Here is a 50,396-nt window from a genome sequence, read left to right as displayed (position 1 = left end):
CTCGACTTGCATGTGTTAGGCACGCCGCCAGCGTTCATCCTGAGCCAGGATCAAACTCTCAAATCAAATTCTTCCTTCTCTTTGCTTGCTGGCTTTCCTCTTACACTGTGTAGTTTTCAAAGACCAATTCTGTCGTCAGCGTTGACCGCCGACTCTTAATACTATACCACTTTTTTAACATTATGTCAATCACTTTTTTGTTGGTATTTTTTACCCCTTCTTTTCTGAGACGACAATATATATATTACCATGCTCTCTATACCAAATCAACTGGTAATTTTTCCTTATCCTTTCCGCATACCCCTTGAAAAATTCGTATGCTATTTGCCGCACAAGATTTTATTGTTTCTTAACTCTCTCAACGATATATTCTGCTGCAATTTTCAGCGCATTCATCACTGGAATATCGATCATGTCCTCTCGAAAAGCTAAAGGAATCTCCGTACATCCCATCATAATGATTTCTGCTCCCTTTTCTTTCAGATGCTTTGCTGCCTCCGCTAGTTTTTCACTGGGTATCCCGGTGGTAAAACCTGCTTTTATTCCTTTTTCTCCATAGACAGCCTCCATCACATAATTTTCCTGATAAAAATCATCCGGATATATAAGATGATATGTTTCTAATTCTCTATCAAAAATTTGACTGTTTTTTGTTCCCGTAGTACATAGGATTCCAACTTTCACAACATCTTGATGATTTATTTTTAGATATTGCTGTAGGATTTTCAGCAGGTTTAATATGGGTGTATGGATATATTGCTGTACTTCCTGAACAAAAAAATGGGCCGTAATGCAAGGAATAAAAATTTCATTTACTCCTATTTTTTCTAACGCTAATGCAGTTTGAATCATTTCATTGGCAGGGGTTATCCCCTTGCCCACGATGGCCTGCGTTCTATCGGGGATCTGAGGATTGTTGTATATAATGGTTTTTATATGATCGGCATCCTTTTGCGCAGGCGTAGCCTTAATTAGCTGTTGAAAAAAGTACGATGTGGCCTCAGGCCCCATACCGCCCAGTACTCCCAAAATATAGTCCTTCATTGTCATCCCCCTATTTGAAAAAATTATCTTTTTCCAATTCATCTTCCATGTGAAAACAATATATACTTCTAGAACAAGGACAGAATATCCTTTAAATTTTTATTGCAAATTTTGACATGAATTGTGTATCGCTCTGTCTATCCATTCTTCCAAAGGATTCTATTCCTTCTGGCGAAGTTCTTTATCATAATCTCCATCTCTCCCTGCATAATATGTATTATCCTCATATGAAATCAGGAAGTGATCAAAATGGATTACAATCTGCGTATTGTGCAAACTTACAGCATCACTATCCATACAGCTGCTAGAACACTCACCCTATATCGCAACGGACAAAGAATTAAATCTTATCCTATTGCTGTTGGCAAACCATCTACACCTACACCTAAGGGCACTTTCAAAATCGTAAACAAAGCAGTAAATCCTGGTGGCCCTTTTGGTGCAAGATGGTTAGGCCTAAGCAAGCCTCATATTGGAATTCATGGAACAAACAACCCTTTATCCATAGGAAAAGCCGTGTCTAATGGGTGTATACGAATGTACAATAAAGATGTGATCGAACTTTATCATCTAGTCCCCATCGGAACTACTGTGAAAATCATATCAATATAATGATATATCAATATAATGATTTGGAAGTTTTTCGGGATAACGCAGATGAACTTTGCATTTATCTGCTTTCTTCGCTGAAGAAAAGGACTAATAGCAAAAGAAATTTATTCATTGCCAATATACACTTATCCCCAGGCTTCTATGAATTCTTAATGACAAGGATAAAAAAACACTTGCAAGGATAAAACCTTACAAGTGTTGATTTTCATGGTATTTCCAAAGAAATTTGAATCCCTGGCCTATTCTTTTTATCGGAAGCCTTTCTGCTTACAGTTGCTCCATGCCTTTTTGGAAAGCTTTTAAGTTAATGTCTACAAATTTATCTTTCACATTGTTTTTGATAACTTCTTCCCAGTTTACTTCATTCAACCCCATAGCCTTGGCTAAGGCACCAACCATTACAACGTTCATTGTTTTAATATTACCCAATTCTTTTGCAATTTCTGCTGCCTTAAACACTGTCGTATCTGCCTTCTTCTTCAGTATCTCCAATACATTGCTTGGGTACTTGGCAGCTCCTACGAGAATGGGTGCTGAAGGAATTTCATAATCATTGACAACAACCTTTCCTCCAACCTTCAAATGATCCAACCAGCGAAGGGCTTCCATTTTTTCGAAGGATACGATAATATCCGATTGCCCTTTACCGATGATTGGGGAATATACCTTCTTGCCAAATCGGACTTGTGTTGTAACGCTACCGCCCCGTTGCGCCATGCCATGTACCTCTGACATTTTTACATCATAGCCTGCACTGATTAACCCTTCGGAAAGCAGTTTGCTTGCCAAGATAATTCCCTGTCCCCCAACACCAACCAGTAATATATTTTTAACGTCTGACATATTATTCACCCACCTTTTCAATTGCATCAAATGGACATGCCTGCAAACATACCTCACAGCCTACGCACATATCTTCATTAATGATTGCCTTTGTATCAAACGCAATCGCAGGGCATCCTGTTTTTGTACAGATTCTACAAGATTTGCATTTTTCTTCGTCTACCTTGCAGATCACTTTTCTTACTCCGAATTTTTCAATATCTTCCGGAGATGGCTTCTTTAATACGCAAGGCCATTCTGTAATGATCACCGTAGGTTCTGTAGCTTTTAACGCATCGTCGATTGCTTTATTGCATGCATCTAAATCTAGGGGATTAATCACAAAAATGTTTTCTTTCTTCACACCGACGGCTTCGCACAATAAAGGAATATTAATCGCATGGGTCTTATCTCCCTGCAATGTATATCCTGTTCCAGGATTTTCCTGATGTCCTGTCATACCGGTAATTCTGTTATCCAGAATAACCGTTACGGCATTTCCTCGATTGTAAACGATATCCATTAAACTGGTTACCCCCGAATGGAAGAATGTAGAATCTCCAATGACTCCCACAACCTTTTTGTCAACACCATGAAACTCGAAGGCTTTCTGCGCACCATGTCCCGCACTGATGCTGGCACCCATACAGATACACGTATCCATGGCATTCAACGGTTCTGCTGATCCTAAAGTATAACATCCGATATCCCCGGTAATCATCACATTTTTCTTTTTTGATAACATATAGAAGAAACCTCTGTGGGGACATCCTGCACACATTGTTGGAGGACGGCCCACTACCTCTGCTTCACCATATTGGATCGTAGGTCTTTCTTCTCCAAGAATAGCCTTCGCAATGATATCCGGGTTTAATTCCCCAACCCTTGGAATTAAGTCCTTGCCAATACATGCAATGCCGGCAGCTTTTACTTGCTCTTCAATATATGGCTCTAATTCTTCAATAATATATAAAGTTTCCACCTGATCCGCAAATTCTTTAATTTTCTTCATTGGCAGCGGATACGTAAAACCTAGTTTTAGATAAGATGCCTTATCTCCGAATACTTCTTTGGCATACTGGTAAGCAACACTGGAAGTAATAATGCCTACCTTTTTGTCATTCCATTCAATTCTGTTTAATTCCGTTTCGTTGCTGAAATCTTCTAGTTTTTTCAGCCTTTCCTCTACCTTCACATGAAGCACTCTACCGTTGGCTGGTGTTGCCACATATTTGGGTATATTCTTGCTATAGCGCTTGATGCCTACCTCTTCTCTTTCTCCAAACGCTACAAGGCCCTTGCTGTGGCAGATCCTTGTGGTTACTCTGAAAAGTACAGGTGTATCATATTTTTCACTAATCTCTAGGGCAATTTTCACAAAGTCCTTTGCCTCTTGGCTGTCACTTGGCTCTACCATGGCGATCTTTGAAAATTTGGCATAGTAGCGGTTATCCTGTTCATTTTGTGAGCTGTGCATCCCCGGGTCATCGGCTGATACCAGAATCAAGCCCCCGTTTACTCCTGTGTATGCATAGGTAAACAGCGGGTCCGCCGCCACGTTTACTCCTACGTGCTTCATAGCCGCAAGAGACCTTGCCCCTGCAATGGATGCTCCGATAGCTACTTCAAGAGCCACCTTTTCATTGGGTGACCATTCAGCATATATATGTTCTTTGTAGGGCGCAATATTCTCTAAAATCTCTGTGCTTGGCGTTCCCGGATAAGCGGCTGCAAATGTAACGCCGGCTTCATAGGCTCCACGGGCAATCGCCTCGTTTCCTGTTAAAAACGCTTTCATCCTTTCACTCTCCTCTTCTTTCATAAAAAATAAACATTATTGATTGGCAGCAATAACACTGCCCAATGCTATAGAATTTAACTTTGCCTCATGGGTATCAGCCCTTGAAACCAATACAACGGGCGCTTTTGCTCCCATAATGATTCCTGCTGAATCCCCATTAGCAAAATAAGTTAACGCCTTTCCAATGCCATTTCCTACTTCAATCACCGGTACAAGAAGAATGTCTGCGTCCCCGGCCACATCACTCTTAAATTTCTTAATTTCTGCAGCCTCTTTCGATATGGCCAAATCGAAGGCTAGTGGACCGTCTACGATGACTCCTTCGCCAAATATGCCGTTTTCACACATTTTCTTTAGTTCGTCAGCATCTACTGTGGCCTGCATTTTCGGATCCACTTTCTCCTTGGCAGCCAGACAGGCTACTTTTACGGTTTCAATTCCTAATGCCTTTGCCACTTGTACCGCATTTTTTATAATTTTTACTTTCTCTTCTAAGCTGGGGGCAATATTCATGCCTCCATCCGTTAAGAAGATCAATTTGTGGTAATTTTCTACTTGGTACAGCATCACATGACTTAGCTGGCTGTCTGTTCTCAATCCGATTTCCTTATCTAAAACTGCCTTCAGTAGAATGGAAGTATCTAAGATGCCCTTCATCACAAAATCTGCTTTTCCCGAGCTTACCAATTCAACGGCAGCCCTTGCCGCTTCATCCAATCCCTTTTTGTCAATCATCTGATATCCGCTGATGTCCAGTTGATGAGCCACTGCGATTTCATTGATTTTTTCCACATCTCCCACAAGGATAGGTTCTACAATGCCTAATTCAGAGGCATTGCAAACTGCTACCAGTACCTCTTCATCTTGACCGGCAGCAACGGCCAGTCTCATGGTTTTTTGTTCTTTTGCGGCTTGAATCAACTCTTGAAAGTTTTTAATCATACCATCACTCCCATGTAAAATTTTTATTGAACCTTACAATTTTTTAATAATACTGGAGCAAAAAAAACCCTCTTCAGGCCAGCTATAAACTTCAGTACATAAAATGAAAAGATTTTGGCAAAATTTTGTCTTATCTAAAATAAATTATACTACACCTCATTACTGAATGCTAGTACCTAAGGGGCAATTTCTTTTTTCTTTTTATTGATTCTCCATGGCCTTCAATTTATGCAAACACATTTGCGTAATCTCATCCTGTGAATTTAGTTGCATAGATTTTTCCAAGACTTCCCTAGCTAAGGACAATTTCCCCTGCTCCATATATACCATGCCCAGGTTGCACAATATTTCACTGTCGCCTTCTTCTTTCCATTGCAGGGCTTTTTTCAGATGTTTTTCTGCCTTGTCGTAATCCCCCACAGAGGCATAGCAAATCCCCAACTCATTGAGCGCATCCACCTGGGTAGGCTTTATTCTTAAAATTTTTGAAAAATAATCGATGGCCCGCCCATAATCGCCCAACTGTCTGTAGCCCAGTCCGATAAAAAACAATACATTCCACCAATCTCCATGTTTTTCTTCCAAAGGCAAAAGCTTTTCCAATCCTTGTTTCGGTTGATTCCCCAAAATCAAGGTATATCCTTCCTCATACTGTATATGGCTTTTCAGGCTGCTCAATTGGACTAATATTTCCCTTTCTTTCTCTTCATCAATCCCTAATCGCAAGGATGTTTCCCAAGTGATTTGAGCTTTTTTGAAAAGTTTTTGATTGGCATAATAAAATCCCAGATGATAATATCCCAAAGCAAAATCAGGGTGCTTTTCTATCAAAAGCTCTAATGCCTCTAATGCTTCACCAGAAAAATCCTGAATGATTGCCTCCTCTTGGGATTGATAGGCAATATCTTGGCAGCATCTGGCATAATTGAATAACCCGTTGATATTTTCCTCATTCAATGCAATGAGGGCCTTAAAATAAATCAAGCTGTTGTAAAATTCTTTTTTTTCGGCAGCCTTGAGTCCCTCATAGATAATATAGTCTTCGATTTGACCGTCAAACTGATATAAGAACTTTTTGTATTCAGGTATATACCGGAAATGACTGTCTAATCCAATTAAATAGATCATGCCCCTAGCCATGCTAGCCAGGGAAATTTCCTGCTGTTGTTCTTCTTTCTTTATGGTTTCAGCCAATTCCTGAACCATTACAGGAACTGGAATATCCTTCAACATTTCAAATCTTTTATCTTCCAGTTGAGCATTCTTTTTTAATTCAATAAAAACAATCCGATCCAACCGGTTTCTCAGATATTTGTCAATTCGTTGAAACATAGCAAACGCCTCCTCTATTCATCTATTGATTATATCCTATTTTTATGCATGAAGAAAATCCCCTCGAGGGGATTTTAGGATAATATTTTATGGAAAATCAGATCATCTATGTAGCTTTTTGTTTCCTCGTCATAGTGATGTTGATAGACACAGCCTGCAAAAGTAAAACCGCAAGACAATACAGTGTTGATAGAGGCTCTGTTATTGCTGTAAACATAGGTCCTGGCAATCTTGACCCCTTTTTCCTTTAGCCGTTCCAAGCTGTATAAGGTGATTTCCTTTGCAATTTTATACCCCCGATAATTTTTGTCTACTGCCGCCGTTAAATAAACGGCATGATTCCTATTGTCTCTTCCTCTGACAGCCCTCAGTACAGCTAATAAATTTTCGCCCTGAAAAGCCCCATAGGCAAATATATTATCGTCTATAATCCATTTTTTAATCTCATCCTCCGACAAAATCTCAGCAAAAGAAACTTCAGCCTGTTCCTCAGCCAGTCCCCGAAAGAGGAGGACAGCTTTTGGAACATCTTCCACAGTCAGCTCTCTATAAACCATCGTCATACCCTTTCCCCCTTGTAAGGTTATAAATTTTCATGAATTGTCCTGAGCTCCCCCTTATCCACAATTTTTTTCTTAAAATCGTCGAAATAGTTAAATTCGCCTATGCGAAGAATCCGTATAGGCATATCCGCCACAGAAACCTCTATCTCCGATATGGAATGCTTCTCCATCTTGACGCCGTCGCAGGCAATTAGGATTTCACGGCTCAAAGATTTCATAATTTCAAATCGAATGACCGTATCCAAAGGAATAATCATAGGTGTCTTTAAAGGCCTGTTTACGCTATTGTCATTGGGATGAATAGGAATCAACTGATACAGGGGCAATTCGGAGTGGGTAGCCACGCCTCCGGCCCATATTCCATAGCCTGTGGCACCTATGGGGGTAGCAATAATAAAGCCGTCCCCCGTAAAATAATTAAAGGGCTGTCCGTTGATATATATTTTCGCCTCCATCAATCTGGGTTCTAAATGCTTGATCACGATTTCATTAAACCCATAATCTTCTATGATTTCTTCATCATTTGTTTTTACCCTGGCTTTGATTAGAGGATAGCTATGGAGATCATATTTTCTCTCCTTCAGACAATCGGCCAGCTTTGCTAAATTTTCGGGAGATATGGCAGGCAAAAAACCAAGGGTTCCTGTATTGATACCGATAAAAGGTTTTTGTAGAAATTTATATTGTCGTATGGCACTCAGCATGGTCCCATCGCCACCAATGACGATAATAATGTCGGGATGGTCCTCGGTGACGATAAACCCGATCCTCTTTAAATGTTCTGTCAATGCTTCTCGCACAGCGATGCTTTCCTGTTTTTGGTTATGATGAATCAATACCCTTTTCAAGCTATCACCCATTTTCCGGTTTTTGATATTTATTCTTTATTTCTTTATTTCATGGAAATTTCCTTTTTCCTATCCTTGATTTATCTTAATTTTTTTACGCCAAAATACTCCAACATTAGATCTGATTGCAAATACATATGAATAAATAAGGCCAGTCCTCCTGCCATAGCTGTCAATGCTCCCGGTTTCAGGGCACTTTTGTAAAAACTGGTGAAAAAAACGGGTCCCAGGGCAATACCAAGAAAACGAAAACTATTATACACCGCTGTCACGACGCCCCTCTTCCCCGGTGGTGCACAGCTTGTGACAAAGATATTCAGGGCTGTCAAGGCTGCCCCCACAGCAATGCCGATAGCTTCCAGGACTATCAGCCTGTAAAGAAGCATTTTCAAAAAAGGCATCACCAACAAGCATACAACACATGCTGTCAAGCTCCCCGCAACAAGTTTTTTGTAAAGGGTTTCCTTATTTTTTAAATAGGCCCCGGACCAATAGGCAACAATAGACATGGTCATGACAGGCAGCGCAACAATAAACCCCCTTTTCAAAACATTTCTTTTGAGTTCTCCTCCGATAATATCTGAAATATTTGCCAAAATACCATATAAAATAAATAAAGTAAGAAAGCCGCCAGCAAGGCAAAGGATCAGGGATAGCCCCTTTGCCTTAAGAATAGCAAAGATTTCCCCAAAATATATTTTCAAGTTTTTACGTTCTCCATGACTCCTCTCCTCTTTGATAATAAACCAGATCATGACGCCTATGGGAATCGTCAAAAAAGAATAAGTAAAAAAAATGAGATACCAAATAATCATGGCAATGAGGGACCCTAAAACAGGACTGACAACCTTGCCCACCCCATTGGATGCTTCCATGATCCCCAAAGCCTTACTTTTTTCTGTCGTAGAAAAGGTATCACTGACCAGTGCCATGGCAATGGGAGATGTTCCGGCGGCTCCAAAGCCTTGAATAATTCTCCCCCATAGGATCCATGGATAGGGTTCCCGGGAAATAAGGCTTGCAAAACCTGATACCAGTCCCCCTATACCATATACAATCAATGCCGGAATCATTACATTTTTTTCCGATTCTATCAGAAACAAATCCCAAAAATGGAATCACCAACGCTGCCGAAAAAGAAAAATAGCTGATAATCAGATTTGCTTCCAACTGGCTGATTTGCAGCTCCCTTTTTATGTCTGCCAACGCAGGAATCAGCATAGAATTTCCTAAAACCATGATAAAGGGTACAAAGGATAAGGCAAATATTTTTATTGTCTGGTCTTTTGTCATTTTTCCACCTGATTTCATCGTCCAATTTCTTGCACAAAACATTATTTTATTTATTTTTTCCTTGTTTATACTATTTCATGTTGAATTTGCATCACATATTTTTTTATTTGTCTACAGATAATGAAATTAAGAGGTGATCAAATGAAACATAAAATTGTTGCCGTAAGGAAATTTCATGATGGCAGTGTCCAAAGCATAAAACTTGACGATGGAAATGTATTAACCATTGAGCGTGCCATTGACGCAGCAAAGGCTGGCCTGATTGACAATGTCCGTGTAGAAATTAACGATGCCGGAAGGGAATATCTGCAGCCTACTTCATCAGCAGGCAGATATAAATACCTGGAAGATTTTCCTACATTCTAAATGCAAAAAAAGAAGGTGACCAAAAGAGTCACCCTTTTTATCGATACATATTGCGCATAAACATCCTTTTTCTCCTGGAAGAAGTACTTAAAATTTGAAAAAGCAGCCCTCGGTATACCATGATAAAGGTCAAGAGAAATTGAGCCACCCCATAGACCGCAAGGGAAGAAACAGACAGTGAAAACAAGTCTCCACCGAAAAACAGGCTGGAGCTTAAACCTCTCCCCGTAATCAGCACCAATAGGACGCCCAATATAACGTTGGGAACAAACCAGTTGAACCAGTTTTCTTTGATAAATTCAAAACAATAGCGAAAGCTTTCCCCCACATGATAATGCTTTTGATAAATTACCTCCGGCAGACAGTTTAAGAGAATAAAAGCAACTAACTGTATGAGGGCCCATAGGGAAACAAAACCTATGCGAATGCTGAATATGGGACTTAAAAAGAGGGCAGCACCATAGTTTACAAACCAAATTACAAACAGAATTCCATAAATTTTCCAGATGTACACTTTAAATCCTTGTTTAAAATCTTGAAAATCAATCTTTCCGTACTGAATAATATTTTCAATCAAATAAAGATAATTGGAAAACAGGGCGCTTTGCACCAGAGTGATAATGATCCCCGCCAAGATAGAAAATAAAAAAACAGTCCGTCCCAACAAGAGTAAAATGAGGGCATATACAAAACCCGTAAAAATGATAGGCCAGTTTTTTATGGTCAATCGAAGGCTTTTGGGCAGAATCTCTTTATTGATTTCCAGTATATCCTGCAATACATTCATGGACAACTCTCCTTTATAAATAGACTTTGTAGAATTTGGATTTGGCAAAAACCTTATGCTTCAAGTCATAGTCAAAGAGCAGCGTGATAGGCTCCCTTTCTATCGAAAGGCAACGGGGATTCTGAATAATTTTTAGAATATCATAGGCAAAGCTTTCAAAATGCACCTTTTTGAGAATCTGCTTGACAGGAAGCCCTTCATATTGAGGCAGGTATTGGGCAATATTCCCCTGATCCTGCAAGAAGCGATGCATTCTGTTTTTGAAATCTCTATTCTCTCCATGGTGAAAAAAGTCTGGTAGCGCACCCTTTCCCTGCCTTACATAATCAAATTTAAGAATTTCCTGAAAAATATCCTTTGCTTCAAAACTTCTATGCCCATAAAATTTCAGCAAAATCTCATATAATTCATTTCTGCCATGGGAAGTACGATGGTATCCCGATTCTTCCCAATAATGGGCTAAATCCAAATAAAAATCAGAAGGACGATCATAAAAATTGCACAGGATGAAAGCCACGGCATAATCAAAGCCATGGGAATTATAATATATCTCTACCATTTCTTCCATCATTTTTAGCTGAAGCATTTCATCATAACTTATATACCGGTTGGCCAATACCTCATAAGGGGCTTCATCTTTATAAATATAATCATGGAATTTTTCATCCCTTCGAATACCAGAGCCTTTCAGCAGTTTTAAAAATCCTAGCTGCAATTTTTCCGGCTTGAGGGCATACACTTCATCAAAAGATGTTCGAAAACGCTGGAAATTCTCATAAGGCAGCCCTGCAATCAAGTCCAAATGTAGGTGTATGTTCCTAAATTCTGAAATTTTTTTTACCGTCTTGCTTAACTTGTCAAAATTCACCCTGCGGTCAATGGCTTCCATGGTTACATCATAGGTGGTTTGGACACCTACTTCAAACTGAAACAGCCCTTCCCTGACCTGGGATAAAAATTCCAATGTTTCTTCATCCAACAAGTCTGCCGTGATTTCAAAGTGAAAATTGGTATACCCATTGTCCCTTTTTTGGATATATTTCATGATTTCTAAACTGTGGCTCTTTTTGGCATTGAAGGTTCTATCAACAAATTTAACCTGTTTCACTTTCTCTTTTAAGAAAAGGTCCAAATCCTTTTTCACGCGATCCAAGGAGAAAAATCTCACACCTTTTATAGTGGAAGAAAGACAATATTTGCAGTTATGGGGACATCCTCTGGAACTTTCATAGTAAATAATCTTGTTTTCGTAGCCTTCTAATCCTTCAGAAAAAGGCGAAGGAATTGCATCTAACTCTTGAATGAGTTCCCGCTCTTCCGTTTGATAAACACATCCGTCCCTCCTGTAGGCTATGCCCCGGATGTCTTCCAATTTCCCTTGCCCCTTGCATATATACCTTAGTAGCTCCTGAAAGGTAACCTCACCCTCTCCTATGACAATATAGTCGATAAAATCATGTTGTTCCATCAGATCCACGGCATCAAAACTTACTTCCGGCCCTCCAAGAACAATCGTAACTTGGGGATTCACCTTTTTTAAATTCTTCCCGATGGTCAGCGTTTCAGATATATTCCATAGGTAGCAGGAAAAGCATACCAAGTCATATTTTCCTTTATAAATCTCCCCCAGTATATAATCTGCATCATGATTTACGGTATATTCTCTGATTTCCATATTTTCGAATTCGTTTTTGCAGTAGCTTTTTAAATACTGCAAAGCCAGTGAAGCATGGATATATTTCGAATGCAGCGTGGTAAGCAATGTCTTCATAGCCAAATCTTCGTTCCTTTCCGTCCTTTGTCCTCTTCTTATTTGTCATCTTATAATCCCATTATAACACAAAACCTATGGATAAATACCAAGAGACAGGTAATTTTATACCTATCTCCTGTACCCCAAAATATGAAGAAATCTTATTTTTTGAAAAGTATAGTTTGATACAGGATAATCGATGCGGTCAATGGTATGGGCTGCAATCAATATTTTGTCCAGTCGCCTTTCTCCCGGAAGAATCTCCACCACCACAGGTGTATGGTTGTATATGCCGTCATCCTCAAAATCTAATTGGATTAAATCTCCCAAGGTAATGCCATACAAGTCCGTCTCCTTCGCCACAGGTCCCGTGGATCGATTATACAGGAGAAATCTATGCAGGTATTTTACACTGGTCCATGCAGGAGCTCGATCATTTAAACTGCGATAGTACCACCCGTTGGGACTGTAATTCATGGGACAGCCCCCGGCATGAAGCACCTGGGAAGCAAAGTTTGTACAGTCACCCCCCATTTTTTCAAAATCAGCATATCTTGGATTCCGTCCCAGAGCCCATTGCCTTGCATAGGCAACGGCATCCCTTCGATTATAGGGCTGCAAACTGTTATTCAACATTCTATAATTCCCCTTTTCATTAAATCATTCTTATACTTTTTTTATCTTTTTTGTCATGAAAAGATGCATCAACGGCCTATTCTCTTTCCTCAAACTTTATCAGCCTGGGCCTTTCATCCAAAATACTCTGATACTGACGGATATCTCCATACTTTCCTTCTGGATCGAGGGTCATGTATCTTTTATATTTTTCCAGCCTCAAGGCTTCATTTGCCCACCCATAATGCTTCAACCGAATATGGCAGTCACATCCGTTCAGCAGATGAATATTATTGGGAAATCTCCCGCAATGTTGCGGTGTTTCATGCCAAGTATACTGATAATTGGGCTGGTATCTTATGAAAAAGATTTTGTAATGAAAGTGGGCTTGCCAATAGGCATCTTCCCTATAATGGGTTTCATCCCATAAATCATAGAGTCTGAAACCGTAATAATCAAAGGAAGATTGATTCATTAGTTGATCTATATGATCTATGATCCGGTCTTCAAATATTTCATCGGCATCTAAACATAAAATCCAATCAGGTCTCGTGGCAACCGTAAGATCCCACAACTGTTTTCTCAAAAGAATTTCATTGTGAAAATTTGATTGTCCATTGGAAATAATTTTTAATGGGATTCTTTTGAGGGTCTCCCTGCATACCTGAACCGTATTGTCTGTGCTTCCATCGTCCAAAATAATGGCTTTGTCGATATACCGGGCCGCATGGGTCAAGGTTTGCTTCAAAAACTTATTTGCCTCATTCCGGACAAGCATGGCCAATGTCAGCTTATTGTTTCTATCTTTGTCTATTCTGATCTTTTCTTCCAGCAAATCTATCAATGAAAATCCCAGCAAACTCTCCCCCCTATCATTTTTAAAAGCCATAAACTCCACGATCCATTTTTTTTGATCAGCATGGACGAGATGGAGATTGGCCGTAAACCGCCGCTCCATTTTTTCTTTTCCCTTTATTTTTAATGCAAAAGACAGATTTGCCTCTGCCTTTCCTGATATGGGATCAAATCTTGAAACGTCAACATCCAAGGGGAGGGCCTCGCAGACAAGGCCATGTTTTATCTGATAATCAAGGATTTCTTTTTGTCTTGCAAACAGCTTGCGGGCATAGGAAGACGATACATGGGCCAATCCCTCAAAGCCGGTGGCAATCCGGTAGTCACAAGATAGATAACTGATCACAAAATCTTTGATGACGTCTATGACTTCCTTTGTATCTGCCATTGGCCTATGCCATGCCACCCATTTTCTGTTTTCATTTCCTTCAAACTGTTTTTTATAAGCCTCTACCCCCTCTAAATCCTGCTGTCGATAAATATGATAAGGGGGATAATGGGTATCTGCATATAATTGAAACCCTAAGGCCGCTGCCCTTATGCAAAAATGTCTGTCTTCCCCCCAAAAAGAAATATTGTAAATCTTGTTATAATTCACTCCGGCTTTTAGGGCTTTTCTACTGATTAAAGTACATGCCCCTAATCCGCCCACCGCATAAACGCCCGGCTGTTTTAGTTTTTCGAGAAATCTTAAATCCTTTGCACTCTCCCTGTCTTGGACACTCCCCCTTCCTTTTATTTCTTCCGTCAGCGTATACTGATCCTGCAACCATACCTGGGGCAGCTCCGGAGAATCGGGATACCATTTGGTCCAAAAAACTTCAGCAATGATGTCTTTTTCCGTTTCAACAAGGTGTTTCAATGTTTTGGGATGCAAAACAATATCCGAATCAACTAAAAACAAATAATCATAGTCCTGATCCATGCAATATTTTATCATAGCATTCTTATACGCTGCCACTTTCCAGATCAAGTGTTCCTTCCAATGATGGGTTTCCTCATTGCAAACATAGGTATCTATACGTTCCCCTGCCTGAATTTTTACCGTTCCATCCACTACTTTATAAAAATTCTCCAATAGGAGGGTAGATTCCCTGCAATCATTATCATCAACAAAGTAAAAATGTATTTCCAAGCCCTCCTTATGGAGACTGGCTAAAGAAGTTAAAAATTCCCGTAAAATTTCCGGCCTTTGCCGCACAGGACTTCCTACCAAAACCCTTACCTTCTTTTCCATTTCTACACCTGCCTTCATATGCCCTTTATGTTTTTAATGCCCTTGATACCCATCATACAGTATCTCTACTCCTGTCCGGTCAATGGCAGAGAGTTCTTGGATGGACCGAAGAACCTCCCTGGCTGCCATTCCTTTGAATCCATGGTGATAATAGAGTTTCGCCAGTGCCAATAAGACTTGGTCGGAATGGATATAGTTCAATACATTGAGTAGTTTTTCAAACAAAACAAATGCTCGCACCTTCAATAAGTCCTCCAAAATCTCCATGGTTATCCCTAAACATTGGGCAGGGTCATCCTCTTCCGACAAAATGGCCTTGTTCTCCCCTTGAGCAATTGAATACAGCTGCAAACATACCCGATAACCGAAATCATCCCCGATCTCTTTTAATTTTCCCAGAACGGAGGATACCTCCCTGTCATTTCGGATCAGATGTATTATGAATTTTTTCTTCAAACTCTCCCCATACTGGGGATGATTTGCATTAACCCTTTCCAATCTTTCTAAAGCTTCATCAAATCTTTTTTGATAGAATAAGTTTTTCCCCATGATAAAATTGATTTCATGATGGTCTTCTACCATTTCCCCAGCCTTTTCCAAGTACCCTTGGGCCAAATCATATAATCCTTCTTGCATGAGGATATCCGCAATGCACAAAAGACTCGGCCCATGATGAAGGTGAAAATATTGTGCAATTTTATATGAAACAATTTTTTTCTCCTCGTACATCTTATTGAAAATCTTTGCAATCCTATAGAGAATATGCCGAGCATTGGGATTTAATTTCAGTGAATTTTCAAAACAAATCAAAGCTTTCTCATAATCTTCAAATTTATAATAGATCTCTCCCAGAGCTTGATAAGGCCTGAATGTCCCCGCCCCATTAAGGAATTCCAGCTGGATCGGGGGTTCCCCAAGCTCCAGACATCGTTTGAAACGGTCAATGGCAAGGGTATATCTTCCATCGGTGAAATGGATCCATCCTCTAATAAACTCTAGATCCGTAAAATTTGGGAAATGCGTCATCCCTTTTTCGATCTCTGCCAAAGCCTCCCCGTGTCTGCCCAACTCCTCGAGACACATAATCCGGCGAATAACCAGTTTAGGTGCAAATCCCACATGGAAGTCAAGGTGATTATATGCTTCGTCGTATAGACTGAGGGCTTTCTCCTTCTCCCCCATGGCATAATATTCATTGCCTAAGTTAAATAAATGGAATTTATTTCCCGGATCTTCCTTTAATTCTTTTTCAATGATGGCAATATTCCGGTTTCTTTTATTTTTTTCGACAGCCACTTGGTTCAAATAACCATAATGAAAAACACGAATATTCTCTGTTGAAAAATTACGGTAATCTATTTTTCCATCCACCCGGGCAATTTGTTCATGGATCGCTCCAACAAATTTATAGCGTTGATTATTCCTAAGAAGTCTAAGATTCAGATTGGATACGGTATCCCTCCCCGGCTTCTCTCCGGCAAAGCTCAAGGTTTTAAAATAATGGCCGTCTTTTTGGGAGTTGTTGATAAGCTCAATAAATTTTTCTTTGTCTTCACTGCAAAATTCATCATCCCCGTCCATTAATAGAATCCAGTGTTTGCTGGCAAATTGAAGGGAATAATTTTTGGCATTGCTGAAATGATCATCCCAGGCATAATGCTTTACAATAGCCCCAAATTTTTCAGCAATGGAAAGGGTACGATCCTTTGATCCCGTATCCACAATAATCATCTCATCTACCAAATCCTTTACACTATTTAAACATCTCTCCAAATATTTTTCTTCATCCTTTACAATCATGCACAAACTGACGGTTTTCATCCTTTCCATATGCTCTCCCCCTTTCACATCCTGCTACTATCATAATATTTCTCTGATCCCCCCTATGGTGAAAATATAAAGGCTGACTAAAATGAATTTTAGTCAGCCATCCATAGGATTATACATGGGCATTGTAGAATACGGCAAAGGTTGCTGTTGCCCCTCCTGTTTCATAGAACAGACGGGTATACCTCAGGAATTCCTGGGCCACAAGAACTGCCTTCTCCCCTGCCGCTACCGCTTTCGCGCCGCTCCCGTCATCAACAAAATAACTGCTGGCAGTGGTAGGACTGATTTGCAGATTTACGGTTATGGTGCTGGAGCCGGTATTATAGACATAGAAGGAATACATGCTTTGTTCTCCTGTTTCTTGTACAAAAATTGCTCCTGAATCCGTTACGCCCGCAATGGTCGTGCTGGATTCTGTAAATAGACGGGATGACAGTTGGATACTGTCGGTTGCTCCGGATAAAGGTCTGATGTCGAAATCGATGGCCGTCACGGTGATGCTGTCAGTAGCTCCCGATAAAGGTCGAATATCGAAATCAATAGCCGTTACAGTGATGCTGTCGGTAGCACCTGACAATGGCCGGATATCAAAATCGGTGGCCGTTACAGTGATACTATCCGTAGTCCCCGATAAAGGTCGAATATCCAAGTTTGTGGCCGTTACCGTTACGGTTCCCAAGTCCAATCGGCCATTGGCATCCGTAAGGATCGGTCTTGCGGTTCCCCCTCCGTCTACACCGTTAATCAGTGTTTGAAGCTCCTTCGCCACATTGTTGAAAACCAAATGATTAGGCATAGCTTACTCCTCCCTTAATCTTTCATTATGCCTGTTTTATGATGATGAATGGTCCCTCCTTTTTGCACTTTCATGGCAAATCTCCGAGAAATAATATACCTGTCCCTTTTCTCGGCAAGTAAAAGACATAAGCACCTACAATGCTTATGTAAGTCGGTACTGTTGCGTTATTGCTGTGCTTGATACCATATCTTAATTTTTGAAGTATCGCCCTCATAAATATTTTTTGCTGCTATCCTTGTAAATTTTGCATAATACCGGGGCACCAAAGGCTTCATTTCCCCTGGCATAAGTTCCACAAAGCCGGGATCATCTACATAGTTCACATTGTCCGGACTTACTTGAAGCTTTGCAATCATAGCTTTATTTCCAACATTTTGTACAAAATAAGTTATTTCTTTTATCAGGGATGTATTGTTGGAGGAAGAATATCGAAAAAACTGATCTGTATCCAAAACTTCAATTTTTTCTATAAACGCAGTTCCATTGCTACATATGCATTGACAGCTGACCTTCGGGGCATAACAAATCTCTACGGCGGGTTCCAAGGGTGAATGAATAATGGTTGTCACCCTTTTCTGGGTATCATCTTCCAGCTCCATACCTTTTAAAACTATGCCAAAATTCGGTATTTCCTTCTGATACCACTTCTCCACCAGGTTCGTAATATTAAAGGTGTAAAAGCCTTCCCTTGTAATTCTTACTGTCTCTCCTCGGATATTGCTGTCAAAGGGTGGTTGATTGTGCCAGTTGAGCGTATGCACCGACCAATCCTCTGTCAATGGATAAGGTGTAAAATCTTCCATTGTTTGAAGGCCGGCAAATTGAACATAAATTTTTAGGGTTGCCTTCAAAATTTCTACGTCTGATGGAATTTCATGCAAAGAAAACTTTAAGAGTATACGATTAACCTTCTCTCTGTTGAGCCTCCCCAAGAACATGGATTTCAGAGAGCCAAAAACGGTAAAGGGTTCATTTTTGCTGACTTGTGCCGTATAGACCTGGCTCTTGATGCTGATTACGCCCACAATTACTTCCCCCCTTGAAAAAAACAAAAACCTTCTGTGCCTTTGGCTGCCGTGCACCGTTACAGAAGCCACACATCTTTCTGTCTATCTGTAGATTCACTATTTCCTATATATCATAAAAAATATAAAATCTGAAGCACCACGCTTGTCTTTCTACTTTATCTTATTCCCATCCCCTATTTCATGTTCATGTATTACAGACCATTTTGGAAAAAAAAAGATAATAATCAAATTTTAAAGATTTTATCAGTTTTTGAAGGTTTTGACCGATTTTTATCGAATTATTGCATATATCATGTTTACGTAAGAAAGGTGGTTTATATGGAACAATTTGACAGAATATCCATTGAAGAAATTTCAAAAAAAGATATGTTGATGATTATCAAAGCCCTTGAATATACAGGAGAAAACACAAAAATTGCTTCCTTCATCAATTTAAAAGACAGCATTGTCAAACAATTGAGCGAGTTGGCTGACACAACGGAAGAAGAATTCCTTTTATATTTGCAAAAATAATAATGTAGAAATTCTCCTGTATCATATTCTATAAATCGATACCATAAGCAAAAATCACAGTCTTGCCTTTCGCAAAAACTGTGATTTTTTGATCCTTTACATCTTTTCTGGTGCAGCTACTCCCAGTAAAGCCAATCCGTTTCGAATCACTTGCTTTACAGCATAAACAAGGGAAACCCTTGCTTTTTGCAATGCCTTATCTTCCACGATAATGGGACAATCATGATAAAATTTATTAAAAGCCTGGGCCACATCCACAATATGTCTTGTAATTATGGCAGGTTCATACTTTCTGGCAGCGTCTGCAACTACTGTGGGAAACTGCTGGATCAGTCTGACCAAATTCATGGCATCCTCATTGGACAACAGACGATAATCGATCTTTTCATCAAGTCCCACCTCAGCTTTTCTTAAAATGCTGCAAGCCCTGGCATGGGTATACTGCACGTAAGGTCCTGTTTCCCCTTCGAAGGATAAGGTTTTGTCCCAAGAGAAAACATAATCCTTGATCCGGTTATTGGATAACTCTTGGAATACTACGGCTCCGATGCCTACCTGTTTTGCCACTTCATCCTTGTTTTCCAGATTAGGATTTTTGGCACCGATGATTTCCTTTGTCTTTTCTACTGCCTTATTTAAAACATCCTCCAGGAAAACTACTCTGCCTTTTCTTGTGGACATGGTTCCTTCCTCCAAGCTTACCATGCCAAAAGGTACATGTACGCAGTCCTTGGCCCAGTCATAGCCCATCAACTCAATAATCTTGATCCACTGTTGAAAATGCAGGATTTGCTGGGACCCAACCACATAAATATTCTTATAGAAATCATAATGTTCTTTTCGATAAATGGCAGCAGCGATATCCCGTGTAATGTAGAGGGTTGAACCATCACTCTTTCGGATGAGGGCCGGCGGCATGCCATAGGGTTCCAGATCAACAATTTCAGCTCCCTTTGACTCCTTCAGCAACCCCTTTTCTTCCATGATTTTTAGCACCTTGGGCATTTTGTCGGAATAAAAACTTTCTCCGGCATAGGAATCAAATCGGATCCCCAACATGTCATATACACGATGGAATTCTTTGAGGCTTTCATCCCGAAACCACTGCCATAATCTTAAAGCTTCCTCATCGCCTTCCTCTAACTTTTTAAACCATAATCTTGCTTCATCTTCCAGAGAAGGATTCTTTTCCGCTTCTTCATGGAATTTTACATAGAGCCTTAAGAGGGCAGGGATGGGTTCTGCTTCCACTTCCTTTTCATCGCCCCAATTTCTAAAGGCTACAATTAATTTTCCGAATTGTGTACCATAATCCCCCAAATGGTTAATCGTAATCACATGGTACCCTAAATAGTTATAAATATTGGCGATGGCATGGCCGATAACCGTAGTTCTGATATGGCCGATATGGAAGGGCTTTGCGATATTGGGCGAAGAGTACTCTACAATTACCTTCTTTCCTTCTCCCATGGCTGATGCGCCAAACTTGTCTTTTTGATGGAATACCTCTTCAATGACGGACTTGGCAAAGATGGTCCTGTCAATGAAAAAATTCACATAGGCAGCAGCATTTTCAATCTTTTCAAACAAATCTGCCTTTCCTATCTTTTCAACAATTTCCTGGGCAATGATATTGGGAGATTTTCTAAGAGTTTTGGCCAGCTTAAAACAGGGAAAAGCAAAATCCCCCATTTGCGGATTCGGTGGAATTTCGATCATCTCCAACACTTGATCATATTCCAGTTGATCAATTTGATCCGTTAGAACTTTTGCAATCTCCTTTTTAAAATCAATCATTTTTTATCTCCTCCTTCAAACCTTCAAGCATATATACTTTTTCACATTGATTTCAAATAAAAAAACCCCGCCCCTCCATGCAAGAGACGAGAGTCATATCCCGTGTTACCACTCTTATTGGTACAAATTGTACCCACTCTGCTCCCCTATAACGGAGGGAATCCGTTTTGCCTACTGGCACCTTCAGCAAAAATCTCAGAGGTGCGCTTCAATCATAGCCGTATGCCGGACTTCCACCAACTCCGGCTCGCTGCCATACATTGCTAAGATTTACTCTCCTCATCATCGACAACGTCTTAATTTTGAATATTAATGTATCATATATTTTTTACCAAATCAAGTCTTTTTATCATTGAATTTTCTATGCTCCTTTTTTGTATGACGCCACCGTCCTTGACAAATATTGCATGCCACAGCCTCGGACGCTTATATTTTTTTAAAGTCGCCATGATTGGAATATGGTACAATAAAATAAATACAGTTTTTGGAGGGTTGACTTTGTTTGAGAAATCTACTGCACTGCTCATGAAATACTTTATTGAGGAAAAAGAATTCTTTCTTTATCCCTATCAACCGATAAAAGACATCACCGATGTTATACTCCATAAGCAATTATGGTTTCAAGAATATTTTTTAGAATTTCTAAATGGAGACTTGTTTCTGCAACGCTCCTTCGAAGGACAAAAAAATCATCTCTATACTTCCATTAAAAAAATCCAGATCAACAACCGATGGAAAAAACTATTTTTTTATAAAATTCTGCTCCTAGAAAACCATGATATCCAAGAACAATGGAATCAACTGAAGGATCTTTGCCAATGGATAGACGAAGAAAAAATCAATCTTCAATTGATTTTTATTCATCTGCCTTCGGGGCAGATCATCAGACCTTACTCCAATTTCGAGGATCAAGAACAAATCGTCTCTTTTCTAACAGACTGTCTCGCCCGTATCCCCTGGGAAGAGCCAGAATACATTGATCTTTTGGAAATAGAAAGTGCCACAAAACAGACAAAAGGATACTATTTCCCCAAAAAGAAATTTTATGTTACCACTTTGCTCCTAGGGGTAAATATCCTCATCTGGTTGTATATGTCCCTTACGGGTAGCACTACCGATACCTATCATTTGATTGAATTTGGGGCCAAATACAATCCTTTAATTGCAGATGGGCAATATTATCGACTGTTTACAAGCATGTTTCTTCACATCGGCATCCTACACTTGATGTTTAACAGCTATGCCTTGAACATGTTAGGAAAAGACGTGGAGGCCATCTACGGCACTTTGAAGTTTTTAGCCATCTATCTTATCGCCGGCATCTTTGGCAGCCTAGAAAGCTTTCTATTCAGCAACGCCGTATCGGCGGGGGCTTCCGGGGCCATTTTCGGCCTTATGGGTGCTTATATCTATTTCGGCATACGCAGGCCGGCCATTTTTTCAGCACGATACGGGCTAAATTTGGTGTCCTTGCTGCTCATCAACATTATCTTTGGTTTAACTACACCGGGCATTGACAACTTTGCCCATCTGGGTGGTTTTTTCGGAGGCTTTTTGGCTAGCTGGGCCCTTGGATTAAAAAAGGAACAATGGATTGGGAGAAAAAGACTTATCCCTCAAATCCTTGTCTTGCTCCTGTTTATAACCTCCCTTTGGACAGGAGTAAAAATTCAGCAGGATACTTGGCAATACCATCTTCACAAGGGAGTTGGCTACCTTCGGGAAGAAAATCTTGCAAAGGGGCAAGAACATTTGGAAAAGGGTATGTCCCTAAACCCTGATGTAGCAGAGTTCCCATATTATCTAGCCTATGTATATTATCGCAAAGGCAATATCCCTGCTGCCCGGCACCATCTGGAGCGTGCCCTGGCACTGGATCCCCAAGATGAAATGGCTAGGCAGTTTTTGCAGGAGCTGGAAAAAATCCAGTAATTTTCAAATGCCATCACAACAGCAAGGCAGTTCTTTTATGGACTGCCTTGCTTGGATTCATCGTTTTGATTTGTCCCGATACGATCCTTTCCCTTAATATTTCATACAGTTTAACTTTTCTTCTGAAATATCTTTCATAACTTCTTTTGCCAACTGAAAGATAGTTTTTATCTTCTCATCCTTCATGCTGTAATAAATAAACTTGCCTTCCTGCCTTGCCTCCACCAAATCACTTTCTCTAAGGCACTTTAGGTGATTGGATATCTTTGATTGACTGAATCCTGTAAATTCAATAATTTCCGTTACAGTCTTTTCTCCTTCCATAAGACTTTCAAATATACAAAGCCTGCTGTAATCTGCGAACCCTTTGAAAAATTTGCTGATTAATTTCAACCGCAAAATACCTTCTTGATCTAATTTGATCTGCATATTTCATACCTCTTTTCATATAAAATATATCATAGTATTTAGATATTTTCCTATCATTATACTATGTTATATTTTATATCAGCACTTAGTTGATTTCAACCCGATCTCCTGTTACCATAAAAATTGTTCTTTCACAAATATTTACAGTATGATCTGCAATTCTTTCAAGATATCTTGCGACTAACAGCAAGGAAGTGGCTTGATTGGCACCCATTGGATTCTGAGATAATATATTGTGCAATTCCTCATAAATATCTTTATATAAATGGTCCACAGCTTCATCTATTTCAGCCGTCTTTTTAGCCATATGAATATCTTCTTTCATAAAACTTTCTATACTGTTCTGAAGCATTGTTTCAATGATCGTTGCCATTTTGGGAATATCAATCAAAGGCTTGATTAATTTTTCATTTCCTATGCTTAATGTAATTTTTGCAATATTTACACCATAATCTCCAATGCGCTCCATATCCGTAATCCCTTTTAAGATGGCTCCAATTCTTCTCAAATCTTTTGCAATAGGTTGCTGCAAAGCGATTAAAGACATGCATTTATTTTCGATCTCTCTTTCCAGTTTATCTACTTCATCATCCAACTGGATTGCCCATCGGGCTTTTTCTAAATTTTGTTCCTTTAAAGACTCTACAGCTTTACAAATAACTTCTTGAACCTTTTCTCCCATTTGCAAAAACATCATTTTTAATATTTCTAATTCCTTTAAAAAATGCTCCCTCATTTTCTATTCCCCCTATCTTAGCCAAATCTTCCCGTAATATAATCTTCTGTCCTTTTGTCCCTAGGTTTCGTAAACAAAATATCCGTCTGTCCAAACTCTACCAATTCCCCATTTAAGAAAAAACCAGTATTGTCTGAAATTCTTCCTGCTTGCTGCATAGAGTGGGTCACAATCACAATGGCATAATTTTTTTTCAACGTTTCAAAAAGCTCTTCAATTTTCATCGTTGCAATAGGATCCAGCGCTGATGTAGGTTCATCCATCAGCAACACCTCCGGCTGCATTGCCAAACATCTGGCAATGCATAGTCTTTGCTGTTGTCCTCCCGATAAAGCCAATGCCGATCCATGGAGTTTATCTTTTACCTCATCCCACAGGGCTGCTCCTTGTAAACTTTTTTCTACAATTTCATCCAACTGGGCTTTATTTTTTATCCCATGTCTTTTTGGCCCATAGACTACATTTTCATAGATAGATTTGGGAAAGGGATTCGGTTTTTGAAAGACCAGCCCCACACGTTTTCTCAGCTCCACCGCATCAATTTCATTTTTCATAATATCTTTTCCATCCAATAAAATTGTTCCCTCTACTTTTGTTCCCGCAATCAAATCATTCATCCTGTTTAAAGTCCTGATAAATGTTGATTTGCCGCATCCCGACGGTCCTATCAACGCAGTAATTTTTCTATCCTCTATGTCTATAGAAATATTATCCAAAGCTTTAAAATTCCCATAATAAAAAGTTAGATTCTCTACTTTTATTTTGATTTCCATCGTCTACCCTCCTGAAAATCTGTTAATCCATCCTGTTCTGATACTTATTCCTTAGCATAACTGCGGCCCCATTGGCAAAGAGCAGTAATGCCATTAAAACAATAATTCCTGCTGCAGCAATATTTTTAAACTCTTCTTGAGGCCTTGATGTCCAGTTAAAAATCTGTATTGGCAATACAGTAAAGGAATCCAAGGGGCTACTTGGCAAGAAAGCAACATACCCTGCAGCTCCTACCATAATCAGAGGGGCTGCTTCTCCCATAGCTCTAGAAATAGCTAGAATTGATCCCGTTAAGATACCCGGCAAAGCATAAGGCAGAACAACTCCAGTAATTGTTTGCCATTTCGTAACTCCTAAAGCAAAGGACCCTTGCTTTAAAGTTTCTGGTACACTTCGAATGGCCTCCTGGGAGGCTACGATGATTACAGGTAAAATGAGCAACGTTAGGGTCAATGCCCCCGACAAAATACTTCGTTCAAATTGAAGCATTTTCACAAAGACTGCTAAACCCAGCATTCCATATACGATAGATGGTACTCCCGCCAAATTGGAGATATTCAACTGCAACAATTTATTCAACCATGTTCCTTTCTGGGAGTATTCTTCCAAATAAAGGGCTGTACCTACACCAAGAGGAAATGAGAAAAGAGCTGTAAGGGATATAACCCAAATGCTCCCAGCCAAAGCCGACTTGATACCTGCCTTTTGAGGAAATCTTGAAGGCATATTCATGATAAAATCTATACTAAGCCATGCTAATCCTGTTTTTAAAATCTGATACAGCAGTAAGCCTAAAACGAGGATGCCAAAACCTGTCGCACCCAGAATTATACTGTAAAATATTATATTTTTTGCTTTTCGAATACGTATGTTTCTCGACTTTTTTTGCTTGTAGATATTTTGCTCTGTCCTAACTTCCATTAATACTCCTCCCTATATCTATTTACAATCATTTTGGCAATTATATTCATTACAAAGGTAATCACAAACAACATTGCTCCTACGGCAAATACAGTCTTGTATTCTATGGTACCGTGCTGGATATCTCCAAGACTGATATTTACCATAAACCCTGTCATTGTCTGGATACTCTTTAGTGGATTAAAAGTCAGCACAGGACTTTGTCCTGCCGCAATGGCCACAATCATTGTTTCTCCAATAGCTCTGGAAACAGCCAAAACAAAAGCGGATCCAATACCAGACAAAGCTGCAGGAACAATTACCTTGGTTGCCACTTCAAATTTTGTAGATCCAAGGGCATAGGCTCCTTGCCGGATAGAATCTGGAATAGCCATCATAGCATCTTCACTCAGAGAGGCTACCATAGGTATAATCATAATGCCTACGGCAATACTAGCACTGGCTGCGTTGAAAACCTGAGTCTGCGGCAAAAATTTCTGCAATATTGGCGTAATAAAAGTTAAGGCAAAAAAACCGTATACAATAGACGGGATGCCAGCCAATATTTCCAGCAATGGCTTAATGATTTTCCGAACTCTTTTCGGTGCATACTCACTTAGATAAATAGCACTGCCCAAACCAAAGGGTAAAGCAATGATACTGGCCCCTATGGCAATCATCATTGTACCTACAAATAAAGGCAAAATTCCAAAATGCCTGGGTTCTAAGGTGGGCGTCCATTTTGTACCGGTAAAAAATTCTGTAATGGATACTTCTTTAAAAAAAATAATAGTCTCACTGAAAAGTGTCCACACAATGGCTATGGTTGTTAGAATAGATATGCCTGCAAAAAATCTTAAAATAGTTTCAATAGTAAATTCTCCAATTCTCCCTCTGTCTTTTCTTTTTTGTTCATTTTTCATGGTAATCCTCCTATTCCATTGGGAAGAAAAAATCTTCGGCAATATTGCCAAAGATAATTAATTTGATTTCTTTTAAAATTGTATCATGATATTATGATTTGTTCTTGTTATTTTTTTATTATTTTTGTTAAGTTTCTGTTAAGTTTCTATCTGAAATGCATCGATAGATTCTTTTAAGTTTTGAGCCAATATCTTCAAATTATTTGCATAACCCTTCATTTCTTCCACCGTTGTGAATTGCTGTTGTGTTGTTACATTTGCTCTCTGGACTGCTGCAGAAGTTTCATTAGCAATTCTTGAAATTGCCGATACAGTTTGAATAATTTCTTCCTTTTCCCCATTCATTTGTTCAATGGCGGCAAGAATATGTTGGACATTTGAAGACATTTCACAGGTTGCTCTCAAAATCATCTCAAAAGCTCTCTCTGTATCCTTTACAGCTCCATTCTGCTGTTCTACAATCTTTTCGTTTTCTTCCACAACACATTCTATATTTTTAGCTTTTTTACCTATCTCATCAATTATTTTTTGAATGCCTTCCGTCTGTCGTGAAGCTTGTTCTGCCAGCTTTCTGATTTCCTCGGACACTACAGCAAAACCTCTCCCCGCTTCCCCTGCCCTGGCCGATTCGATTGCCGCATTGAGGGCAAGCAAATTGGTTTGTTTTGCAATATTGTTAATGGTATTTACAATCACGCCTATTCGCTGCATTTCTTCCATAAATTCCATCACAACTTTATGAATCTTCATGGAAATTTGATGGCTTTCTTTAGATTTTTCACTTAAAATCTTAATCTGGCCAAATCCGTCATGAACTACTTTATCCGCATCATTGGAAGCCTTGGTAATCACCTCCGTACATTCATTTACACAGTAAATAGCATCCGCCAACCTGTCTATTTTATGAACACCTATTGCCACATCCCGTGCCTGCTCCTCAGCCCCTGTTGCTATCTCTTCAACAGTTTTAGCCACATGGGTCGCAAACCCATAAACATGATAGGAAACTTCAGAAATTTTATGGGCTGCATCAGAAACTTGATAAGAAGCCACTATAATTTCTTCAATAAGTCTGTGCAAATTTGCAAGCATATCATTAAAACTGTCATTGAGCATGCCGATTTCCCTGCTGGTACGAAAGTCTGCCTTTACTTTTAAATCTCCTTCAGACACTCTTTTCATTAATTGCGCCAACTGTCCGATAGGTACAGTAATGGCCTTGGAATATATCAAAGATACCATGAAACTGATACCCACTAAGCCTAGTATGATTACACCCATAAAATTTCGGATGACCATAATACTTTTTTCATATTCATTTTTACTAATTGTTGCCACGATTAACCAATCTGCATTTTGCAATTTTTGATAGGCAGCAATTCTCCTGTCATTCTTTGATGCATAACCGTCTACCCCGCCCATGAAATTCTTGTTCTTTTTAAAATCCAATATTTTCTCTTGAATAAAGCTGCTTTCATCTTTTGTCAATAATTTTTCAAAGTCCTTATGATGGAGGATGATCCCTTTTTCATTTACAATATAAACATATCCGGTTTCGCCAGGTTGTACATTCCGAATGGGACTTGTAAATTTCTCTAAATCAAACATCACTACCATTACACCCATTTGGCTGGCTAAACTATCAATGGATCTTGCCACCGGGATGACAATTCTGCCCGTAGCCTTCGATCTCATTGGTTCCCCAATGACAAATTTGTTTCCTTCTTTTATCTTTTTAAAATACTCTGTCTCTGTAATATTCATTTTGGTATAAACTTCCCTGTAAGGAGATCCATCAGCGACAATGTTTCCCCTCAAATCTGTAATGAATATAGTTTCATAAAGTTTTTCAGAGCTCTTTACGGCATTTTTTAAAGACAGCAAAATGTTGTTTAGCTTAATCACGTCATTGAGAGCACCATCTCCATTGATATCTTCCAATAATACAAGCAAATCTGATTGGGCTGCCAAACCTTTTAAAATATTTTCAGCACTGCCAATGGTTGTATCGATATTCCCTTTGATCCCTTCGGCATAGGCAGCAAGCATTTTTTCTTGAGCCATATTGACCTGTGTATGTACTTTCTTATAAGTAACAACGCCCATAAACACAACAGGTAGAATAGATATCATCATAAAGACGATCATCAACTGTTTTCGCAAAGACATGTCTGAATTTTTCAAGGGGATATGGAAACTCATGTTTTTTCGTAGGGGAGATCCCATGAAATTATAAAGATATTCTATCATTTGGCGGAATCTTTCTTGCATCATTTTGCAGCCTTTTTTGCCTGCAGGGTGCTTGGTTAGTTTTTTAAAAATACGATTACAGCAAATGCAGATTTTTTCTTTCCACTGCACCTTTTTGCTTAGCATCTTCATCTCTCCTCAGACGTATATTCTGTTGTGGAGTCCTTTTTCAGTGTAAAACGCCTCCAAATAATTCCTTTGAAGGCGCTTTTGTTGGCTATAAATTCCTTTTGCTATTGTAATTTCTCAATATTATTTTACTAGGCTCAATCCTTTTTTGTATTCTTCGTCAGGCAGTGCTACATAACCTACCTGAGGCACAATCTCTTTTGCTTTTTCTAAATAGAAAATTGTAAATTCTTTTACCTCCGGTCTTTCCAAAGCTGCCTTGTTGACATAGATAAAAATAGGCCTTGACAACGGTGCATAGCTTCCATCTTGGATTGTTTTAAAAGTCGGCTCCACAGGGCCGTTGCCATTATCAATCTTTACCACTTTTAATTTATCTTTATTCTCAACGTAATAAGCATAACCAAAAAACCCTAATGCGTTTTTATCTCCGGCAATGCCCTGTACCAGTACGTTGTCATCCTCGCTTGCAACAAAATCTTGCCGAATCGCTCCGCTTTTGCCATTGATTTCTTCTGTAAAATAATCAAAGGTACCAGAATCAGTTCCCGGAGCATAAAATTTGATTTCTTCTGCCGGCCACTCAGGTCTAACATCCTTCCAAGTTTTTACTGTACTGTCCGGTGCCCAAATCTTTTTTAGTTCTTCGACAGTTAAAGAGTCCACCCATGTATTTTGAGGGTTTACTAATACAGAAAGTCCGTCATAAGCTACTTTCAATTCAATATATTCTACCCCAGCCCCTTTGGCGGCTTCTGCTTCCTTGTCTTTGATAGGTCTTGAAGCGTTGCTGATATCTGTTTCTTTGTTAACAAATTTTTTAAAACCGCCTCCTGTCCCGGACACCCCTATAGGAATCTTTACCTCAGGATACATAGCTATAAATTCCTCCGCTATCGCTTCCGTAATAGGGAACACCGTAGAAGATCCGTCAATTTTAATTTCTCCTGAAAGCCTTGCTTCTTGTACTGCAGGTTCTTGATGGGACTGGTTTCCTGATTTGCTGCCGCATCCTGCCAATGCAAGCATGATAAGTGCTAGAATCATAGCTGTAATTGCCATTTTCTTTTTCAATAATTTCATGTGTTCATTCTCCCTTCCATATGCTTTCATTTTATGTTTTTAGGAAATATTTCCTATTTCCATAGACAATATCATCATATCACTTTATCATGATCTATTTGTTTTGTTTTTGTTTACTCTGCGTTAAGTTTTTGTTAATAGGCATCCACTTATCCATTAGCTGTTCACTACGCTTAATAATTGATTTATAATGGATGTATCCTAGGCAAAAAAATATAATTGTCACTGCCATAATCAAATAGATATTGCTTAGATTTTGGTTCATGGAGATCACCTCTTTGAAAAAATAGGGGTGGCTTCCTCAAAATTCAAAATAAATAGGGAACAGAATTTGGAAGGATATGAGGAAGCCTTAAAACTTAAGAATGAAAAGGATTTTATCTTTGCTATATAATTATATCATGATGTTATGATATGTAAATATTTTTTTGTGTTAATTCTTTGTTAAATAGTTTTGTATTTTATCTTATGTGTAAGACTAATCTTCTGGAGATTGTCAATCATACACACCACACCATTTTATAAAATCCCTAAACTGCAAAATAAAAAAACATCCCCTCAAAATTTCCAATGATCAAGGGATGTCTTTTTATAACTTTTTTATTTTATGTCTTTGCCTTGTCTTAAAATTTGAGCAAAGACATCTAATAATTCTGATGCTTCAATTTCTTTTGCAACCTTTTCTACATCATAGAGAACCCTGACAAATTCTACTGTAGGCTGCTGTTCAAGGCCTACAATGCAGTAGCAAGCTCTAGGATCGCCATCCTTTGGCCTTCCCACACTTCCCGGATTAATAAACCATTTTCCCTTAACTTGCTTGTAATAAGGATAATGGGTATGTCCATGAACGATCATATCCTCTTCTATCTCTAAAGCAATTTCCTCTTGTTTTTCTTCATCCTTTTCATATACATAATCATTGATAGAAAATGGACTGGCGTGGTTTAATAAGATTCTCCATCCTTCTATCTCTAAAATTATCTGCTCTTCCAATTCTCTGAGAAAAGCCTTATTGCTCTCTGTAGTATATCTGGCCGTCCAGTTCAATGCGTTTTGAACCCGAGCTTGATCTTCTTTTGATGTAATATGACATCCGCAAGTAGGCAAAAAAAAGCCTACAGCCTCATCATAGTTTCCAAGCACCGACCGAATGCCATGCCTTTGAAGCAGTGCAATAGCCTCATTCGGCTTGGGTCCATACCCCACAATATCTCCTAAAGCGTACACATGCTGAAAATCTATAGATCGCTTTGAAATATCCTCCAACACTGCCTTTAAGGCTTCCTCATTTCCATGAATATCCGATATAAAGGCTAATCTTGTTGTCATTTTCGATATCTCCCCTCTACATCACTTATTGAATTTCTTCTTCATCATATAGCTTCTGTGCAACTTTCCTATTTGTGGTATTTTTTAGGCTTAAGTCTGCACACACATCCTCCTTGAAGCGCATATTCCTGACTTTTTTAAAGGATATCTGTCCCGATCCCATGCTACCACCCCGCCTATTCAATAACTCACCTGTGAATATCCTTGTTCAAGAAAAAAGCTGCAACTTCTGGACTTTTAAGCCCTACATTATCGACAGCAATCAATAACTTATCTTTTGGAATTTCAGAAAATTTTTCCTTGTAAGTATCCAAAGCAAGTAGATACACTTTGGATATATCAAGGACACGATAATTGATTTCATATTTCGGTCTGATATCCACAACCACTGCTCCTCCATGGCAAAGAAGTGTAAATGCTTCTTTAGAAGAAAGTCCTTTCAAATGATCCACTTTTTCTTCCCCCTTGTATTTTACAGTAAATCTTTTTAAAATATTCAATTTCCTATTGACAGATATAAAAAATAAATATACTATAATTATATCATTATATAAGTATATGATTATGTATTAAAATTATAATCATTTATACAATCTCACATGCACAGCTAAAATTCTAAGAAAATTAAGGGGGATTCTATATGAATATATTAGCACTAAAGTTTGGCTGGCTAAATGATCAACTATTAAAAATGAAATGGCTTTCAGAACTTGTAAGATTTCTTGTGGAAAAGGTGTTGGACTTATCCGTTGATGACAGACTAGGTGGAAGCATCCACTTCTTTATCTATGATACCATAAAGATCTTTATATTATTATCCACTTTAATATTTGTTATATCCTATATCCAGAGTTACTTTCCACCGGAGAGGACAAAGAAGATTCTCGGAGGAATCAGAGGCATAAAAGGAAATATACTGGGGGCATTGCTTGGGACTATAACGCCTTTTTGCAGTTGCTCCAGTATACCTATTTTTATAGGTTTTACAGCAGCCGGATTACCGTTGGGAGTAACTTTTTCGTTTTTGATATCCTCGCCCCTTGTGGATTTGGCATCATTGCTATTGCTCATGTCATTCTTTGGTGCAAAAATTGCCATTGCCTATGTTGTTGTAGGTTTAATTTTAGCGGTTGTTGGAGGAACATTCATTGATAAATTACGTCTTGAAAAATATGTGGAAGGATATGTAAGAGAAATAGAAAGTATGGATGTTGACGTAATTGAAATGACCCATGAAGAAAGAATATCCTATGCAAAGGGGCAGGTCAAGGATATTATCCAAAGGGTATGGCTGTATGTATTTATCGGTGTTGGCATAGGAGCAGCAATTCACAACTGGGTCCCCCAACCAATCATAGAAAATGTAGCCGGAGGCAATAATCCACTTGCAGTACTGCTTGCTACTGTAGTGGGCATTCCGATGTATGCTGATATATTCGGCACCCTGCCGATAGCTGAAGCCCTATTCGCAAAAGGAGTAGGCGTGGGCACAGTGCTGTCCTTTATGATGGCTGTAACAGCTCTGTCACTGCCTTCGATGATTATGCTAAGTAAGGTGGTAAAGCCTAAACTTTTGGCAATTTTTGTAGCCATTGTATCAGCAGGTATTGTCCTCATTGGATATCTATTTAATGCTTTCTCATATATTTTTATATAAGCAGAATTGATGAATGCATAGGGTCTTATGAATTGAAGTGCATCATATCCTATGTATTGTAAAAAAGCATCATGCTCTTTGGTATACCGGAGCATGATTCTTTTTTACAGCGACTGTTTGTCATTAGAACTTTTTTCCCTTGGAGATTTTTAGAACCAGCAATGGATGCTGTTTACAAGTCGAATACTTTAGATCATGTTTATTTGTCCGGATACAATCCTTGGATATATGCAAAAGGTTTGCTGATATCTATTCCGTTTACATTCTCTACAATTTTACTTTCTATCATGAATTGAACTTCTTCCACATCCGGCAGTACCGTCAGAGAGTTAATAATGGTAGCAAGGGTCAACAGGGTATCGTTGCTTGTTCCTTTTTGTCCTTTCACAAATTCTTTTGAAAGATTTACAACCACTTGTTTCTCCTTCTTCTCCAAAGAGAGGAGCCTGGTTCCCTTCGGTATAGGATTTATATATTCGCCAAATCCTTGGAAATTGATCAATTCCTTCACAATAAATTCTTCAAATGAGAGGTCCTTCAGACGATCATCGGCCGTGGAAATACTATAGGCTTCATCCATTAAGAAAGGCTTTTCCTTGTGTCTCAGGTATAAAACATAGTCTATCTCTTTTTCCTTTTCTCCCTCCGTCGTCTCTGTTGCCTCTTGATTGGAAGGCGGCGGATTGTTGTTTTGCGTTTTTTGTCCCTTATCGGCTTTGGTGCATCCGGCTGCCCACAACCCTACAATCAATAGGATCCAAAGCAAAACCAACATTCTTTTTTTCATAGGTACTCCCCCTTTTCTATTCCTTGAAAACCTCTCTACTCCATATATTCCCTAAAATCTTCCTCATCTAACAGCAAAATGCCATGCTTTTTTAGCAATGCCGCATTTCAACAAGACTTTAATCAATTAGAAATTTTATATTTAGTAAATATTTGTTAATAATATAATAATATTACCACTTTACAAGTTTGACTAAGCTACCTGATCTTTGTAAGGAAGCTCTGCACAGCTTCTTTAACGGTTGAATAAATTTTGGCACTTTCGAAGCTGGATACGAAAGTATCAAATATTAATTCTTTAGTAATTTGTTCACCTACAGCCCTTTTCACTAGTTGAGGACTTTTAAACTGATACTCAGCATATTTCTTATCGATAAAAGGCAACCGACAGGTAAAAGTATAGGCAATAGCCAATAGGTTAACGTATCTTTCGATTGCATCCTTGTTTCTGACCATATAGTTGCCGAAGGACCAAAAGAATTTGTGTTGATAGAACATTACTTCAATATTCCATCTTATTCGATAAATTGTAATGCTTTGCTCGTATCTTCATTGTCACTATTTGACGATTCATTTGTTGTCAGGACCTTAATTTTAGTATGGTCAAAATGCTTAGCATAACAGTCAAACTTATCCTAGGATTTAGGTGTCTGATTTTGTTATTTTATGGAATTGTTTTTAAATCACTACATTACTTGTAAAGTGGTGTATATTTAATAATATTGTATATTTTTCCAAAAATAATGTTTATTTTCTATTGTTTTATGTATATAATTGTAATTATAAACACATGTTTTTTCTAAGGGGGTAATAGCTGGATGTATAGTACAAGATTATCAACAAAAAACCTTATATTCTTGCCCTATTTGCCGCCAGGCATGCAAAGGCAATGTCAAGGGAGGGATTTATTTGACAAACAGATTTATCAATAAAGAAAACTTTCCACCTATATCATTCATTATAGCGCTAATCCTCCTATGTATTTTGGGAATAGCTATAAATAAACATAATATTAAAATTGCTAATGAAGAACGTGAAAAACAGAGAATAGCCCACACCGATCTAATAAAACAAAATGAAGACAAAATGAATTTTATTGGAGATAGTTTTGACCGACTTGAGTATGAGCTTGCTAATGAAGAAAGACAAGAGCTTACTGAAAAAGAAAAGGAATTTTATTATACTAAGGCTACTGAAACTATCGGAGGAGCAGGAGAATTTGGAAGAATATCTCCATATCCAAATAGAAATGAACTTATATTAAAATTTCCTAGAAATTATGAAAACATATATAAAGCACATAATCTAATAATTGTAAAAGATACTTTTGAATATCTTAACGCTAAGGGAGAGTTTGAAAAATACAGTTTTAGATGTTGTTTATCAGAAGAAGGAGAGATTAAGGAAGCAAGTTACGGACCCATCGTAGAATAAAATCTATTTGTTTTTATTTTTTTTAGCTTGGATATATTCGTAGTGTAAGCAAATAATAAAGGGCCTGTCCCAAAACAAATATTTATAAATTTAGTATATTAAAACCGTGCATAGTTCAGGGTGGAAGAATCCCTTTTATGCACGGTTTTTTATTTATGCATCGTATTTATGCATTTATATACAACCCTTTTATTAGAATATTTTACCTGCTTGGTTTATATCTACAGTACCAAGAATCATACTGGTTTGAGTAGAACTAGAAATTGTACATACTTTATTGACGGAGTCAACAACTGCTTTTCTTTTGTAGTAGTCCCAAGTTGCAGGAAAATCACTGTCATTGCTTTTTACAGACGCATGATCACCACCAGCATAATCATTGCCATTTCTATCTAGAGGATAGGCATTTTTAAAGGTTGCAGATTTAATGAAAGACTGTCCTTTCGTATTTGTATTATTAAAGTTAGACCAATTGTTAGCTACAGGTACTACAGTAACCTCCGTTGAGGTTTTTATTATTGGATCATTATAGATACTTGCAATGTATGTGGTGTTTGATTCAACAGCTGAAAGTTGTAAAACCCCATCTATAAATAACTCCAAATAGTACAAATCAACTCCTCCACTAGTTGTTTTCCTTGCTAACATCTTTACATTTACATCTCTACCCTCCGGTGATGGAATTTCTTTTTCATACCATTTTAGGCCACAGTTTCCTTGCATAAATGCATACCATTTATCTCCTCTATCTCCTCTTTTGACTATCCCGCCGTCCATATTTCCACAATATCCAGTAGCTGCATTGACATTTGCTAAGAAATATAAAACACTGCCTGTACTTCCTACAGTATTTAGATTTGAATTAGAAGGAACGGTAAAAGTAGCTCTTGCACCTGCAATTGTATTTGGCAAATTGCCATATTGTACATATCTTTTTACTCCAATTCTATAACCTGCCATAATGAAACATCTCCTTTTTATATTTTGGTAAGACTTCTACTCCCTGGCCAGTTTGTTTCGCCTTACACTTATAAAGATGTATTTTGAAATGAAAAATTACCATTTCTCCCAAAAACTTTTTTTGTCAAAATAAAAAAATCATGCCCCTTGGTATGGGAGGCATGAGATATCTTACAGCATCTGTTTTTATGGGTATTCCCCCTCGTATTCCTTGAAAACCTCTCTACTCCATATATTCCCTGAAATCTTCCTCATCTAACAGTAAAATGCCATGCTTTTTTAGCAATGCCGCCGTAACTCCTTCTCCTTTTTTTAATTTTTTGGAAAAAGTTCCGTCATAGATACACTTTTTCCCGCAGGACGGACTTCTGGCCTTCAGGATGGCAGTCCGTATTCCATATAGCTTTGCAATTTTTAGCGTCTCCTCCGCTCCTTTTATAAAATAAATCGTCATGTCTTCCCCGTTGCGATTGATGACCTTCCCTTTCCTTTCCAGCACTTCTGCCCCATCTCCATGGACAATCTCACAGGGAATCCTCGGTGTCGGCATGCCTCCCAATTGCTCAGGGCATACCAGTACTGCTTTCCCTTCCTTCACCAGTTTTTCTATCTCCTCCAACCCATTGTTCCCCCCGTCATATCTGCAGTTTAACCCTGCTAAACATGCACTCACCATGATCATAAAATTCTCCCCATTCTATGCCTTTTTTCTATTTGCTGCACTGGCAATATCCCGCTGTATGGCGTATTCATCCATGGGCAAAAGTTTTCGATTGTCCCGCTTGCTCTTGTAGTATTCCATTCCGGCACGATAAGCTTTCTCCATCAGTATGGGATCATCTGGCTTCTTGGACAACTCCCTCAATTGGGTCTTATAACTTTCCAACAAAACCAGGTTCTGTTTCATCCGGCTGATTACAATCAAGACTGCCGATGCTACACCCAGGGCAATTCCCAGGAGGGTCATCATATGGCTATCCCAAAGAGACCCCAAATAGAACACATAAAAACATAAAAGCAATAAAATAAATCCAGCCAACCTGCCTAGCATTCTCCTTCTCCCTTTCTATTTCAACTCAACAATGGTTACACCGGCTCCGCCTTCGCCATAGGCCCCTTCTCGAAAGGATTTTACGTTTCTGTGGCCTCTCAGCAACTGCTTTATGCCGTCTCGAAGGACACCGGTACCCTTTCCGTGAATAATAGTAACTTCGTGAAGGCCTGCAATATAGGCATCATCCAGGTATTTATCGGTATTCAGCAAGGCCTCCTCCAAAACCTGACCCCTTAAATCAATAGAAGTTTGAATGTTCTCGGCTTTGCTCTTTACGATTTTCCCTGTACCTGTTTTCCTTGCCTGCTCTTTCTCTTCCTTATCCAACCTTAAATTTTCGATATTTACGTCGATCTTCATGATCCCCACTTGGACCATTACATTCCCGTTTTCATCGGGAGCCGTCACTACGCTGCCCTTCTGATTCAGACTTAAAATGACAACCGTATCCCCTGGTTTTAACTGTTTGGGAGGCTTTGTAGACACAGGAGAAATCATCTTCACCCCTAGGCCTCCTTCCACATGGTCCAGCTTCTCTCGCAAACTCTTTCTCGCTTCTTCAATTCTTCTATTTTTTTCTTTTTCTTCCAATTCCTGTGACAAGGTTCTTAATTCTTTTATAATCTGATCGGATGCTTCCTTTGCCTCCTTCAAAATCTTTCTGGCCTCTTCCCTGGCCTCCCGAAGAATTTTTTCCCTCTGTTCTTCTAATCTCCCAAGTTTTCTTTCATATTCCTCTTTTTGCTGCTGAATCATCAGCCGCAATCGGATAGCTTCTTCCTTTTCCTGTTCTGCAATTTGCTTGTTTTTCTCAATGGTTGCCAATATATCTTCAAAGGCTATGTCTTCCTTGGAAATAAATTCTTTTGCCTTGTCGATAATATTTTGACTTAAGCCTAACCTTTTTGAAATTTCAAAGGCATTAGATTTTCCCGGCACTCCGATCAATAAACGATAGGTAGGGCTTAAAGTTTCCACATCAAACTCCACCGATGCATTCTGCACACCCTTCGTTGTCAAGGCATATTGCTTGAGCTCCGTATAGTGGGTTGTGGCAATCGTCCTTACCCCTAAGGCATATAGATAGTCCAGAATGGCCATGGCCAAGGCCGCTCCCTCCGTAGGATCTGTTCCTGCTCCCAGCTCGTCCAACAACACCAGGGCTTTTTTTTCCACTTGGTTGAGAATTTCTACGATATTGGTCATATGGGAAGAAAAGGTGCTTAAACTCTGCTCGATGCTCTGCTCATCCCCAATATCAGCAAAAATCTGTTGAAAAACTGCCAGCTTCGTACCAAAATCAGCAGGCACATGAAGTCCCGATTGAGCCATCAAAGTCAAAAGTCCTACTGTCTTTAGGGTAACAGTCTTTCCGCCTGTGTTGGGTCCCGTAATAATGAGGGTGCTGAAGCTGTCTCCATTCCAAATATTTGTCGGCACTACTTTTTTCTCATCCAATAAAGGATGCCGGCCATTTTTAATCCGAAGATATCCCTGAGGATTCAATTCCGGTTCTATGGCCCTCATCTTCACAGACAATCGTCCTTTTGCAAAAATAAAGTCCAGTTGCTTCAGAATCTCTTGATTTTCTCTGATTTCCGAAGCCTTTTCTCCCACCAGAGCCGTTAATTCCCTAAGAATACGCTCAATCTCTATTTGTTCCTTTACCTTGAGTTCCCTCAATTCATTGTTTAACTCCACAATGGCCATGGGCTCAATGAAAAGGGTGGCTCCGCTGGATGACTGATCATGAATCAATCCGGGAAAATTAGACCGATACTCCTGCTTTACAGGTACCACATATCGATCCTGTCTTTGGGTAATAATGGCCTCCTGGAGATATTTCTGGTTTTGAGAGGACGAAATAATGCTATTCAGCTTATTCCGTATGGCAGCATGCTTTGCCTCCATCTGCCTCCGAATATTCCTTAGGGTAGGACTTGCATGATCGGAAATTTCCTCATCACTGATAATGCATTCTTGGATGCGATCTTCTATGGTCTTCATAGTATTGAGTTGACCGATATAGTTTTCAAGAATGGGATACCTTCCTTCCCCTTCCTTTGATTCCTTGAACATAGCTTTTAATTTTCTGGCGGCCCGCAAGGTATCGCTTACCTCCAGCAATTGACCTGGATACAGGAAGGAGCCGATCTCTGCCCTTCTTACATGATAAGACAGGTCATGAATACCTCCTAGGGAAATGTTTCCCCTTTGAATCAAAAGACTGGCGGCCTCACTGGTTTCTTTCTGCCATGCCACCACCGTATCATAATCTGCAGAAGGTTCCAGTTTTTCAGCCAGTTCTCGCCCCAAACCGGATTCCACCTTTTCCAGCAACATATTTCTAATTTTTTCAAATTCTAATACCCTTAAAGTTCTACTGTTCATTTTTCTCTCCTCATTCATTTGCATTTTTTCTTTTTACAATACACCCCTGTAAAAATGTCCCTTGGTGAGGCCCTTTTTCCTCATCCTGTGGAGAAACCCTTCCGCCTGAGCAGTTATTTTGCCATGGGCAATCACTTCCCTATAGGCCTGAAGTGTTTCCCTTATCTCCTCCTGATCCTCCATAGTAAAATGAATCCTCAAATTGACAGCTCCGGCATCCAGAATCTCCTCCATATGTTCAATCAGACAAAGACTTTGAGAATTCAATATATGGGTTCTGCAATGATCGTCGGTGATGATGGGAAAAATCATCCCCATCCGATCCTTAATGCCCAACCTACTATTTCTACACAAACTGCAGTTCTCCTGCTCTCCTCTCCTGCTCATCACGGCAGTAGTAGGACAGTATTTCATCACCATGCAAGGCAGATACCCTTGTACAATAATTTCACAGGGAATAGGAGCATTGGTGAGAATCTCCCTAATCTGTTTCAGAGTCAGTTCCGGTGAGAGGACCACTTCATCCAGGCCCATACGATACAACAATTCCACAGCCCCGCTGTTAAAAACATTCAAGGAAAAATCCCCATAGATTGGCTTATAGTTCATTTTCTTGGTCAGATTCAAAATCCCCAGATTGGCAACCAGCAAACCTTGCAGATCATGATGCTTCATAAGTATTTCCTTGATCTCTTCCAGATTCTGTTCGTCAGTGATTCTGGAAAAGGCAGGAACAAGCTCCACCTTTCGATCCCTTACCAATGCCAAAGCTTCCTCCAGTCTTCCTGTATCCGTATAATAGATGCGATCCACATCAAAGGTCAACACTGCTTTTAACTGCTGCAAACTGTTTACCGTTACTCTAAGACTGATGTTTCTATTTCCGTCGACATGACGGTATGGAAGCCATTTCTCTAATTTTTGTTTCATCCCGTCCCCTTCAATTTTTTTCCTTCTATGCCGATTTGCTCTGCACTCATCCAACTGTTGTACTGCATCTCTTCTCAGTCTGTTTATCTCACCTATAGGGATGGCTCCCCCTTCATCTAACCAAATCTCAAGACTTTCAAATACATAGGGTGTACCCCCCAGTTTTATCAATTGTTCCCTGACCCGGTCTTCTCCTATAGGCCGATGGAGAGCTTTTTCCACCACATAATCTCCCTGCTGCCAAACATGATTTCCCTCCTCATCCCATAGAGCAAGGGATAAGTTTTCCCAGATTTTCCCTTGAAAAACACCGTGAATAGGAATTTGTTTCTCAACTCCCTCGTAGCTTTCCTTCGCCCGCTGCAAGAGACGGATGTCGGAAGTTTTATATACGGCCTGTCCCTTTGACACCGCATGCTTGAAACTTATCTCAATTCTTTCCCCTTTTCTGCCTCGATCCCTTTTTTCTCCGTCTACAAATAATCCTTCCACCACGGTGCCCGGACTATCTCCCTTCTCCGTCCATATCTCTATACCATCCCCTTTATGAAGGACAGCCTCCAGCTTCACCCGCACCTTTTTTCTTTGTTTGTCATAGAACTCCACTTCCCCGACCCTTATTCCACGATTGCTGGGTTTTTCAAAGCTCATGATTTTTCTTCCCCAGTCCCCCAAGATATATCCTTTGGTAAATTTTCGATTAAAGATTTGTTCTACATCTTTTAATGTCTCTGGATCTGCCTCTATTTTGGACAGGGTATGGAAATATTGGTCGATAGCCTTTCTATAGGCTCCTACCACCGTAGCTACATATTCCGGTCTTTTTAATCTTCCTTCGATTTTTAAAGATTTCACTCCTGTTTCCAAAATTCTATGAAGATTTTCCAACGTATTTAAATCCCTAGGACTTAAAAGATAGTCTCCCTCTTGGCTTTTCAGCTCTCTGCCCCTTTCCATGTCCACAAGGCGGTAGGGCATCCTGCAGGGTTGTGCACATCGACCCCTGTTTCCGCTTCTCCCACCAATCATACTGCTCATGAGACATTGACCTGAATAACAAACGCATAAAGCTCCATGGATAAATACTTCCAGATCCACATTGCTATGCTTTCGCACGGCCTTAATTTCTTCCAAAGACATTTCCCTGGCTAGCACCACTCTTTGAAAGCCCAAGTCTTCCAAAAGTTTTACCCCTTCTCCATTGTGAACTGACATTTGGGTGCTGGCATGGATTTCAAAGTCGGGAAAAAAATCCTTCACCATCTTGGCCACACCCAAATCCTGTACAATTACAGCATCCACATCTTGGTTGTATAGGAAAGCTAAATATTTAGCTAATGCCTCCAATTCCTCATTGGCTACTAGGGTATTTACCGTTACAAACACCTTTACTCCCCGTATATGGCAGTAGGCCACTGCCTTTTTTAGTTCTTCTGCATCAAAATTACTGGCATTTTGCCTGGCACTAAAGGCTTTTCCGCCTATATAGACGGCATCTGCACCGTTCTGTACCGCTGCAACTAAAGCTTCCCAACTACCTGCCGGCGCCAACAATTCTACTTGTCTCAAACTTCTCATCCCCTGTTTTTTACAAATATTTTTCTAAGTTGCAAACCTATAAAATACGAAAAAGTAGTAATATTATTATATCACTACTTCTACCGCACCATGAAAAGATATTGAATTATTTTTTCCCTTCTCCGTCAAAGCTTTCGATAAAGGCTTCCAATTCTTTTCTTGACTGCACATACTTAATCTGCATATCAAATAACTTGTTTTGTAAGTCTTCATTTATCTTTCTGATTTTTTCTATCTCCTGGTCTTTTTCATGCAAAGCTTCCCTTAGCCCCTCGTTTTCCTTCCACAGCACCTGGTTTCCCTGTCCATCGGCAGAAAGTTTTTTGATCTCCTCTTCCAAGCTATGGATAATCTCTCTATATTCCATGCATTGGGCTTCTGCCTCCGCCGTAACCGCTGCCAATTGACCTCGCACCCGATCCAATTCATACAAAGGCTGCATTGCTTCCTTTTCCAAAGCTTCTAACTGTGCTTTCAGTTTAAAGTACTCATCGGCTATATTCAATGAAGTCAATACTGCAATCATGGCAGTACTCAACTTCTTATTTTTCTTTGCAATATCCACCATTTTATCATCCACATAATTTGCAACCTTTTGCATATATTCCCGTGGTTCGCTGCCAACCATGGTATATTCTTGCCCATAGATCCTGACAACCACTTTATTCCTATTGCTCATCCCTATCTCTCCTTCATATGGATTGGGTTCCTATATAAATTCTGTAAAAGAACAGTATTTCCTTCTTTTTTCCCTTAAGCCTGCAAATTTCTTCTCAACCTAATGATCATATACTTCCATTATAGTATATCTGCAGGATGAAATAAATACTGCCCGCGGCTTATATGCAAGAAATTTCATAGGAACATCTATCCATTTCAAGGATAAGCAAGAACCCTTGAGATGTAGGCTTCGTCCCGAATCAGCAAGCCGCTTTTTTTCCTTATAACACATAGGAAATTATGTGCTTCCATGAATTGTAGATAAGTCATAATTTCCGTCATGGGTTTCAACAAAATCTTCCTTGAAATCTTCCAACGGAAGACTTTGTTGTTTTTTGGGCTTAGAAAAGCGGCGCAGGTCTGAGCAGAAAGCCAAATCTCAAGGGTTTGTCTAACTAGCTACGACAGAAAGATTCTGCCGGATCTTTTAATCCCTCAGCTGTGCATCCAGTTTTTCTTTTAATTGTGCAAGTATCCGATCATGGACTTTTACCACTTCTTCATCGGTAAGGGTACGGTCCTCAGCCCTATAGGTAAGGGCATAGGCTACACTCTTATATCCTTCCTTAATCTGCTTTCCTTTGTAGATATCAAATAATTGGACTTTTTCCAGCAACGGTTTCCCATTTTCCCGAATCACATCTTCAATTTGCTTCACATATATTTCATCTTTCATCACTAGGGCAATATCTCTTGTGATGGCAGGATACTTGGGCAATGGTTTGTATACTCGCTCAAGTCTTGTTACCTGCAGTATGATGTCAAAATCAATCTCTCCCAGATATGTTCGAACCTCCAAACCATAATTTTCCGCCACATCAGGATGAACCTCCCCCACGACTCCCAAAATATGATTTTCCAGTACAATGTTTGCACATCTTCCCGGATGGAAGGTGGGATGATTCCTCTCCGGTATGAATTCAATGCCCACAATCCCTAATTTTTCAAAAACCCTTTCCACAACTCCTTTGATGGTGTAGAAATCTACTTCTTTACCATACATGCCTAAGGCAAGGGCTTTCTTTTCGATCGGCAGCCGATCCACGGGAATATCATAGGGAATAAATATTCTTCCGATTTCAAAGGCTTTTACCCGATCTACCTTGCGGCTATAATTCCTGGCCAAAACCTCTAACATGTTTGGCATCAAGGTCGTCCTCATAATACTGTTTTCCTCTCCCAAAGGATTTATCAGCTTTACTGCTCTCCTTTTAAAGCTATCCTCCGGGAATCGAATCATGTCAAATCCCTTCGGGCTTACAAAAGAATATGTGGCTATTTCTGTAAGGCCAACAGCATTGAACAGTATTTTTGTATAATCTTCGATCATTTGTCCATTGGTCTTTGCCCCTTGGGAATTTCCCTTGGGAAGGGTAACCCCTATGCGATGAAAACCATAGATTCTAGCCACTTCTTCCACAATATCTATCTCTTCAACCACGTCTTGACGGAAAGTAGGCACGGCAACGGACAGCACCTCCCCCTCTATGATCACCTCCATCTCAAGCCTTCTGAGAATATCAGCCATTTCCTCCGATGTCAGGGTAGTTCCCAACAAACCATTCACCCGTTGAGTTCTTACTTCTATTGTTTTTCTTTCCAGTTTTTCAGGATATATATCGATAACACCCTTGACAATCCTGCCTGCACCCAATTCCTCAATCAGTTGACATGCTCTGTTTGCCGCTGCCAAACAGATATTAGGATCTACACCTTTTTCAAACCGAACAGAAGCTTCTGTCCTAAGCCCCAGTTTTTTCGATGTAAATCTTATGTTGTCGGCAGAAAAATTGGCTGATTCGATGAGAATAGCCTTGGTATTGGCCGTTACCTCCGAATTTTCCCCACCCATGACACCCGCGATGGCAACAGGCTTTTCTCCATCACATATCATGAGCATATGGCTGTCTAATTTTCTCTCCACTTCATCCAAAGTTTTAAAGGTAGCACCCTCTTCTCCTTCCTTTACAATGATTTTCCCTCCGGCCAGCATATCTAAATCAAAAGCATGAAGGGGCTGACCCATTTCCAGCATCACGTAGTTTGTTATATCCACAATATTATTGATTGGCCTTACACCAGCCTCCATCAATCTTCGCTGCATCCATTCCGGAGAAGGTTTTATTACAATATCCGTTGCCACACGGGCTACGTACCTTCTGCACAGTTGGGTATTTCGTACTTCTACAGAAGCAAATTCATGGACATCTCCATATTCCTGATGGATCTTGATGTCAGGATATTTTAATGCCAAATGAAAAGTAGCCGCCGTTTCCCTCGCTATACCCAACATGCTAAGACAGTCGGGACGGTTGGGCGTAATTTCAAATTCAATTACATGTCCCTCGATCTCTAAAATCTCCTTGATATCAGCACCCGTCGGATAAGATTGATCCAAAATATAGATGCCGTCCTTCTGATAGGATGGGATGACCTTATCGGAAATGCCCAATTCCTTGGCAGAACACATCATGCCATTGGATTCCTCTCCCCTCAGTTTTCCTTTTTTTATTTTTACTCCTCCGGGAAGGGTCCCACCAGCCAGCACAATCGGCACATAGTGGCCCACTGCAATATTATCGGCTCCCGTTACGATCTGAATAATCTCGCCACCTACGTCCACCTTGGTTACCAAAAGTTTGTCAGCATTGGAGTGTCTTCGAATCTCCAGTATTTTTCCCACCACTACCTTATCGATTTCTTCACCTAAGGCTTCCACCCTTTCCACTTTGGAACCCGACATAACCAGCCCGTTGCTCAATTCCTCCACATCTATTCCATCTATATCCACATATTGTCTTAACCATTTCAACGGCACAAACATCATGATATACCTCCTTCATTTCTCAGCTTTTTATTCAGATTTCCCATTGGAAAATTAAAATTGCTTGATAAACCGCATATCATTTTCAAAAAATAATCGAATGTCATCGATCTCATACTTCAACATGGCAATCCGGTCCAATCCCATACCGAAGGCAAAACCACTGTAGATTTCCGGATCAATTCCGCACACTTTCAATACATTGGGATGTACCATACCTGCTCCAAGAATTTCAATCCATCCACTTCCTTTACACATGCGGCATCCTGCACCTTGACATTTGAAACAACTCACATCTACTTCGGCACTGGGTTCCGTAAAAGGAAAATAGTGAGGCCTAAATTTTGTCTTTGTGCCAATGCCAAACAATTGTTTTGCAAAGAGATCCAAAGTCCCCTTCAGATCTGCCATGGTAATATTTTTATCCACGACCAGTCCCTCTACCTGATGGAACATAGGAGAATGGGTGGCATCAGGGGTATCACGCCGGAAACATCTGCCCGGAGATATAATCCGAATGGGTGGCTTCATTCTCTCCATCGTTCGCACCTGAACCGGGGAGGTCTGGGTCCGCAGCAAAATCTCATCGGTAATATAGAAAGTATCGGTTAAATCTCTGGACGGGTGATTTTTGGGTGCATTTAATGCATCGAAATTATAGAATACCGTTTCTACCTCCGGCCCTTCGGCAATCTTAAAGCCCATCCCTAAGAAAATTTCTTTAATTTCATCCAGCACCACAGTTAAAGGGTGTTTACAGCCAATCTCTGGGGCTTTTCCCGGTATAGTAACATCAATGGTTTCTGTAGCCAGCCTTGCATTTTTCTCCCTATGCTTTACATCCTCTACGGCACGACCCAATGCATCTTCTATGGCTTCCCTTACTTCATTGGCTATTTGCCCTACTACAGGTCTTTCTTCCGCTGTCAGGGCTCCCATTCCTCTTAAAACAGCCGTCAGTTCTCCTTTTTTGCCTAGATATTTGATTCGAACCTGCTCCAATTCCTGCATGGATTGGGCATGTTTGATTTCATTCAAGGCCAATAACTGTATTTGTTCGAGTTTTTCTCTCATTTTCATTCTCCTTCCCCTATTGATATTATCAATATTTCCCATGTATTATTTTCATGGCCAAATTCAGTATAAAGTATGCAATGAAAAATCATAAAACAGATCCTTCGGCTCATCCCTTGCAGCGCTCCCGAGAAACACAATAAAAAAATCTTCAATCCCAAAGGGACGAAGACTTCTCCGCGGTACCACCCTAATAGTTGAAACCAACCACTCATTCGACTTAACGGCGTCCACCGATAGAATCTACTAAAACTTTCAATTCTATAGTTCAAGAGGGAACTTCAGATGCTTTGAAACTTAGAAATGCTCTCAGCCTATGGCATTTCTTCTCTGTAAGTCAATCCACATCCTACTCTTCTCTATCATAACCGATCGCTATATTCACTAATTAGCTGCAAGCTCTCTATAAGCTAGATAAGCATTGATATTACCAGTTAACATAAAAAGTTTCCAAAACAATTCCTTTGTGGCAAACATATTTGCCCACACCCCTTTTCACTGGCTGATTTTATATACATTATAGCACAGGAAAAAAAGGTTTACAAGAATTATACAGTGACTATTGTGTAATAATTTTAAAATTTTCTGACGATATACTCCTTTGGTATCTCTGCCTTACTACTTCATACATCACAATAGAAGCAGCGATGGAAGCATTTAAAGATTCAGCCTTGCCCATCATGGGTATTTTGATGAGAACATCGGAAGCTTCTATATCTTCCCACAGAATTCCATTGGCTTCATTGCCGATGATGATGGCACAGGGCCCCACGTAATTGCCTTCATAATGATATTTCTCTGCCTTTGGGCTTGCGGCAAAAACTTTAACGCCCTTTTTCTTTAACATTGCTATGGTTTCACTGGTACTGCCTGTATGAACAATGGGCAGATGAAAAATGGATCCCATGGTGGCCCGAATCGTCTTCCCGTTGTATATATCTACAGATCCCTTTGTAACAAATACACCGTCTACACCGGCTGCATCCGCCGTCCGGATGATCGTACCCATATTGCCAGGATCCTGAATTCTGTCTAAAATGAGATAAAAACCCTTATCTTTCATCAGTACATCTTCAGGATAATATTCCTCAAAAGGCAGTACAGCCATAATTCCTTGAGGATTTTGAGTGCCCGACAGTTCTTTGTACATTTTATCAGGCAATCTGTAAAGTTTGAAGCCTTTCTCCGCAAGACATCTCACCAAATCTTCCCCCCCGGCCGTATGATAGAGGTCGTCACAAAACAAGATGGTTTTTATCGTTTGATTGTTTTCCATGGCATCCCTCACAATACGGATTCCTTCAATAAGGTATTCCTTATGCTGCTCTCTAAATTTTCTCTTGGACAATTGTTTTGCATGCTTCACCACGGGATTCTCCTGGGAGCTTATATCGATAATCAAGGCTTCCACCCCACCTACTATGCTTTTCGTTCAATTTTTTGCAAATCATCATTATGTCCGATAACCACCAACACATCTTCTTTTCTAATCACATCCGCAGCATTTGGCGAAATATTGATTTCTGTCCCGTGCTTGATGGCCATCACATTCATGCCATATTTCTCCCTCATGTTCAAATCCTTCAAACTTTTCCCTTCCCATTCTTTCAATGCAGAAATCTCTACGATGCTGTAATCCGGTGCCAATTCAATATAATCTAGAATATTTGAAGATACAAGGTTATGCGCCACCCGCATACCCATGTCCCTTTCAGGAAATACTACACGATCTGCACCAATTTTATATAGCACCTTTGCATGAAGCTCGTTTTGCGCCTTTGCCACCACATATTTCACCCCTAGCTCCTTTGCAATAAGAGTAATCAATATGGATGACTGTATATCCGATCCTATGGTAATGACAGCCACATCAAAATTTCTAAGTCCTAAGGATTTGAGGGATGTCTCGTCCGTTGCATCTACTTGCACTGCATGGGTTACGGCATTAGCAATGCCTTGAATCACATCCTCATTTCTGTCGATCGCCATCACATCGTAGCCTAATCCGTAGAGCGTTCTCGCCACACTGGACCCAAATCTTCCACAACCGATTACTGCAAACTGTTTCATAGGATCACCCCTTTACCCCTTTTCCACCATAAAATGATTATAACACTATCTTGTCTGTTTGCAAAATCATCTATTCAAAATCATAGAAAAATAGACTCTGTAAAGAGTCTATTTAAGAGTCTATTTAGCTTGTAGACAAACCCTTGAGATTTGCCTTCCTGTTCAGACCTGCGCCGCTTTTCTAAATAAAAAAATAAGGAAAAAAGCAGCTTGCTGATTCGCGACGAAGCCTAAATCTCAATGGTTCTTACTTATTTTTCTACAGACTGAATAGACTCTGTAAAGAGTCTATATATTAAGCGTTAAGCTTTTGCTTTGCCACATCTACCAATTGTTTGAATCCGGCTTCATCATGGATAGCCATTTCAGACAACATTTTTCGATTGATTTCGATGCCTGCCATTTTTAAGCCGTTGATAAATCTGCTGTATGACATGCCATGCATTCTGGCACCGGCATTAATTCTTGCAATCCATAACTTCCTAAAATCTCTTTTTCTTAACTTACGGCCTATATATGCAAATCTTAAAGATCTCATCACTGCTTCATTTGCAGGTCTGAAAAGCTTACTTTTTGCCCCATAGTAGCCCTTTGCAAGCTTTAAAATTTTCTTATGCTTTTTCTTTGCGTTCAGCGCTTTTTTCACTCTTGCCATATATGTCTACCTCCTTTACAATTCTATTCTATGCGTATGGTAATAATCTTCTGATTCTATTTTGATCAGCACTTGTTAATACCGCAGCTTTTCTTAAATTTCTCTTTCTCTTGGCAGTCTTTTTTGTCAGGATATGGCTCTTAAAAGCCCTGCTTCTCTTAATCTTACCATCTTTTGTTAATTTAAATCTTTTTGCTGCGCCACGGTGTGTTTTCATTTTTGGCATGATTGTTTCCTCCCCTCGAAGACTTTAGTTATTCTTTGGCGATAGGACCATTGTCATGTTTTTCCCTTCCATTACCGGCTTTTTCTCTACGGTTCCCACTTCGGAAACGAGCTCGGTAAACCTGTCCATAACCTTTTGGCCCAATTCCACATAGCCCACTTCTCTACCTCTGAACCTTATGGTAACTTTCACTTTATCGCCGCTTTCCAAAAATTTGATGGCGTGGTTCGCTTTTACGTTCAAATCATGTTCTTCAATGCTTGGACTCAGACGAACTTCTTTCACATTGATGACTTTCTGCTTTTTCTTTGCCTCTTTCTCCTTTTTGGAAAGCTCATACTTATACTTTCCAAAATCCATGATTCTGCAGACGGGCGGTTTTGCCTGGGGTGCAATCTTCACCAGGTCTAGCCTCTTCTCCATTGCAATTTCCAGCGCTTTTTTCGCTGACATAATCCCCAGCTGTTCTCCATCGGTATCGATCAGTCTTACTTCCCGGTCCCTAATTTGTTCATTTAATTCTAAATCTTTAATAATTGGCCACCTCCTAAATTTTTCATCAAAACTACAAGTATATCATCATATATCGAGTAGGAGGTAGATAATTAATTTATCTACCGTCCTCTCACACCACCGGACATACGGTCCCGTATCCGGCGGTTCATCAGGATTAATATCACATAGAAAGCCTTTTAGTTAGAGTAGTGAATCC

46 protein-coding genes, 1 rRNA gene, 1 pseudogene and 2 other annotated features are annotated in these 50,396 nt (G+C 39.6%); of the genes and pseudogenes, 6 read left to right on the top strand and 42 right to left on the bottom strand.

Annotated features, from left to right (window positions below; translation table 11 throughout):
* A 16S ribosomal RNA gene (locus tag AN619_RS11935) occupies nt 1–66 on the bottom strand; the annotation flags it as partial.
* Between the two features lie 273 nt (nt 67–339).
* Nucleotides 340–1,044: a cysteate racemase gene (cuyB, locus tag AN619_RS11930; protein WP_068557263.1), complete on the bottom strand. Its 705-nt coding sequence runs from the start codon at nt 1,042–1,044 to the stop codon at nt 340–342.
* A gap of 249 nt (nt 1,045–1,293) precedes the next feature.
* On the opposite strand from cuyB, the gene AN619_RS11925 reads away from it, so the two are divergent.
* Complete coding sequence (locus AN619_RS11925; protein WP_068557261.1) at nt 1,294–1,656, top strand: L,D-transpeptidase; 363 nt, start codon at nt 1,294–1,296, stop codon at nt 1,654–1,656.
* Nucleotides 1,657–1,923: 267 nt separating this feature from the next.
* Here the strand turns inward: AN619_RS11925 and AN619_RS11920 are convergent, their stop codons facing one another.
* The 7 genes and pseudogenes from AN619_RS11920 to AN619_RS11890 form a co-directional block, all read right to left on the bottom strand.
* Nucleotides 1,924–2,499, bottom strand: coding sequence for an indolepyruvate oxidoreductase subunit beta (locus AN619_RS11920; RefSeq protein ID WP_068557259.1), 576 nt, complete (start codon nt 2,497–2,499; stop codon nt 1,924–1,926).
* A 1-nt stretch (nt 2,500) separates the two neighbouring features.
* Nucleotides 2,501–4,276, bottom strand: a complete 1,776-nt coding sequence (iorA, locus tag AN619_RS11915; protein ID WP_068557257.1) for an indolepyruvate ferredoxin oxidoreductase subunit alpha — start codon at nt 4,274–4,276, stop codon at nt 2,501–2,503.
* 36 nt (nt 4,277–4,312) lie between these two features.
* A complete protein-coding gene (locus tag AN619_RS11910) occupies nt 4,313–5,221 on the bottom strand; it encodes a bifunctional enoyl-CoA hydratase/phosphate acetyltransferase (protein ID WP_068557255.1) in 909 nt (302 codons plus the stop codon).
* Nucleotides 5,222–5,422: 201 nt separating this feature from the next.
* Entirely contained in the window at nt 5,423–6,553 is a 1,131-nt protein-coding gene (locus AN619_RS11905; protein ID WP_068557253.1) for a tetratricopeptide repeat protein, read from the bottom strand.
* 74 nt (nt 6,554–6,627) lie between these two features.
* A complete protein-coding gene (locus tag AN619_RS11900) occupies nt 6,628–7,116 on the bottom strand; it encodes a GNAT family N-acetyltransferase (protein WP_068557251.1) in 489 nt (162 codons plus the stop codon).
* A gap of 20 nt (nt 7,117–7,136) precedes the next feature.
* Nucleotides 7,137–7,964, bottom strand: coding sequence for an NAD(+)/NADH kinase (locus AN619_RS11895; protein WP_068557249.1), 828 nt, complete (start codon nt 7,962–7,964; stop codon nt 7,137–7,139).
* 80 nt (nt 7,965–8,044) lie between these two features.
* Nucleotides 8,045–9,185, bottom strand: a pseudogene (locus AN619_RS11890) (MFS transporter).
* Nucleotides 9,186–9,398: 213 nt separating this feature from the next.
* On the opposite strand from AN619_RS11890, the gene AN619_RS11880 reads away from it, so the two are divergent.
* A complete protein-coding gene (locus tag AN619_RS11880; protein ID WP_068557242.1) occupies nt 9,399–9,623 on the top strand; it encodes a DUF3892 domain-containing protein in 225 nt (74 codons plus the stop codon).
* 37 nt (nt 9,624–9,660) lie between these two features.
* Here the strand turns inward: AN619_RS11880 and AN619_RS11875 are convergent, their stop codons facing one another.
* From AN619_RS11875 to AN619_RS11845, 7 genes are all read right to left on the bottom strand, one after another.
* Nucleotides 9,661–10,410, bottom strand: a complete 750-nt coding sequence (locus AN619_RS11875) for a hypothetical protein (RefSeq protein ID WP_068557240.1) — start codon at nt 10,408–10,410, stop codon at nt 9,661–9,663.
* Between the two features lie 13 nt (nt 10,411–10,423).
* On the bottom strand, nt 10,424–12,181 hold the full coding sequence (locus AN619_RS11870; protein ID WP_068557238.1) for a B12-binding domain-containing radical SAM protein: 1,758 nt from the start codon (nt 12,179–12,181) through the stop codon (nt 10,424–10,426).
* A 111-nt stretch (nt 12,182–12,292) separates the two neighbouring features.
* A complete protein-coding gene (locus tag AN619_RS11865) occupies nt 12,293–12,799 on the bottom strand; it encodes an amidase domain-containing protein (protein WP_068557236.1) in 507 nt (168 codons plus the stop codon).
* Nucleotides 12,800–12,875: 76 nt separating this feature from the next.
* Nucleotides 12,876–14,870: a glycosyltransferase gene (locus AN619_RS16360; RefSeq protein ID WP_068557234.1), complete on the bottom strand. Its 1,995-nt coding sequence runs from the start codon at nt 14,868–14,870 to the stop codon at nt 12,876–12,878.
* 33 nt (nt 14,871–14,903) lie between these two features.
* Nucleotides 14,904–16,700, bottom strand: a complete 1,797-nt coding sequence (locus AN619_RS11855) for a tetratricopeptide repeat-containing glycosyltransferase family 2 protein (protein ID WP_068557232.1) — start codon at nt 16,698–16,700, stop codon at nt 14,904–14,906.
* Nucleotides 16,701–16,809: 109 nt separating this feature from the next.
* Nucleotides 16,810–17,496: a DUF6385 domain-containing protein gene (locus AN619_RS11850; RefSeq protein WP_068557230.1), complete on the bottom strand. Its 687-nt coding sequence runs from the start codon at nt 17,494–17,496 to the stop codon at nt 16,810–16,812.
* Nucleotides 17,497–17,663: 167 nt separating this feature from the next.
* Nucleotides 17,664–18,524, bottom strand: coding sequence for a DUF6385 domain-containing protein (locus tag AN619_RS11845; RefSeq protein ID WP_068557228.1), 861 nt, complete (start codon nt 18,522–18,524; stop codon nt 17,664–17,666).
* Nucleotides 18,525–18,845: 321 nt separating this feature from the next.
* On the opposite strand from AN619_RS11845, the gene AN619_RS11840 reads away from it, so the two are divergent.
* Entirely contained in the window at nt 18,846–19,040 is a 195-nt protein-coding gene (locus AN619_RS11840) for a hypothetical protein (RefSeq protein WP_068557225.1), read from the top strand.
* A 96-nt stretch (nt 19,041–19,136) separates the two neighbouring features.
* Here the strand turns inward: AN619_RS11840 and argS are convergent, their stop codons facing one another.
* Nucleotides 19,137–20,837, bottom strand: coding sequence for an arginine--tRNA ligase (argS, locus tag AN619_RS11835; RefSeq protein WP_068557223.1), 1,701 nt, complete (start codon nt 20,835–20,837; stop codon nt 19,137–19,139).
* 79 nt (nt 20,838–20,916) lie between these two features.
* Nucleotides 20,917–21,132: a binding site (T-box leader), on the bottom strand.
* Between the two features lie 203 nt (nt 21,133–21,335).
* On the opposite strand from argS, the gene AN619_RS11830 reads away from it, so the two are divergent.
* Nucleotides 21,336–22,769 carry a rhomboid family protein gene (locus AN619_RS11830; RefSeq protein WP_068557222.1) on the top strand — a complete coding sequence of 478 codons (1,434 nt, stop codon included), beginning with the start codon at nt 21,336–21,338 and terminating at the stop codon, nt 22,767–22,769.
* A 93-nt stretch (nt 22,770–22,862) separates the two neighbouring features.
* Here the strand turns inward: AN619_RS11830 and AN619_RS11825 are convergent, their stop codons facing one another.
* The 9 genes from AN619_RS11825 to AN619_RS11785 form a co-directional block, all read right to left on the bottom strand.
* The gene (locus AN619_RS11825) at nt 22,863–23,198 is read right to left on the bottom strand and encodes an ArsR/SmtB family transcription factor (protein ID WP_068557220.1); all 336 of its coding nucleotides are present in this window, start codon (nt 23,196–23,198) and stop codon (nt 22,863–22,865) included.
* Nucleotides 23,199–23,283: 85 nt separating this feature from the next.
* Nucleotides 23,284–23,934, bottom strand: a complete 651-nt coding sequence (phoU, locus tag AN619_RS11820; protein ID WP_068557218.1) for a phosphate signaling complex protein PhoU — start codon at nt 23,932–23,934, stop codon at nt 23,284–23,286.
* A gap of 17 nt (nt 23,935–23,951) precedes the next feature.
* On the bottom strand, nt 23,952–24,707 hold the full coding sequence (gene pstB, locus AN619_RS11815) for a phosphate ABC transporter ATP-binding protein PstB (RefSeq protein WP_068557216.1): 756 nt from the start codon (nt 24,705–24,707) through the stop codon (nt 23,952–23,954).
* A gap of 22 nt (nt 24,708–24,729) precedes the next feature.
* The gene (gene pstA, locus AN619_RS11810) at nt 24,730–25,629 is read right to left on the bottom strand and encodes a phosphate ABC transporter permease PstA (RefSeq protein WP_068557213.1); all 900 of its coding nucleotides are present in this window, start codon (nt 25,627–25,629) and stop codon (nt 24,730–24,732) included.
* Entirely contained in the window at nt 25,629–26,531 is a 903-nt protein-coding gene (gene pstC, locus AN619_RS11805) for a phosphate ABC transporter permease subunit PstC (protein WP_068557212.1), read from the bottom strand. Before pstC ends, pstA begins: the two co-directional genes overlap by 1 nt.
* A 138-nt stretch (nt 26,532–26,669) precedes the next feature.
* Nucleotides 26,670–28,907 carry a methyl-accepting chemotaxis protein gene (locus tag AN619_RS11800; protein WP_068557210.1) on the bottom strand — a complete coding sequence of 746 codons (2,238 nt, stop codon included), beginning with the start codon at nt 28,905–28,907 and terminating at the stop codon, nt 26,670–26,672.
* Between the two features lie 126 nt (nt 28,908–29,033).
* The gene (locus AN619_RS11795; protein WP_068557207.1) at nt 29,034–29,993 is read right to left on the bottom strand and encodes a PstS family phosphate ABC transporter substrate-binding protein; all 960 of its coding nucleotides are present in this window, start codon (nt 29,991–29,993) and stop codon (nt 29,034–29,036) included.
* 600 nt (nt 29,994–30,593) lie between these two features.
* Nucleotides 30,594–31,325, bottom strand: coding sequence for a metallophosphoesterase family protein (locus AN619_RS11790; RefSeq protein WP_068557205.1), 732 nt, complete (start codon nt 31,323–31,325; stop codon nt 30,594–30,596).
* Between the two features lie 188 nt (nt 31,326–31,513).
* A complete protein-coding gene (locus tag AN619_RS11785) occupies nt 31,514–31,777 on the bottom strand; it encodes a rhodanese-like domain-containing protein (RefSeq protein WP_068557203.1) in 264 nt (87 codons plus the stop codon).
* 188 nt (nt 31,778–31,965) lie between these two features.
* Between AN619_RS11785 and AN619_RS11780 the strand changes: the two genes are divergently transcribed.
* Nucleotides 31,966–32,982, top strand: coding sequence for a permease (locus AN619_RS11780; protein WP_068557201.1), 1,017 nt, complete (start codon nt 31,966–31,968; stop codon nt 32,980–32,982).
* 199 nt (nt 32,983–33,181) lie between these two features.
* Here the strand turns inward: AN619_RS11780 and AN619_RS11775 are convergent, their stop codons facing one another.
* Both AN619_RS11775 and AN619_RS11770 read right to left on the bottom strand, forming a co-directional pair.
* On the bottom strand, nt 33,182–33,769 hold the full coding sequence (locus tag AN619_RS11775) for a GerMN domain-containing protein (RefSeq protein ID WP_068557199.1): 588 nt from the start codon (nt 33,767–33,769) through the stop codon (nt 33,182–33,184).
* A gap of 197 nt (nt 33,770–33,966) precedes the next feature.
* Entirely contained in the window at nt 33,967–34,266 is a 300-nt protein-coding gene (locus AN619_RS11770; protein WP_068557197.1) for a hypothetical protein, read from the bottom strand.
* Between the two features lie 411 nt (nt 34,267–34,677).
* Here AN619_RS11770 and AN619_RS11765 point away from each other — a divergent pair, with 411 nt between their 5' ends.
* Nucleotides 34,678–35,202 (top strand): hypothetical protein, encoded by a 525-nt coding sequence (locus tag AN619_RS11765; protein WP_068557194.1) that lies wholly within the window; start codon nt 34,678–34,680, stop codon nt 35,200–35,202.
* A 192-nt stretch (nt 35,203–35,394) separates the two neighbouring features.
* On the opposite strand, the gene AN619_RS11760 is transcribed toward AN619_RS11765, so the two are convergent.
* From AN619_RS11760 to infC, 14 genes are all read right to left on the bottom strand, one after another.
* A complete protein-coding gene (locus tag AN619_RS11760) occupies nt 35,395–36,162 on the bottom strand; it encodes a hypothetical protein (protein WP_068557192.1) in 768 nt (255 codons plus the stop codon).
* Between the two features lie 223 nt (nt 36,163–36,385).
* Nucleotides 36,386–36,844 (bottom strand): DUF523 domain-containing protein, encoded by a 459-nt coding sequence (locus tag AN619_RS11755; protein WP_068557191.1) that lies wholly within the window; start codon nt 36,842–36,844, stop codon nt 36,386–36,388.
* Between the two features lie 15 nt (nt 36,845–36,859).
* Nucleotides 36,860–37,213: a hypothetical protein gene (locus AN619_RS11750; RefSeq protein ID WP_068557189.1), complete on the bottom strand. Its 354-nt coding sequence runs from the start codon at nt 37,211–37,213 to the stop codon at nt 36,860–36,862.
* 15 nt (nt 37,214–37,228) lie between these two features.
* Nucleotides 37,229–39,607 carry an endonuclease MutS2 gene (locus AN619_RS11745; protein ID WP_068557186.1) on the bottom strand — a complete coding sequence of 793 codons (2,379 nt, stop codon included), beginning with the start codon at nt 39,605–39,607 and terminating at the stop codon, nt 37,229–37,231.
* A gap of 33 nt (nt 39,608–39,640) precedes the next feature.
* Nucleotides 39,641–42,106 carry a DUF3656 domain-containing U32 family peptidase gene (locus tag AN619_RS11740; protein ID WP_068557185.1) on the bottom strand — a complete coding sequence of 822 codons (2,466 nt, stop codon included), beginning with the start codon at nt 42,104–42,106 and terminating at the stop codon, nt 39,641–39,643.
* Between the two features lie 115 nt (nt 42,107–42,221).
* Nucleotides 42,222–42,794, bottom strand: a complete 573-nt coding sequence (zapA, locus tag AN619_RS11735) for a cell division protein ZapA (RefSeq protein ID WP_068557183.1) — start codon at nt 42,792–42,794, stop codon at nt 42,222–42,224.
* 468 nt (nt 42,795–43,262) lie between these two features.
* On the bottom strand, nt 43,263–45,662 hold the full coding sequence (pheT, locus tag AN619_RS11730; protein WP_330382082.1) for a phenylalanine--tRNA ligase subunit beta: 2,400 nt from the start codon (nt 45,660–45,662) through the stop codon (nt 43,263–43,265).
* 51 nt (nt 45,663–45,713) lie between these two features.
* Nucleotides 45,714–46,733 (bottom strand): phenylalanine--tRNA ligase subunit alpha, encoded by a 1,020-nt coding sequence (gene pheS / locus AN619_RS11725; RefSeq protein WP_068557181.1) that lies wholly within the window; start codon nt 46,731–46,733, stop codon nt 45,714–45,716.
* Between the two features lie 158 nt (nt 46,734–46,891).
* Nucleotides 46,892–47,108, bottom strand: a binding site (T-box leader).
* Between the two features lie 9 nt (nt 47,109–47,117).
* A complete protein-coding gene (locus AN619_RS16725; RefSeq protein WP_083525108.1) occupies nt 47,118–47,210 on the bottom strand; it encodes a YqzL family protein in 93 nt (30 codons plus the stop codon).
* Between the two features lie 82 nt (nt 47,211–47,292).
* Nucleotides 47,293–48,135, bottom strand: a complete 843-nt coding sequence (locus AN619_RS11720; protein ID WP_157065005.1) for a TrmH family RNA methyltransferase — start codon at nt 48,133–48,135, stop codon at nt 47,293–47,295.
* A 17-nt stretch (nt 48,136–48,152) separates the two neighbouring features.
* The gene (locus AN619_RS11715) at nt 48,153–48,803 is read right to left on the bottom strand and encodes a potassium channel family protein (RefSeq protein WP_068557176.1); all 651 of its coding nucleotides are present in this window, start codon (nt 48,801–48,803) and stop codon (nt 48,153–48,155) included.
* A 295-nt stretch (nt 48,804–49,098) separates the two neighbouring features.
* Nucleotides 49,099–49,458, bottom strand: coding sequence for a 50S ribosomal protein L20 (gene rplT / locus AN619_RS11710; RefSeq protein ID WP_068557175.1), 360 nt, complete (start codon nt 49,456–49,458; stop codon nt 49,099–49,101).
* Between the two features lie 28 nt (nt 49,459–49,486).
* Nucleotides 49,487–49,684, bottom strand: coding sequence for a 50S ribosomal protein L35 (gene rpmI, locus AN619_RS11705; RefSeq protein WP_068557172.1), 198 nt, complete (start codon nt 49,682–49,684; stop codon nt 49,487–49,489).
* A gap of 24 nt (nt 49,685–49,708) precedes the next feature.
* The gene (gene infC, locus AN619_RS11700) at nt 49,709–50,218 is read right to left on the bottom strand and encodes a translation initiation factor IF-3 (RefSeq protein WP_456300648.1); all 510 of its coding nucleotides are present in this window, start codon (nt 50,216–50,218) and stop codon (nt 49,709–49,711) included.
* Nucleotides 50,219–50,396: the final 178 nt, after the last annotated feature.

The sequence above is a fragment of the Thermotalea metallivorans genome (assembly GCF_001562415.1).
Taxonomy (GTDB): domain Bacteria; phylum Bacillota; class Clostridia; order Peptostreptococcales; family Thermotaleaceae; genus Thermotalea; species Thermotalea metallivorans.
This window is presented reverse-complemented; position numbering and strand designations above follow the sequence as displayed.

Bases quoted from the DNA above. Each gene is read 5' to 3' on its own strand.
- AN619_RS11855 (WP_068557232.1), bottom strand. From the start codon at position 16,700: ATGGAAAGGATGAAAACCGTCAGTTTGTGCATGATTGTAAAGGATGAA.
- AN619_RS11770 (WP_068557197.1), bottom strand. From the start codon at position 34,266: ATGTTCTATCAACACAAATTCTTTTGGTCCTTCGGCAACTATATGGTC.
- AN619_RS11865 (WP_068557236.1), bottom strand. From the start codon at position 12,799: ATGTTGAATAACAGTTTGCAGCCCTATAATCGAAGGGATGCCGTTGCC.
- AN619_RS11775 (WP_068557199.1), bottom strand. From the start codon at position 33,769: ATGAAAAAAAGAATGTTGGTTTTGCTTTGGATCCTATTGATTGTAGGG.
- AN619_RS11880 (WP_068557242.1), top strand. From the start codon at position 9,399: ATGAAACATAAAATTGTTGCCGTAAGGAAATTTCATGATGGCAGTGTC.
- AN619_RS11800 (WP_068557210.1), bottom strand. From the start codon at position 28,907: ATGCTAAGCAAAAAGGTGCAGTGGAAAGAAAAAATCTGCATTTGCTGT.
- AN619_RS11715 (WP_068557176.1), bottom strand. From the start codon at position 48,803: ATGAAACAGTTTGCAGTAATCGGTTGTGGAAGATTTGGGTCCAGTGTG.
- iorA (WP_068557257.1), bottom strand. From the start codon at position 4,276: ATGAAAGCGTTTTTAACAGGAAACGAGGCGATTGCCCGTGGAGCCTAT.
- pstC (WP_068557212.1), bottom strand. From the start codon at position 26,531: ATGAAAAATGAACAAAAAAGAAAAGACAGAGGGAGAATTGGAGAATTT.
- rplT (WP_068557175.1), bottom strand. From the start codon at position 49,458: ATGGCAAGAGTGAAAAAAGCGCTGAACGCAAAGAAAAAGCATAAGAAA.
- AN619_RS11825 (WP_068557220.1), bottom strand. From the start codon at position 23,198: ATGCAGATCAAATTAGATCAAGAAGGTATTTTGCGGTTGAAATTAATC.
- AN619_RS11905 (WP_068557253.1), bottom strand. From the start codon at position 6,553: ATGTTTCAACGAATTGACAAATATCTGAGAAACCGGTTGGATCGGATT.
- AN619_RS11755 (WP_068557191.1), bottom strand. From the start codon at position 36,844: ATGATCATGGTGAGTGCATGTTTAGCAGGGTTAAACTGCAGATATGAC.
- AN619_RS11750 (WP_068557189.1), bottom strand. From the start codon at position 37,213: ATGCTAGGCAGGTTGGCTGGATTTATTTTATTGCTTTTATGTTTTTAT.
- argS (WP_068557223.1), bottom strand. From the start codon at position 20,837: ATGATTGATTTTAAAAAGGAGATTGCAAAAGTTCTAACGGATCAAATT.
- rpmI (WP_068557172.1), bottom strand. From the start codon at position 49,684: ATGCCAAAAATGAAAACACACCGTGGCGCAGCAAAAAGATTTAAATTA.
- AN619_RS11745 (WP_068557186.1), bottom strand. From the start codon at position 39,607: ATGAACAGTAGAACTTTAAGGGTATTAGAATTTGAAAAAATTAGAAAT.
- pstB (WP_068557216.1), bottom strand. From the start codon at position 24,707: ATGGAAATCAAAATAAAAGTAGAGAATCTAACTTTTTATTATGGGAAT.
- zapA (WP_068557183.1), bottom strand. From the start codon at position 42,794: ATGAGCAATAGGAATAAAGTGGTTGTCAGGATCTATGGGCAAGAATAT.
- AN619_RS16725 (WP_083525108.1), bottom strand. From the start codon at position 47,210: ATGTTTGCCACAAAGGAATTGTTTTGGAAACTTTTTATGTTAACTGGT.
- AN619_RS11920 (WP_068557259.1), bottom strand. From the start codon at position 2,499: ATGTCAGACGTTAAAAATATATTACTGGTTGGTGTTGGGGGACAGGGA.
- AN619_RS11875 (WP_068557240.1), bottom strand. From the start codon at position 10,410: ATGAATGTATTGCAGGATATACTGGAAATCAATAAAGAGATTCTGCCC.
- AN619_RS16360 (WP_068557234.1), bottom strand. From the start codon at position 14,870: ATGGAAAAGAAGGTAAGGGTTTTGGTAGGAAGTCCTGTGCGGCAAAGG.
- AN619_RS11850 (WP_068557230.1), bottom strand. From the start codon at position 17,496: ATGCCTAATCATTTGGTTTTCAACAATGTGGCGAAGGAGCTTCAAACA.
- AN619_RS11900 (WP_068557251.1), bottom strand. From the start codon at position 7,116: ATGACGATGGTTTATAGAGAGCTGACTGTGGAAGATGTTCCAAAAGCT.
- AN619_RS11910 (WP_068557255.1), bottom strand. From the start codon at position 5,221: ATGATTAAAAACTTTCAAGAGTTGATTCAAGCCGCAAAAGAACAAAAA.
- AN619_RS11870 (WP_068557238.1), bottom strand. From the start codon at position 12,181: ATGAAGACATTGCTTACCACGCTGCATTCGAAATATATCCATGCTTCA.
- AN619_RS11790 (WP_068557205.1), bottom strand. From the start codon at position 31,325: ATGACAACAAGATTAGCCTTTATATCGGATATTCATGGAAATGAGGAA.
- phoU (WP_068557218.1), bottom strand. From the start codon at position 23,934: ATGAGGGAGCATTTTTTAAAGGAATTAGAAATATTAAAAATGATGTTT.
- AN619_RS11760 (WP_068557192.1), bottom strand. From the start codon at position 36,162: ATGGCAGGTTATAGAATTGGAGTAAAAAGATATGTACAATATGGCAAT.
- pheT (WP_330382082.1), bottom strand. From the start codon at position 45,662: ATGATGTTTGTGCCGTTGAAATGGTTAAGACAATATGTGGATATAGAT.
- pstA (WP_068557213.1), bottom strand. From the start codon at position 25,629: ATGGAAGTTAGGACAGAGCAAAATATCTACAAGCAAAAAAAGTCGAGA.
- pheS (WP_068557181.1), bottom strand. From the start codon at position 46,733: ATGAGAGAAAAACTCGAACAAATACAGTTATTGGCCTTGAATGAAATC.
- AN619_RS11795 (WP_068557207.1), bottom strand. From the start codon at position 29,993: ATGAAATTATTGAAAAAGAAAATGGCAATTACAGCTATGATTCTAGCA.
- AN619_RS11780 (WP_068557201.1), top strand. From the start codon at position 31,966: ATGAATATATTAGCACTAAAGTTTGGCTGGCTAAATGATCAACTATTA.
- AN619_RS11925 (WP_068557261.1), top strand. From the start codon at position 1,294: ATGGATTACAATCTGCGTATTGTGCAAACTTACAGCATCACTATCCAT.
- AN619_RS11840 (WP_068557225.1), top strand. From the start codon at position 18,846: ATGGAACAATTTGACAGAATATCCATTGAAGAAATTTCAAAAAAAGAT.
- cuyB (WP_068557263.1), bottom strand. From the start codon at position 1,044: ATGAAGGACTATATTTTGGGAGTACTGGGCGGTATGGGGCCTGAGGCC.